Genomic DNA, 56,167 nt, shown 5'->3' on the forward strand with positions numbered 1-56,167 from the left:
CTGGAATGTTGACCGTCGCCGCCGCCATCAAAAGTGCGGGCGTGGTCTTGTCGCAGCCAATGGTCAGAACAACGCCGTCGAGCGGATAGCCATAAAGCACTTCCACAAGGCTCAGATAGGCGAGATTGCGGTCGAGCGATGCGGTGGGGCGCTTGCCGGTTTCCTGTATCGGGTGCACCGGAAACTCGATGGCAATGCCGCCGGCTTCACGAATGCCCTCGCGAACCCGCTTCGCCAGCTCGATGTGATGACGATTGCAGGGCGAGAGATCGGAGCCGGTCTGCGCGATGCCGATGATCGGCTTGCCCGATTGCAATTCTTCCTGCGACAGGCCGAAATTCAGATAACGCTCAAGATAGAGCGCCGTCATGTCTGGATTGTCGGCATTGTCGAACCAGGCGCGCGAGCGCAGGAAAGGGCGTTTCTGATCGCTGCTCATGACATCTCCGGATGCTCGATTTCAGATCATCTTACCCACTTCCCCATTAATGTATACACAAAAAATTACCGACCCCAGTGAGCGATTGATGCGACTCGACACTGGAAACGCACGCTTTTCAAGGCATAAAAGCTGATTGAATTGAGACATTTAATCTTCCTTTGAAAGTCTTCTCCCAATTCCCAATCTGGAAATGTCAGCTCCATTGACTTTTATGGATACGTTGTCACATTTACGCGGAATTGCGTATGGAGGAGATGCGAATGTTGCTCGGCTGTATTGGGGATGACTTTACCGGCTCCTCCGATCTCGCCAACATGCTGGCCAAGAGCGGCATGAAAACCATCCAGTATTGCGGCGTACCCGATGGCCCCGCCGACGCGTCCGTGGAGGCGGGCGTGGTCGCGCTCAAATCGCGCACCATCCCCGTGGCGGACGCCGTGCGCCAGTCGCTCGAGACTGTCGAGTGGCTTCTGGAGCAGGGCGCGCAGCAGATCTATTTCAAATACTGCTCGACATTCGATTCAACGCCCGAAGGCAATATCGGCCCCGTCATCGACGCGCTGATGGAGCGTCTTGGCGCGGAACAGACGGTGGTTTGCCCGGCCTTTCCGGCGACGGGGCGGACGGTCTATCAGGGGCATCTCTTCGTCAATGACCGTCTGCTCAGCGAAAGCGGCATGGAGCACCACCCGTTAACGCCGATGCGCGATGCCGATATCCGTCGCTGGCTCGCCCCGCAGACCACTGGTTCGGTCGGTCATGTCGGCGCGCAGACGGTGCGCCAGGGAGCCGACGCAATTGCCGGCGCGCTGCGCCAGGAGGCCGCCAATGGCCGCACGCGCATCGTTGTCGACACGATTGCCGATGACGATCTGCACCAGATCGGTGCTGCCGTCCGCGACATGAAGCTGGTCACGGGAGGCTCCGGCCTTGGGCTGGGCCTGCCGGCAAACTTCCGCGATGCGGGCCTTCTGGGACAGGGCGGTGAAGGCTGGCAGGGCTCTTCCGGCCGCGCCGCCATTCTCTCCGGTTCCTGCTCAGGGCAGACACGCCGGCAGATCGGCGAATACGCAGCGGCAAATCCCGCCCTGAAGATCGAGCCGGAAGCCGTGCTCTCCGGCGAAATGACACCGCAGGCAGCCGTCGCATGGGTCAGGGAGCAGCCCGCCGGCATTGCGCCTCTGGTCTATTCCTCTGCCGACCCGGACGTGGTGCGCGCCGCGCAGGCCGCATTCGGCCGCGAGGAAGTTGCATCCGCTCTTGAAGGCTTCTTCGCGGCAGCAGCCGTGCAGCTCGTGGCCGATGGTTACGAGCGGCTCGTGGTTGCCGGCGGCGAGACATCGGGAGCCGTTGTGGAGGCGCTTGATCTTCTGGCACTTGATGTGGGGCCGGAGATCGCACCGGGCGTTCCCGCGCTCAAGGCCGCCGGTCGCCCCGTTTTCGTGGCGCTGAAATCCGGCAATTTCGGTGACGACGTATTTTTCGCAAAGGCGCTTGATGTGCTGAAGGGAGAAGCCGCATGAGTGAAGAGAGCAGACTCCGCGAGGAAATGTGCACGCTTGCCGCCTCGCTTCATTCGCGCGGGCTGACCCATGGCGCGACCGGCAATGTTTCTGCCCGCACAAGCGATGGCGGCCTTCTGGTCACGCCCACCGGCTCAACGCTTGGCACGCTCGATCCGGCACGGCTCAGCCGTTTCGATGCATCGGGCCGGCATGTGGATGGCGACAAGCCGACAAAGGAAATGCCGTTGCACGAGGCGTTTTACGAAACGCGCTCCAGGGCAGGCGCCATCGTGCATCTGCACTCCACGCATTCCGTCGCCTGGTCGCTTTTGCCGGATGTCGATCCGGACAATCTGTTTCCGCCGCTCACGGCCTATTCCATCATGCAGCTCGGCAAGGTGAAGCTGCTTCCCTATTTCATCCCCGGCGATGTCGCCATCGGCGAAGCGATCCGCGGACTGGCCGGAAAGCGCTCTGCCGTCATGCTGGCCAATCACGGCCCCGTCGTGGCGGGCAAGGATCTGCGCGCCGCAGGTCAGGCCATTGAGGAGCTGGAGGAAACCGCGCGGCTTGCGCTTCTCACGCGCGGGCTCTCGCCCAGCGTTCTGACATCCGAGCAGATCGCTCAGGTGGTGACGAAATTCGATGTGGAGTGGTCTTGATGCAGGGTTTTTCCGCCAATCTCGGGTTCCTCTGGACAGAGCTTTCCCTGCCGGATGCGGTCCGCAAGGCCCGCGCGGCCGACTTCGGAGCCGTCGAGTGCCACTGGCCCTATGCGGTTCCGGCCGATGAGCTGCGCGCCGCCCTTGAGGAAACGGGGCTCCCGCTTCTCGGGTTGAACACCCGCAAGGGCGACCGTGAAGGAGATTTCGGTCTCGCGGCCCTGCCCGGGCGCGAGGAGGAAGCCCGCGCGGCAATCGACGAGGCGGTGGCCTATGCTGCGGCAGTGGGTGCGCGCGCCGTTCACGTCATGGCGGGCCGGGTAGCGGAAGACGAGGCGGCGGAAGCCGCGTTCGCGGCCAATCTCGCCCATGCCTGCAAGGCAGCCGAACCCCATGGAATCACGATCCTGATCGAGCCGATCAACCACCATGACGTGCCGGGCTATTTCCTCTCCCGCGTGGAGCAGGCGGCAGCAATCATCCGACGCGTCGGAGCATCGAACCTCAAGATAATGTTCGACTGCTATCACACCCAGATCATGCAGGGAGATCTCGTTCGCCGCTTTGCCGCCCATGGCGATCTCATCGGCCATGTGCAGATCGCGGCAGTGCCATCGCGCGCGGAACCGGATGAGGGAGAGATCTGCTTCGAACGTCTGCTGCCCGCCATGCGCGCCGGCGGCTATGACGGTTTCTTCGGCGCGGAATACAAGCCGCGCGCGGGCACGGATGAGGGGCTTGGCTGGGCCAGGGCGTTTGCCAACACTTGACGGCGCAGCGCGCCGTCAGATGTGATCCTTCACCCGGTCCCAGGTGTTCATCAGGTGCTGCGCCATAACCTGGCCCAGCGCTTCGCCGTCGCGCTTTCTCAGGGCGGCGGCCATCTGCTCGTGTTCGGCAACGGCGGAATCCCAATAGGCCGGCTTGCTGTTGCCAAGGAAGCGGATGCGCTTGAGGCGCGCCTGAATGTTCGCCTGCACATCGCGCAGCGATTCGTTGCCCGCAAGCTCCGAAACGCGCGAGTGGAATTCCTGATTCAGCTTGTAGTAGGGCAGGCGGTCGCCCTCCCGATAGCGCTTCAGCATCTCCTCATGAAGCTTCAAAAGGCCGTCGATCTGCGCATCGCTGGCGCGTTCACAGATCAGCCGTCCCGCCAGCTTTTCCAGATGCGCGAGCAATTCCAGCATCGAAAACACATCCTGCGCGGTGAGCTTGCGCACGATGCTGCCTTTCGACGGACGAATGATGATCAGTCCTTCGGCCGCCAGTGTGCGCAGCGCTTCGCGGAAAGGCGTGCGCGAGACGCCAAGCTGCTCAACGAGCATGGTTTCGTCGATGCGCGTGCCGGGCGCGAGATGGCCCTCAATGATGAGATCACGAATGCGGTTGGCGACCTGGTCATGCAGTGTCTGCTTTTCGATCGCCACGGCTTCCATGGGAAAGGGGCTGCTGAGTTCCAAACGGGCTCTCCTGAATCATCGGGATTTCCGAAACATACAAAAAGATGCGTTGACGTGCGAATTTATAATTGTATATTTTGTATACAAAATAAGGAATACACAATGCAGCAGTCACGCATCGCCTTTGCGATTGGAGATCCAGCGGGCATTAGTCCGGAGCTTTCGGCCCGTATCCTGGCCGATGAGAAAGCCAATCTTGGCGATTTGATCGTGATCGGCGATCAGCGGGTTCTGGCGCTTGGTGCGCGTCAGGCCGGCCTTTCGCTCGATCTTCCAGTGGTGCCGCGCGAGGCGCTCGAGGGCGACCTTCCCGAAGGCACGGTCCTGGTGGACATGGGCAATTGCGACCCCGAAAACGTGCCCATCGGCGAGGCCAGCATGGAAGGCGGTCGCGCCGCGCTCGACAATTTTGCCGCAGCTCTGAAGGTCGGCAAGGCGGGCCTTGCCAAAGCGGTGTTCTTCACCCCCTTCAACAAGCACGCGATGCGACTGGCAAAATCAGATTATGTGGATGAAATCGGCTTCATCGACGCCACCATCGAGGCAGAGCGCAGCGGTCGCGAGTTCAACGTTCTGGATGAAGTGTGGAACGCGCGCGTCACGTCGCACATTCCCCTGCGCCACGTTGCCGACAAGCTGTCCGTCGACAGGATCTATGAGAGCCTGAAACTAACCACCGAGGTGATGGAAGGCGCTGGCATCAAGCGTCCGCGCATCGGCGTGGCGGCGCTCAATCCGCATGCGGGCGACGGCCGCAATTTCGGCTGGGAAGACGAGGACATCCTGCTCCCCGCAGTGGAGCGCGCGCAGCAGGAGCAGCTGGCCGTAACCGGGCCGATCCCCTCCGACACCGTGTTTGTGCGGGCCATCCGGGGCGAATTCGACGCCGTGATGACCATGTATCACGACCAGGGACAGATCGCGATGAAGCTGCTCGGCTTCGATCGCGGCGTCACACTGATTGCCGGCTATCCTTTCCCGATCGTCACGCCTGCCCATGGCACGGCATATGACATTGCGGGCAAGGGCATCGCCGATACGGGAGCGACCTTCAACGCGCTGGCGCTTGGGCGCCGGCTCGGAGACGAGCTTGGTTCGCAGAACGGCGCGGAAGCTTCTGCCTCGCACGAGCGGCAGGCGGTTTCCGGTTAGGTGAACCTGGCAAACAGTGCCGGGCGGCCAGGGAGGGCCGCGCGGAGAGAAAATCAAGGGAGGAAAGTCATGAAACTGAAGCATATTGCATTCTGTCTGGCAGCCCTGCTGCCGGCAACGGGCGCCGGCGTCGCGCAGGCTCAGGAAGAAATCATCTTCGGTCTCAGCGCTGCCACCGGTTCTCTGCAGCAGCAGACGGCCAGCGAGTTCGCACGCCGTGTGAACGAAAAGCTTGATGGCAAAGCCGTGGTCAAGGTCTTTGACAGCTCTCAGCTGGGCAAGGACAAGGACATGCTGCAGAAGATCAAGCTCGGGACCATGCACCTGACACTGCCGTCTTCCACCATGCCCGACATTGCGTCGGAATACGCGATCTTCGATCTGCCCTTCCTTGTGGCGGACCGCGAGCATCTGACGAAGATCGACGAGACCCTTTTCAAGGACGTGCTGGTGCCGGCCGCCATGGAGCAGGGCTATCGCCCGCTGGCAATCTGGGAAAACGGCTTCCGCCAGATCACCAACAATGAGCGCCCGATCAACACCCCGGAAGACCTCAAGGGCCTGAAGATCCGCACGCCGAATTCGTCCTGGCGCGTGGCCATGTTCAAGGAATATGGGTCAAACCCGACGCCGATGGGCTTCTCCGAGGTGTTTGTCGCGCTGCAGACCGGCGTGATCGACGGTCAGGAAAATCCGCTGACCAACATTGCCGCCGGCAAGCTCGACGAAGTGCAGGAATACCTGTCGCTTTCGGGCCACGTCTATTCGCCGGCTTATCCGACGGTCGGCGTCGCCGCTTTCGAGAAGCTTGACCCGGAAGTGCAGACCGTTCTCGCCGAGACGGCACAGGAAGTCGCCATCTGGGCGCGCGAAACGGGCGCTTCCAAGGATGGCGATCTGCTGAAGCAGCTCGAGGAAAACGGCATGAAGGTCAACAAGGCCGACCGCGCCGCTTTCGTCGCGGCCTCCAAGCCACTCTATGACAAATTCGCCGCCGAAGTCGAAAACGGCCAGGCGATGATCGATCAAGCGCTGTCGCTGGCCGACGGTTCCTGACGCCCCAGGGTGGCGTCTCAACATGGGCGCCACCCGCCACTTCCACTCGATTTGCATTCTGCCCGGCTTGGGGTTTCTTGATATGGTTCGGCTCGCCCATTGGCTCGATCTTTTTCTGCAGGCGGTCACGCTGACCCTGCTTTTGGCGCTCTCCTGCGTTGTGGTGCTCGGTGTCGTGTTTCGATACTCGGGCAATTCGCTCATCTGGTATGATGAGGTCGCGGCGGTGCTCCTCGCCTGGATCACCTTTTCCGGAGCGGTTCTGGCCACGCTGCGCAATGCGCATCTGGGTTTCAATGGCCTCCTTCTCGGCTCGCCGCCTGCCATTCGAATGCTGCTCTTCTGGCTTGGCGAGACCATCTTCATCGCCGCCTTCGCCGCCATGGCCTGGGCCGGCTGGGCCATTCTGGAAATTTTTGGCAATGAAAGCATGACGACGCTGCGTTTCGTGCCGCGAAGCTTCGTGCAGTCGGTTCTGCCCTTGAGCGCCGGACTGATGATCCTCGGCCGCCTTCTCACCCTGCCGGAACGTCTGCGCAGCACGCAGGCCGGCATTGATCCGGAAGCCGTCGAAATCGAACATGAAATTGCCCGCGCGCAGGATGAATTGTCGCGTGTTCAGGCGGAGAACGCACGATGAGTGAAGCCCTTATCCTTCTTTCCATGTTCGCGATGATCGCAATCGGCCTGCCGATTGCCGTGTCGATCCTCGCCAGCGCGCTTGCCGGCCTCTGGCTGCTCAACGGTCATCTGGGCTTTCTGAACGCCGCGCTCTCCATCTTCGATGGCGCGACCAGCTTTCCGCTGATTGCGATCCCGCTCTTCATCCTTGCCGGCGCGCTGATGAACACCGGCGGCATTTCCACGCGCCTCATCGCCTTTGTTTCCGCACTCATCGGCTTCATCCGCGGCGGCCTCGCCATGGTCAATGTGGGTGTGTCGATGTTCTTTGCAGAGATCTCCGGCTCCGCCGTGGCCGATGTTGCCGCCACGGGTTCGGTGCTGATCCCGGCCATGAAGAAGCGCGGCTACAATCCGCGTTTCGCGGCGGCCATCACCTCGTCATCGGCTTCGCTGGCGATCATCATTCCGCCGTCGATCCCGATGATCCTCTATGGCGCCCTGTCCAACACGTCGATCGTGCAGCTGTTCGTGGCCGGCATCGTTCCGGGCGTGCTTGGCGGCTTTCTTCTCATGGCGCTCTCCTATTATTTCGCCGTGCGCTACAACCTGCCGCGCGAGGATGGCTTCAGCCTTCCGCGCCTGTGGCACGCGACAAAGGATGCTGCCTGGGCGCTCGTTCTGCCAATCATCATTCTGGGTGGCATTTTCGGCGGTCTGGTCACGGCAACGGAGGGTGCAGGCCTCGCGGTTGTCACCGCACTCTTCATCGGCGTGTTCATCTACCGGGAGATCGACCTCGGGCGGCTTTATCATTCGCTCGTGGAGGGCGTCGTGCAGACCGCCGTGGTCATGCTTCTGGTCGCAAGCTCTGCCGTTCTCGGTCTCTACCTCACCGAAACGGAGCTGCCGCAGCGCCTGGCGCAGGGCATTCTGTCGATCACGACGAACAAGCTCATCGTCCTGATGATCATCAATGTCTTCCTGCTGTTCCTCGGCATGATCCTGCACGGTGCAGCGGCCATCATCCTGACCGTTCCGATCTTCATGCCGCTCGTGCACCAGCTTGGCATTGATCCGGTGCAGTTCGGCATTCTTCTGACGCTGAACATCGCACTCGGTCAGCAGACCCCGCCGGTCGCCAGTGTTCTGGTCACCTCCTGCTCCATCGCCAAGACGGATGTGTGGAGCACGACCAAGACCAATCTGCCCTTCATCGCGGTTCTGATGCTGGTGCTGCTGCTCGTCACCTATGTGCCGCCAGTGTCACTGGGCCTGGTCGACGCCTTCTACGACCGCTAGGTGTCCCCCGCGAAATGCAGGCCTTGAAAACGCCCATCGTTTCAATGAGACGGTGGGCGTTTTAGCGTCAGGACCTAGCGTGACGAACGGTTGCCGGGCGTCCGGGCGGGCGCATGGGTCCGCGCCTGTTCCCGCGTTCTCCCTGAAGGCAGGAGGTCGCTCGTATCGACGAATTCTTCGAGCGCAAACGGTTTGCTGAAATAGTACCCCTGCGCCACGTCAATGGCCGTATTCTGCTTAAGATATTCCACCTCTTCCAGCGTCTCGACACCCTCGATCACCAGCTTCATGTCCAGCGCATGGCCAAGCGATTCAATGGTCTTGAGAACGCTCTGGCTGCGCGGGCGGCAGTGAACGTTCTGCACGAAGGAACGGTCTATCTTCAGTTCATCGGCGGTGACTGCGGCAAGTGCGGAAAGCGAGGAATAGCCGACCCCGAAATCGTCGATTGAGAGCTTCACGCCCGCTTCGCGCAGCATGGGCAGCGTGTTTTTGCTCAGGAGCTCACCATTCAGGAATGCTTCTTCCGTGATTTCGAGAATGAAGCGCTCGGGGCGATGATACGAGGTCAGAAGGTCGAGCAGGTTGCGGGTAAAAACCGGACTGCTCGCCTGATGCGCAGTGATGTTGAGGCTGATGGAAATGCTCGGTGCGAAGACGGCGTCGATGCGCGGCAGGGAGTCCATCACCTCGTGTGCGACATGCTCAGAAACCGCATCAATGATGCCGGCATCCGTGGCCAGATTCACGAAATCGCCGAGCGCCTGCAGTTTTCCATCGTCATCGCGCCAGCGCAGAAGCGTTTCAACGCCAACCACCGTGCTGTCCCTCAGACTCACCTTGGGCTGATAGACGCAGCAGAGTTTCTGGTCACGCAGCGCCGTGCGCAACCGCTGTTCGATGGACATATCGGTGGTGCCGCGCAGGGCAGACGCTGTCGGCTTGTAGCCGATCCGGCCTTTCGATTCCGACTTCGCCGCGCGCAGCGCCTGATCGGCGGAAACGAGCAGGGTCTCGAAATCCGCACCATCTTCGGCAAACAGGCTGATGCCGATGGAGGCCGAGGAAAATGTCTCGATGCCCTGAATGAGAAAGGGCTCCTTGGCGCGGGCGAGCAGCTGGTTCGCATAATCGGAAATGTCGAGATCTTCGAGATCGGTGACGAAGATGCAGAACATGCCGTTTGCGAGATAACCCAGCACATCGCAACTGCGCACGCAGGACGACATGCGTTCAGAGAAGGCGGCGATCAGGAGGTTCGTGAAGGCGGCCCCGTAATAGTCATTGGTACGGCCAAGCCCGTCGAGATCGATCAGGAAAAGCGCTGCCTGCCGGTCGGCATGCGTTTGCAGTTCCGCCCCGACCATGCGGCCAAGCAGGGTCTTGTTCGGCAATCCCGTCAGTTCATCGAAGAAGGCAAGCCGGAATATCTCTTCATCGAGATCGGGCAGGGCTTCGGCATCCAGCCACAGGCTCACATTGAAGCTGCGGTCGCCTGTCTGCGTGGCAAAACGCATTTCCCGCACCGTCGCCTCGTCTCCGGAAAGCCGGTGCAGGCCCGCCTGTCGGTTGGCATAGACTTCCAGCCCATCCGCATCCGTAACGGCCAGCCCGAAGGAGGCGTTTTCCAGAATTTCCTCCAGATCGGAGGGCAGGGCGCGGGCAGGAGACATCTGCTAGCGGCTCAGATATTCACGGCGCGCCTGCTGCAGGGCCTTGGAAATCTTGTCTTCTGCCTGTTCTGCACGCTGGTAGGCTGCGTTGCCGGACGGCGTTTGAGAACCGATGCTCTCGCTCTGTCCGGCACTCGCCGTCTGTCCCTGCGCCTGGCTCATGATCGAGCCGCGCCAGCGCTCAACGACCGCGTTGACAAACTCGGTTCTGGAGGCGGGGCTCAGGTCTTTCGGCAGCGCCGCAGCAGCTTCGCTTCGCGGCAGGAGTTCCTGCGAAAGCCGGTTGAAAACGAACTGGACGGGAAGCGGCATGCCTTCGCCGAAACCGACAACTTCACCCGTCCCCAGAGACGGCACGAATTCCAGCAGATTGGCAGTCGCGTCGGAAACGGCGGATTTCAGGAGCGCCTGATCGCGCTCATTGGCCATCCGCATGGCAAAAAGCGTGTTGCACTGGGAGATGATGGTGGGGTCGAGTTCGGCAGGGCGCTGCGTCACCAGACCGAGATAGACGCCATATTTACGGCCTTCCTTTGCAATGCGGGAAAGGGCGTTCTTGCTCGGCGTAAAGCCAACGGTCGGATCGGCGGCGGCAAAGCGGTGCGCTTCCTCGCAAACGAGCAGCAGCGGCATCGCGCCGTCGCTCCACATGCCGAAATCGAAGGCGAGGCGCGAAATCACACAGACCACCGCGTCCACCACCTCGATGGGCAGGCTCGCCAACTGGATGATCGTCGCCTGACGGCCGTTTGCCTCCAGCCGGAAAAGCTCCGTCAGGATGGTCGCCATCGTGTCGCCGCCAACGGTGGCGTTGGAGAACATGAACGCGTAACGCGGATCGTTCTTCACCGTTTCAATCCGCCCGATCAGACGGTGGTGCGTCATGCGCGAGGAGCGATTTTCCAGCTTGCCCATGCGCTCGTCGATCAGCGCCAGCAGATCCTGCATCAGATAGGGCACCGGCGTGTCGACCGAGAAACTGCTCTGGCGGGGCTCGCTCTTGCGCAGGCTGCTGGCGCGCTCGCCCGTCTGGCGGCGGTTGAGGTATTGCGTTTTGGCCAGCGGAATCAATTCCGACAAAATGTCGATTTCTGCCGAAATCGGGGGTTTTCCGGCGTAAAGCACGTCGGAAAATTCCTCAAAATTGAACAGCCAGTAGGGCAATCGCAGATTTTTCGCACCCACCAGGTTCGCCCGATCGGCAAAGACGCCGCCATATTCATTGTGATTGTCGAGGATCAGAACCCGCAGTTCCGGCCAGCTTGCGATGACCTGCCGGAGGATGACCGCAAGCCCGCTCGATTTGCCAACACCGGTCGAGCCGAGCACCGCAAAGTGCTTGGTGACGAGGTTTTCAACATCCACATAAGCGGGAACGCTGGTGTCGTGATGCAGCCGGCCGATCTCGGCAAAGGAACTCTTGTCACCCCGAAAGATCAGGCGCAGCTGATCGCTGCCGATAATCCGGGCCCGGTCGTGAATCGCTGGATAGGCACTGACGCCCCGGCGAAACCGGCGCTGGCCGCTGGCGTCGCTTGAAATTTCGCCGACCAGATCGATCCGGGCAATGGCCTTCGGCCCTCCCGTCGTGCTCGCTGCCTGTGTCTTGAGAGACACTTCCGTGACCTGGCCCAGAAGCTCCCGCGCGCCGGTCTCGATGGCCATGAATTTGCCGACGGTGGTGCGCAGTTCTTCTGTCGTCGTGGCGATGGGCAATTCTATGTAAGCTTCCGATCCCTTGACCGAACTCACATAGCAGTCATCCGTATTTCTGTTCGGTAAGGCGCTTGGGAAGCCGTTGAAACTCTCAGGCATGGTGTCTGGGACCTGCAACTTGTTGAGCGTGTGAACTGAAACTGGTCGCGTCTGAGGCGAATTGGACACGGATTTCTTAAGTAATGCGTTAAGAGCGCCATTGTGCGGTCTCAAAATAAAATCAAAAGGATGGAATAATTTTCTCTCCCCGCACGTCTCTCCCACGACAGCTGCATTTTGAATGCGGCGAGCCAGCTTAACCGCCAGCGCACAGGGAGGAATGAAATGACGCGCACCGCCGAACCGAAACAAACCCGCAATGAGGCGGCATCCGGCGCAGATGCCGGACCTGCGGACGCATCCACCGAGGGCATCGTCAACGCCGGTCGCCGCGGTTTCCTGAAGAACACCGGGCTTGCAACCATGGCCGCGATGGTGGGCGCTTCCATTCCGTTCCATCGCAACATGCCGGCAGGGCTCGTTCCCGCCGCCTTCGCGCAGGATGGCGACGCGCTTGCCGGAAAGGATGGTCTCACGCTTCTCAACGACCGTCCCGTCAATGCCGAAACACCGGCCGAACTTCTCGATGACGCTGTCACCCCCATCAGCCGTCACTTCATCCGCAACAACGGTGTTCCGCCGGAAAACGTCGATGCCGATGCATGGACGCTGACCATTGATGGTTTCGTGGACAATCCGCTTGAACTCTCGATTGCCGATCTGCGTGATCAGTTCGAAGTGGTGACCATGCAGCTAACGCTTGAGTGCGGCGGCAATGGACGCGGCTTCTTCGATCCGCCGGCTTCCGGCAACCAGTGGACCTATGGCGCAGTGGCCTGTTCGGAATGGACCGGCGTGCGCCTGAAGGACGTATTGGAGAAGGCAGGCGTGCAGTCGAATGTGGTCTACACCGCCCATTACGGCGCCGATGGCCACCTTTCGGGCGATCCGGACAAGCTGCCCATTTCGCGTGGCGTGCCCATCGCAAAGGCTCTGACCGACAATGTGCTGATTGCCTTCGAGATGAATGGCGAGGCGCTGCACCCCATGAATGGCGCACCGCTGCGTCTCGTGGTTGCGGGTTGGCCGGCCTCCACCGCACAGAAATGGCTGACGCGCATCGAGCTGCGTGATCAGGTGCATGACGGCCCCAAGATGACGGGCACGTCCTATCGTGTGCCGGCCTATCCGGTGGCTCCCGGTCAGGAAGTGCCCGAAGAGGATTTCGTCATCATCGAGCGCATGCCGGTGAAATCCCTCATCACCTTCCCGGCCAATGGCACGGATATCGGCATGGAAACGGATGTGCGCGGCCATGCCTGGTCCGGCGACCGCTCCATCAGCAAGCTTGATATCTCGATAGATTTCGGCACGACCTGGCAGACGGTCGAGCTGGATGATCCGGTCAATGACGGCGCATGGCAGAACTGGCGCACCAAGGTGACGCTGCCACAGGCCGGCTATTATGAGATTTGGGCGCGCGCGACGGACAGCGAAGGCGACATGCAGCCTTTCGCCATCGCGTGGAACCCGAAGGGCTATCTCAACAACTCGATGCACCGGGTCGGCGTACGCGCAAGCTGATCCGGTTCATGAGTTTTCATTGAGACGGATGATAACGTGAAGCGGCTTAAGCGCCGCTTCACGGTTCTGATTGTCATGGAGAAAAGAATAATGAACTTCAATTTTGTTCGGCTGGGGCTTGTCGGACTTTCTCTTTTGGTCGCTTCCCCCGCCATGGCGGATATGCAGGATGATCTTGCTGAAGCGGATGTTTCAAAGGGTGAGACGCTGTTCAAGCGTTGCGTGGCGTGCCACACCATCGAAAAAGGTGACCGGAACAAGGTCGGCCCAAATCTTTACGGCATCGTCGGTCGCCCGGTCGCAGATGCGCCCGGCTACGCCTATTCCACGGGCATGAAAAACTATGGCGGCGAATGGACGGTCGAGCGTCTCGATGCCTATCTGCTTCAGCCCCGCACCGAGGTGAAGGGCACCAAGATGGCCTTTGCCGGCCTCAAGAGCGAGGATGACCGCGTCGACCTGATCGCCTATCTCAACACGTTCTCGGACAATCCGCTCCAGTTCGGCGCGGCCGAGGAAGAGAATGAGACCGCCGAAGACCTGAAGAAGGCCGAGGTGTCCGGCGAGGGTGAAGAAACCATCGAGGGTGATTTCGGCAAGCTGAAAGTCGCTGCCGGTGTCGAGGAAACCTACTACACCTGCACCGCCTGCCATTCGGAAATGATCGTCGCCCAGCAGGGGCTCAGCCGCGAGGGCTGGGAGAAAATGCTGAAATGGATGGTCGATGAGCAGGGCATGGACGAGATTGCCGAGCCCGACCACACGATCATTCTCGATTACCTGACGGCTCACTACAATGAGGACCGTCCGAACTTCCCGCGTCCGAACTGACGGCGCACATTTCAGCCCCGCTCCGGCGGGGCTGAAATATTTTTGCCCCTATCCGCAGGACGTGGCCCGTGCGGTCGCGTCCTGCAGGGCGATCACGGTTTCAGGCCTCTCCATCCGGCGCGTGGCCTGCTCCAGATAATCGGTGATCGCTAAAAACTTGCCCGCATCCATGTCCGTCGCAAAGATCCGGTAGAAGCGATCCGGCACATCCCATTGGGCGCTTTGCAGGCCGGGCGACGTTTCGGTCTCTATGGAGCTGTTGCTCGCCACGACGGTCAACCGGCAGCCTTCACGCCCTGCAAAATGGGCCGCAGTGCCATAGGGCAGGTCCCTGATCGCGACGAGTGTGAGGTTGGCGGCGGAGAGGTCCGGGAAGTCCTCGGACCGTTCGCCGGCGATCGTGCGGAAGGTTTTGTCTTTTGCCACATAGGTCTGCGCAGCAAAACTCTCGTGCACGGCGAGCGCGGTGTCCGGCCCGGATGTATCCGGTTGTTTCGGCAGAGCGATGAAAAGAGCCAGAGCGAGAGAACCGGCGAACGCTGCGCTCGCCCACCAGCGCCAGGAGAACCTGTTGTCGTTCTGGCCTGCGGGGTGAGCCGCCGGCTCCGGCCTGAGCGCCTTCAGGCTGGCAGACATGTCGCGGATTTCAGCCAGAGCGGCCTGTAATGCCGGCTCTTCCTCCAGCCTGCGGGCGAAAGCCTCGCTCTCTTTTCCCAGCTCGCCATCGTGGAATGCGTTGACCCTGATGAAGTCCTCTTCCGTTACCTTGCTCATGGAGTCTGCTTTACCTGCTCTTCATCCTGATCGTCGCCGTTTACGCGGCGCAAAAGCTCTTTCCGGGCCCGGCTGATGCGGCTCATCACCGTGCCCGTGGGCACATTCATGATCTCGGCCGCTTCCGCATATTTGAAGCCCATGATGTCGATGAGAAACAAAACCTCCCGCGTCTCGGGCGGCAGTTTCTCAAAGGCGAGCCGAACGAGAACATCGCGTCCTGCGCTGCTCGTTCCGTCGCTTTCATCCATAAGACGTTTGTGCGCTGCCATATATTCGCGGCGCACGCGTCTTTTTCTCAATTCGTCGTAATGAAGGTTGCGGATGACGCGAAACATCCACGGCCGCAGTTCCTCGATACGCTCTGGCCGTGTTTCGTGACGCAGGGCGCGCTCCACCGCATCCTGGACCAGATCATCCGGGCTTTCCGCCGCGCCACAGATCGAGCGCGCATAGGCGCGCAATTCCGGAAGAAGCAATTCGATCTGCGAAAGATGAGCCATGTGCTGCCGGTCGCGTTCCCCAATGCTCCGTTGCTGCTTTCGTCTTCTGCGAAATTTTACTGCCGGAGCCCCATTTCCTGCAAAGTAAACCTTGTACTTTGTGCGAGGCAAGGCGATGCGGGTTGACAGGCTCGCTGAAATTATGAAACGATCCAAACATAATGTTGCTATCGTAACATATCATCTGGCAGCCCCGTCTTTCGCGGGGCGGGCACGAAACACACGGACGCTGCAATGACCGACGCTCTCGCCCGAAACACCGGCACGCAACTGAGACCTGAATGGTTCGAGGATGTGTCCGTCAACCGCACTGCGGCCGAGCGCCGGGCGGGCACGCTTGCCGCGCGCCGTTCGGTCAAGAAAGCCTATCAGGCGGCATGGCTCGTGCGGGCCATCACCTGCATCGACCTGACGACACTTGCCGGTGACGACACACCGGGACGCGTGCGCCGGCTTTGCGCCAAGGCGCGGCGTCCGGTGCGCGAAGACATTCTGGAAGCGCTGGGGCTCGCCGATGCCGGCATCACCACCGGCGCTGTCTGTGTTTATCCGACCATGGTTGGCCATGCGGTGAAGGCGCTGGAAGGCAGCAACATTCCGGTGGCCTCCGTGGCGACGGGCTTTCCCGCCGGCCTCATGCCCCTGCCGCAGCGTCTGGCGGAAATCCGCTATGCAGTGGAAGAGGGCGCGCACGAAATCGATATCGTCATCACCCGCGAATATGTGCTCACGCAGAACTGGAGCGCGCTCTATGACGAGATCGCCGCCATGCGCGAGGCCTGTGGCGAGGCGCATATGAAGGCCATTCTGGCGACCGGCGATCTGAGCACGCTCACCAATGTCTACCGTGCCTCGATGGTCGCCATGCAGGCGGGGTCCGACTTCATCAAGACGTCAACCGGCAAGGAAGGCGTGAACGCCACACTGCCGGTGAGCCTGACCATGGTGCGAGCGCTGCGCGATTATCGCGAATATTCGGGCCAGATTGTCGGCTTCAAGCCGGCAGGCGGCCTCAAGACCGCCAAGGATGCGCTGGCCTGGCTGACGCTGATGAAAGAGGAGCTGGGCAATCGCTGGCTGGAGCCGGACCTGTTCCGCATCGGCGCAAGCTCGCTGCTTGGCGACATTGAACGGCAATTGGAGCACTTCGTGACCGGCCGCTATTCCAGCGCCAATCGTCACGCGGTCGCATGAGGAATCGAAACATGTCTTCCATCAAGGATATCCTGCGCACCATGGAATACGGCCCCTCTCCGGAAGCCAATGGCGATGTCGTCCAATGGCTTGAAGCCCATGGCCGCTCTTTCGGTCATTACATCGATGGCCGGTTCGTAACGCCGAAGGGCGCGCGCGAAATCGCCGTCTCCGATCCCGCTAATGGCGGGGAGCTGGCGCGGATCGCCTGCGGCACGACCGATGACGTGGATGCGGCAGTGAAGGCTGCACGTGCGGCATTTGGCAAGTGGTCCAAGCTTTCCGGCCACGCCCGCGCCAGATATCTCTACGCCATTGCCCGGCATGTGCAGAAGCGCTCGCGCTTCCTGGCCGTTCTGGAGACCATGGACAATGGCAAGCCGGTGCGCGAGACGCGCGACATCGACATTCCGCTGGTCGCCCGCCATTTCTATCATCACGCGGGCTGGGCCGAGATGGTGGAAGACGAGTTCCGTGGCTTCTCGCCGGTGGGCGTCTGCGGGCAGGTGATCCCGTGGAATTTCCCGCTGCTCATGCTCGCCTGGAAGATTGCGCCGGCGCTTGCCGCCGGCAACACGGTGGTGCTGAAGCCCGCCGACCTGACGCCGCTGACGGCCATTGCCTTTGCGGAAATCTGCCATGAGGTGGGATTGCCCGCCGGTGTGGTCAACATCGTTCAGGGCGACGGCGCGACGGGCGCTGCCATCTGCGGCCATGAGGGCGTCGACAAGGTGGCCTTCACCGGCTCCACGCAGGTCGGCCGCGTCATCCGCGAGCAGATTGCCGGTTCCGGCAAGAAGCTGTCGCTGGAGTTGGGCGGCAAATCGCCCTTCATCGTGTTCGAGGACGCCGATCTCGATGCGGCAGTCGAGGGCGTGGTGGACGCGATCTGGTTCAACCAGGGCGAGGTGTGCTGCGCGGGGTCGCGCCTGCTCGTTCAGGAAGGCATTGCAGAGCGCTTTCACGCCAAGCTGAAGGCGCGTCTTGAGACGCTGCGCGTTGGCGACCCGCTCGACAAGTCCACGGATGTGGGCGCAATCGTGTCGCCGGTTCAGGTGGAGCGGATTTCCGCACTCGTGGCGAAGGGCGTCGAGGAGGGGGGCGCGCTCTGGCAGGCTCCCGCGCCGCTTCCCGAAAAGGGCAATTACATCGCGCCCGGATTCTTCACCGACGTCGAGCCTGCCTCGACCGTCTGTCAGGTGGAAATCTTCGGGCCCATCGCCGCTTCCATGACCTTCCGCACGCCGGACGAGGCCGTGGCGCTCGCCAACAACAGCCGTTACGGGCTTGCCGCTTCCGTCTGGTCGGAAAACATCAATGTGGCGCTCGATCTCGCCGCACGGGTGAAGGCCGGCGTTGTCTGGATCAACTGCACCAACATGCTCGATGCGGGCGCCGGGTTCGGCGGTTATCGCGAGAGCGGTTTTGGCCGCGAGGGCGCGCGCGAGGGGCTTTACGAATATCTCGCCGCCGATTGGGAAAAGGGCCTTGCAGCGTCCAAAGGGCAGGAGGCATTCGTGCCATCGGCCTCGCCGGTCGGCGACGGCAAGGTGCTGGTCGAGGGCATCGACCGCACCATGAAGAATTATATCGGCGGCAAGCAGGCGCGACCCGATGGCGGCCACAGCTATGCCGTGACCGGCAAGGGCGGGCTCGTGATCGGTGAAGCCGGCATCGGCAACCGCAAGGACATCCGCAACGCGGTCGAGGCGGCGGCGAAGGCCGGCGGCTGGGGCGGTGCGACCGGTCACAACCGCGCGCAGGTGCTCTACTATCTGGGCGAAAACCTGGAGGCGCGGCGCGCAGGCATGGAAGCGCTTCTGTGCGAGAGCACGGGCATCAGCGCGAAGAAGGCGGCCGACGAGTTCGATACGGCGCTGCGCCGTATCTTCTATTACGCCGCGCAGGCCGACAAGTTCGACGGGGCGGTCCACTCCACCCAGTCGCGCCATGTGACCCTTGCCATGAACGAGCCCTTCGGCGTGATGGGCATTGCCTGCCCGGACGAAGCGCCGCTTCTGTCGCTGGTTTCGCTGGTGTTGCCGGCCATCGCCATGGGCAATCGGGTCGTGGTCGCGCCATCTGCACGCCATCCGCTGATCGCCGGCGATTTCTATCAGGTTCTCGACACGTCCGACGTGCCGGGCGGCGTGGTGAACATCGTCACCGGCGAGCGCGATCTTCTGGTGAAGACACTTGCCGAGCACGATGAAGTGGCTGCGCTCTGGTATTTCGGCTCGGCGGAAGGCAGCGCCATGGTCGAGAAGGCATCGGCCGGAAACCTGAAGTCGACCTGGGTCAACAATGGCCGCATGCCGAACTGGCTCGATGACGGGCAGGGACGCGGACGCGACTATCTGCGCCGCGCGGTTCAGGTGAAGAATATCTGGGTTCCCTACGGCGCGTGACTCGCACTGCACGTTCTACGAAAGCGCCCTTTGCCGGATAAATATTCCCATCGGACCGGTGATTTCGCCGGTCCGATGCGAACAATTTGCTCCCCGCGGGATTCAATTGTCTCGCGGTCTTTGTATTTGCCGGTTAGATTAGCCTGGAAACTCCGATGCCATCCTCAAAGGGCGGCCCTTGAGGCGACCTTTGATGGGGCAGGCGTCGCGGGTTAGAAAGTGCAAAGGACAAGCAAGATGACAGCATCGCTGAAAGAGACGGGTCTGGGCTTCCGCAGCCTGACAATCACGGTGGCTTTTGCCCTTTGGGGCGCGACCGGGGCCATGGCGCAGGACAATGCGGACCCGTCCGCCGTCATTCGCGTCGGCTCGCTCTATGAGCCGCAGAACCTCGACAACACGGCGGGCGCCGGGCAGGGCATCAACGAAGCCTTCAACGGCAATGTCTATGAGGGCCTGTTCCAGCTCACCGATGACGGCGATGTGGTCGCAAAGCTCGCTTCCGGCTTTGAGATGAGCGAGGACGGTCTCACCTACACGTTCACGCTGCAGCCGGATGTGACGTTCCATTCCGGCGATCCGCTGACCGCAGCCGATGTGAAATCCAGCATCGAGCGCGTCACGGCGGAGGGCTCGCAGAGCTCGCGCAAGCGCACGCTGGCAAACATTGAGAGCATTGAGGCGAAGGATGACAACACCGTTGTCGTCACCCTCAAGGAGCGCTCCATCTCGCTGCCCTACAATCTGAGCTATGTCTGGATCGTCAACGATGCGGCCAAGGACCTGACCTCGGGCGAGGACGGCACCGGCCCCTACAAGCTCGACAACTGGCGGCGCGGTTCCAGCATCACGCTGTCGCCCTACGAGAACTACTGGGGCGAGAAGCCGAAGAATGGCGGCGTGACCTTCTCCTATTTCAAGGAGGCGACCGCCCTCAACAATGCGCTTCTGACCGGCGCGGTGGACATCATCACCAGCGTGCAGAGCCCGGATTCGCTGATGCAGTTCCAGGACAATCCGTCCTTCGTCGTGACGGATGGCCAGTCCACCACCAAGGAAGTGCTCGCCTATAACGACCGCGTCGCGCCCTTCGACAATGTGAAGGTGCGCAAGGCCGTGGCCCGCGCCATCGACCGCAAGCGCCTGCTGAACTCCATCTGGGGCGAATACGGCACGCTGATCGGCTCCTTCGTACCGCCGACGGACCCGTGGTATGTCGACTTGAACGATGTCGACGCCTACGATCCGGAAAGCGCAAAGGCGCTGCTGGCCGAAGCCGGCTATGCGGATGGCTTCACCTTCACGCTTGATACGCCGAACTACGACCCGCACCCGATCGTCGCCCAGTTCCTGCAGAATGAGCTGGCCAAGGTCGGCATCAAGGTGAACATCAACATCATCACCGCCAATGAGTGGTACACGAAGATCTACCAGGCGCATGATTTCCAGGCGACGCTGCAGGAACACGTGAACCACCGCGACATCGTGTTCTACGGCAATCCGAACTTCTACTGGGGCTATAACAACCCGCAGGTGGTGGAACTGATCGCATCGGCAGAGGCGAGCGGTTCCGAGGCGGAGCGCGATGAAAAGCTCACGGAAGCAAACCGCATCATCGCCGAGGATGCAGCCAGCGGATGGCTCTATCTTTACCCGCAGATTGTGGTATCGACCGCGTCGGTCAGCGGGTATCCGGTCAATGGCCTGAACTCGCAGTTCTTCGCATACGATATCGCCAAGCAGGCTCGATAGCCGATCCGGCAAGCCGCTACGAAGCCGGTTCATCGTGCGAAAGTGACGATGAGCCGGTTAAGGCGTTTGACTTTTGCAGTTCCGAACGGAAAAACCGGTTCTGATTTTTCTGGAATTGCTCTGAGGGAGGCTCCGATCCTCGTTTATATCGCCCGGCGGCTTGCTATTCTGTTCTTCTCGCTTCTGGCGGCCTGTGTGGTTCTTTTCATACTGCTCAGGCTTCTGCCCGGTGATCCGGCGAATTCGCTGATCTCCGTGGGCGCCGACGAGGCGCAGATTGCAGCCGCGCGGCGGCAGGTCGGCTCCGATCTGCCGCTTGCCCAGCAATTCCTTCAATTCATCACCAGCCTGGTGCGTTTCGACCTCGGCACGTCCTTCGTCAGCCGCACGCCGGTGCTACCCGAAATCATGGACCGGCTTGCCGTCACGCTGCCGCTGACCGTGCTGTCGTTCCTGCTGGCGCTTGTGATCGCCGTGCCGCTCGGCATCCTCTCGGCGGTCAAGGCCGACCGCTGGTATGGCGCCGCCATCTCGGTCGTCTCGCAGCTCGGCATCGCCATTCCCGTTTTCTGGGTGGGCATTCTTCTGGTCACGCTGTTTGCCGTCAATCTGCGCTTGTTCCCCTCCGGCGGCTTTCCGCCGCGTGGCTGGGATACGCCGGTCGAGGCGCTGCGCACCCTGTTTCTGCCGATCCTTACCATCGCAATCGTGATGTCTGCCTCGCTTCTTCGCTATGTGCGCTCCGCCACGCAGGATGTGCTGGGCAGTGACTATCTGCGCACGGCGCGCGCGCTCGGCTCCGGTTTTTCCGAAGCGCTGGTGCGCCATGGCATCCGCAATGGCGCGGTGCCGGTCATGTCGATCCTCGGCATTGAGCTTGCAACCGCCCTGCTGGGCGCGGTGGTGGTCGAGCGGGTGTTCAACCTGCCGGGTCTCGGCTCCATGCTGCTGCTTGCCATCGAGCAGCGCGATTATCCGAACATTCAGGGCGTTCTCTTCATCTCGACCCTGCTCGTTCTGCTGATCGGCTTCCTTGCCGATCTCGGACAGCGGCTGGTCGATCCGAGACTGCGTGAGAGCCGGGGAGCGCGCTCATGAGCGGACAGGTGGAAACGGCAGCAGCCCGACCGCGCCTTTCGCGTCGGTCGCTCACCCTCAACATCGGACTTTTCCTCGTCGGCATGCATGTGACCGTGGCGCTCCTCACGCTGGTGTGGACGCCCTACGATCCCACGGGCATGACCGGCGGACGGCTGGAAGCGCCATCCTGGGCGCACTGGGCGGGCACGGACCGGCTTGGCCGCGATCTCTTCACGCAGATCATGATCGGCTCGCGCATCGCGCTGATCGTCGGTTTCGGCGCGGTGGCCATTGCAGCGACAATCGGCGTCACGCTTGGCGTTCTGTCGGCCTTCGCCACACGTTATCTGGATGACATTCTGGCAGCCGCCTTCGACATTCTGATCGCCTTCCCGACACTGCTTCTGGCCATGCTTGTGGTGGCGGCAACCGAAAGCGCGAGCCTGTTCTCCGCCACGCTGGCGCTGGGCATCGCCATCTCAGCCATTGTTGCAAGGCTGACCCGCATTCTCGCCAAGCGCATCCTGTCGATGGATTACATCACCGCGGCGCGCACGGCAGGAGCGTCGTGGCCAAGCATCGTCTTCCGCCATCTCCTGCCCAACATCTGGCCGATGCTGGCGGTGAACTTTGCGCTCCAGTTCGGCCTCGCCGTCATCGCAGAGGCATCGCTGTCCTATCTCGGCCTTGGCGCACCGCCGCCCAACGCCTCGTGGGGCCGTCTCCTTCAGGAGGCGCAGGGCACAGTCTACACCGCGCCCTTTGGCGCCATTGCGCCGGGCATCGCGCTGGTCACGCTGGTGATCGGCATGAACCTTCTGGCCGATGGTCTGCGCGAAGCGGGCGACCCGACCCGGAGGGGCCGGCAATGAGCCTTCTCGACATTCGCGGCCTGACGCTCAGCACCGGCGGTCAGACGCTGGTTTCCAACGTCTCCTTCTCCATCGCGCCCGGCGAACGGCTTGGCCTGATCGGTGAATCCGGCTCCGGCAAGTCGCTCACCGCACTCGCCACCATCGGCCTCCTGCCGCGTGGGTTCCGGGTTCAGGGCTCCATCAAACTCGATGGTCACGAGGTGGTGGGAGCCTCCGAAAGCGCGATGATCGCCCTGCGTGGCGCGGCGGCGGCAACCGTGTTTCAGGAACCGCTCACCGCGCTCAATCCGCTGATGAAGGTGGGCCGGCAGGTTGCCGAACCGGTCATCCGCCGGCATCGCCGCGCAGGCGAAACGGTCGACCGCGCAGCCGTTGCCCGCGAGGTGCGTTCGCTGCTTGAGCGCGTGTCGCTTCCCGACATCGACCGGATCGTGAAATCATACCCTTACGAGATTTCGGGTGGTCAGCGGCAGCGCGTGGCCATTGCCATGGCGCTCGCCTGTCGCCCGAAACTGCTGATCGCGGACGAACCAACCACGGCGCTCGACGTCACCACGCAGGTGGAGATACTCGATCTCCTGTCCGGTCTGGTGCGCGAGGACGGCATGGCGCTTCTCTTCATCAGCCACGATCTGCCGGTGGTGGCGCGGGTGACGGAAAACGTCATCGTGCTGCGCCGTGGCGAGGTAATCGAGCAGGGGCAGGTTCATGCCGTGTTCGATGCGCCGAAACACGAATATACGCGTTCGCTGGTCGATGCGGCCACTGCGTTCGACAAGGCGCTGGGACCGTCACGATGAGCCTGATTTCACTCGACAATGTTGCCTTTGGCTATTCGCGCAAACAGCAGGTTCTGCACGATGTTTCGTTCAGCCTTCGCCCCGGCGTGAATGTGGGGCTGGTGGGCGAATCCGGCTCCGGCAAGTCCACCATCCTGAAACTGCTCCTTGGGCTGGCGCGTCCCACAAGCGGGCGCATTCAGTTCGGCGACGCCGAGCTCAACCCCGGCAACCGCGCCTTTATGCGCGATTATCGCAAGGCGGTTCAGGCTGTCTTTCAGGATCCCTATTCCTCGCTCGACCCGCGCCAGAAGGTGCAGTCGATCATCGCCGAACCGTTGCGGGCGCTGCGCATTCCGGGGTCTCATCAGGAGGCGATTGAAAAAGCGATCCACGATGTCGGCCTGCCGGCAGACGCCATCGACCGCTATCCGCATGAATTTTCCGGTGGTCAGCGTCAGCGCATCGCCATTGCGCGTGCAATCGTGGCGCGTCCGCAGCTCATTCTGGCCGACGAGGCGGTGAGCGCACTCGACCTGTCGACACGCGCCCGCATCGTCGACCTTCTGAAAGCACTGTCGGCGGACATGACGATCCTGCTCGTTTCGCATGATCTGGCGGTTGTCGCCGCACTTTGCGAAGAGATCGTCATTTTGCAGAAGGGGCGTGTCGTCGAAAGCGGCAAGACCGCCGACATTCTGGCGAACCCCGCGCACCCCTATACGCAGAAGCTGCTTGCGAGCGTTCCGCGGATGCCGGCCTGAGCCGGCACCCGCCAAAACGCTCTATCTATCTGTTTTCACGCATTTTGCGGGCGTCAGGTGATGCCACCTGACTGCAAAATGCTTTATTGGTCGATCTCAACCCATAGCGGCTGGTGGTCAGAGCCCTGCGCATCCATGTCGATCCAGGCGCGCTTGACGCTGCCGGCCATGCTGCTGCTCACCACGCAATGGTCGATGCGCTCGCCCGAGCCGATAAAGCTCACGCCCTCATCCTCGTCATTGCCGGCTGCCACCCATGCATCGGTGAACCCGCCATCCTGCACGAGGCGTCCGTGCCTCTCGACGCGGTCGCCGATCAGGAGGGCGTATTCCTCACTGTCGGAGGTGAAGTTGAAATCGCCCATCACGATGGTGCGTTCGGGCACGGGCGGCGGCGGAATTTCGTACCAGTCGCCGGCGATCTTTCCGCCCCAGGCAGAGCCGCGATGTGCGGCGTTCAGGAGCAGGTCCATCGCCTGATGCACCTGCGGCAGCCGCGTCTGCGGGCCAATGTGATCGAAATGCACGGAGCAGAAGCGCAGCGGCCCCATATCCGTGTCGACCACGGTTTCGATCAGCGCACGCTGCTGGTGATACTGGTTCGTCAGCGCCATCTTCGGCAGAAGATGGTTCATGGACGACAGGATCGGCCAGCGCGAGAGCACCATATTGCCGACCTGACGGCGACGATGGGTAACCGTGCCGTCGTCGCCGACGATGGAGGCGTCGATGTCGATGCCCGGTCCATAGACCCAGTGATAACCCGGCAGGCGCGCGCCGATTTCCTGCGCCTGATGCACAAGCCCGGTGCGCGGGAAGTGGGTTTCCACTTCCTGCAGGGCGATCAGGTCCGCACCCTCGATTTCCGAGACAATGCGGTCAAGGTCGAACTGCTCGTCCTTACCCTTGGAATACTGGATGTTGTAGCTGACGAGTTTCATTGAATGGCTCCGGAAACGGTGACGTCGCTGGTTTTCTGAAAGGCTGCGGGCAGGGTGCCCGTCTGGCCGGTTTTCGCGCCCGCGACCGTGATGCGCTTTTCGGTGGTCGGGTCGAACAGGTGAACGCTCTCTGCGCCGATGGCGAGCGAGCAGGGCGCGCCGGGCGCGGGGTGATGACGTCCGGCGGAGTGCAGCACGAAATCACGACCGGCGAGACGGCCATGCATCAGCCGGCCGCTGCCCTGTTCTTCGGAGAAGTCGAATGCAACGGTCAGAAGGTTCGGGTCGTTGGCTTCAGGCGCGATCTTCAGATCTTCCGGCCGCAGGCCGACAATCACCGACTGGCCGGCAATGGTCCGGCCGATTTCCGGGTCCACGGGCAGGCGGAAACTGGTGTTGTCGATCACGGCGAAGGTGCCGCAGTCCGACACGCCGCAGGGCAGGAAGTTCATGGCCGGGGAGCCGATGAAGCCGCCGACATAGATGCTGGCCGGCGCGTGATAGACCTCTTCGGGCGTGCCGACCTGCTCGATCCGGCCTGCATTCATCACCACCAGACGGTCGGCAAGCGACATGGCTTCCACCTGATCATGCGTCACGAAGACCGAAGTTGCCTTGAGCGTGCGATGGAGGCGACGGATTTCAAGACGCATCTGCACGCGCAGCTTGGCGTCGAGGTTGGAAAGCGGTTCGTCGAACAGGAAGACTTTCGGCTCGCGCACGATGGCCCGGCCCATGGCGACACGCTGGCGCTGACCACCCGAAAGCTGCGCCGGCTTGCGGTCGAGCAGCTGGTCGAGGCCGAGGCTCTTTGCCGTGGCTTCCACCTTCTGCATCCGCTCCGCCTTGCGCATGCCGCCGACCTTCAGCGCGTAGCCGATGTTCTGAGCCACGGTCATGTGCGGATAAAGCGCGTAGTTCTGGAACACCATCGCGCAGCCGCGCTCACGCGGCTCGAGCTGGTTCACCACCGTGTTTTCGATGGAGATCTCGCCATTGCTGATCTCTTCAAGCCCGGCAATCATGCGCAGAAGCGTGGACTTGCCGCAGCCTGAAGGGCCCAGAATGACGATGAACTCGCCATCCTGAATGTTGAGGTCGACGCCGTGCACGACCTGGTTCTTTCCGTAGAATTTCTCGACCTTGCGAATATCGATATCGGCCATGATTCAATCTCTCCTGAGAGGTTATTTTTCGGTGCTGATGAGGCCGCGCACGAACCAGCGCTGCATCAGGATGACGACCAGCAGGGGCGGGAGCATCACGATCAGCGTTCCGGCCATGGCGACATTCCAGTCAGCAATGGCGTCGGGTCCGGGAATGAGGCGGCGCAGTTCCATCACCACGGTGGAATAGTTCGCCCGGTCGGTAATGATCAGAAGTGGCCAGAGATACTGGTTCCACGCATAGACGAACATGATGGTTGCGAGTGCTGCGATGTTGGTGCGCGAAAGCGGCAGAAGCACTTCAAAGAAGAAGCGGAACGGGCCGGAGCCATCCATTTTGGCCGCTTCCACCAGCTCATCGGGAATGGTCAGGAAGAACTGACGGTAGAGGAACGTGCCGGTGGCCGTTGCCACCAGAGGCAGGATCAGGCCGGTGTAGGAGTTCAGCATGTTCCATTCGAGCGAGAGTTCGACGCCCGAAAACTGCGCGATGAGCCAGCTGATGCCGGTGAAGTCGAGGATCGCCTGGAACGGGTAGAGCGCGTTTGCAGCCACTGCATAGGTGGGCACGATGCGCACTTCCAGCGGCAGCATCAGGGTGATGAAGATCACCCAGAAGAACACCATGCGCAGGCGATAGTTGAAGAACACGATGGAGAAGGCGCTGATGGCGGAGATCGCCACCTTGCCGATCACCACCGCGATGGCGACGATCATCGAGTTCATGAACTTCACGCCGAAATCGGCGCGGGTCCAGGCGGCGGTGAAGTTGTTCCATAACTCGCCGCCCGGCAGGTAATGCACATTGGGCGAGTTCACCTCGGCGACCGTCAGCGTGGCGGCGACGAAGGACAGCCAGATCGGCACGGCGAGCAGAAGCGCGCCGAAGATCAGGACCGCGTGGGTGACAATGTTGAGGAGGGGGGTGCGTTCGATCATGTCTGGCTCCTCACGTGTAGTGCACGCGGCGTTCGATGAAGCGGAACTGGAAGAAGGTCATGAGGATGACGAGCGCCATCAGAACCAGCGACTGCGCGGCCGCGCCCGAATAATCGAGCCCCTGGAAGCCATCGACATAGATCTTGTAGACCATCAGCTCGGTCGCGCGGGCGGGACCGCCCTCGGTGAGAATGTCGACGATGCCGAAGGAGTCCGTGAAGGAATCCGTCATGTTGATGACCAGCAGGAAGAAGATGGTCGGCGCGAGCAGCGGGAGCTGCAGGTCGAGCATGCGGCGCATCACGCGCGCACCGTCCATGGAGCCTGCCTCGATCAGCGAGCGCGGAATGGACTGGAGGCCTGCGAGGAAGAAGATGAAGGAGTAGGAGACCTGCTTCCAGGCCTGCGTGATGATGATCGCGGTCATGGCGTCAACGCCGGAGAGCGCGGGGTTCCACAGGCCGGGAGAAAGCGTGTTCAGATAGGCGAAAACGCCGGACTGCGGATTGAACAGAAAGCGGAACGCGAGTGCGGCTGCCGGGGCGGCGATGGCGTAGGGCCAGATCATGCCGACGCGGAAGAAGCGATAGCCGCGCAGCTGCCGGTCGGCGAACAGCGCCAGAACAAGCGCCATGGACATGGCGAGGCCGGTCGAGAGCACGGCAAAGACGATGCTGCGCCAGATCGAGGCCCAGTAGGTTTCGTCGGAGAAGACGGCGCGGAAATTGTCGAGCCCGACCCACTGGTTGCCGCCGCCAAAGGGCTGCTCGAGGGTGAAAGCCCAGTACATGGCCTGGGATGCCGGCCAGTAGAAGAACACAAAGATGATCAGCAACTGGGGGGCAATGAAGAGATAGGCCAGCCAGTTGGCCTTGAAATAAGCGCGCTTTTGCATGGACGTTCCGGGGGTTGCGTTGGTCGCTGAAGGTCACACGGCAACGAAATGCGCCACGGCCGGGAGGCAGCCGTGGCGCAGGCGTTGACGGTTCGGCTTCAGGGAAGCGTCTTGCCGTTGTAGGTGCGCTCGAACTTGCGCAGCGTCTTGTTGGAGCGGTCGACGGCGTCGTCCAGAGCTTCCTGCGGGGTCTTCTGACCGCTCAGGACAGCCTGCATCTGGGAGGTCCACTCGGCGCGGATCTGGACGAAGTTGCCGAGGCGGATGCCGCGGGTCAGCGGGGTGACCGGCGTGTAGGTGAGCGATTCAATCGCCTTGTCGCGGCCCTTGTAGGGGCGCTCGCTGTAGAAGCCTTTTTCGACCAGGTAGTCGAAGCCTTCATCCGTCACCGGGATGTAGCCCGTGACCGTGCTCCAGAACTCTGCCGATTCCGGCTTGGCGAGGAACTTGAAGTACTCGGCAGCGCCGCGATACTGGTCTTCGGTCTTGCCGGAAAGCGTCCAGAGCGATGCACCGCCCACGACCGAGTTCTTGCGCTCGGTGCCTTCATAGACCGGCAGCATGGCCACGTCCCATGCAAAGCCCTCGTCGACCTGCTCGGTCACGGCCTGGTGGCTGGCGATGGAGCCGAAGAAGTGCGCGCACTCGCCGGCGGCGAAGGCGTCACGGGTGGAAAGGCCGGTTTCGCGCGTCTTGATGACCAGAAGGCCCTCGTCGATCCAGCGCTTGATGTCCTTCATGTGCTTGGCATGAAGCGTCTTGTTGAACACGACTTCGGCGTCGAGGCCGTCATAACCGTTGTTCTTGGTGGCGATCGGCTCGCCATGAACCATGGAGAACTGCTCGAGATCGACCCATGAAGACGGTGCGTAGCCCGACGGGCAGGCGTTGCCGGCTTCCTTCAGCTCGCGCAGAACCTGCTCATACTCTTCCCAGGTCTTCGGCGCTTCGTCGCGGCCGATGGATTTGTAGGCGTCGACGTTCCAGTACATCATCGCCGTGGAGGAGTTGAACGGCATGGACCAGAGGCGACCGTCGGAATCCGCATAATAGTTGGCGATGCCCGGGAAATAGGAATCCCAGTCGATCTCGAAACCGTTGTCTTCCATCAGCTTGTAAGCCGGGTAAACCTGACCGGAGAGCATCAGGTCGGGCGTGGAGACCTCGACGCCCTGCACGATGGTCGGGTGCTTCTTGGCGCGGAAAGCGGCGATCGTGTTCTGCAGCGCCGTGGCGTAATCGCCCTGGCTGACGCAGCTGATCTCATACTTGTCCTGGGAAGCGTTGAAGCGGTCGCAGGTCGCCTGAACCTGTTCGCCAAGCTGACCGGTGAGGCCGTACCAGTATTCAAATTTCACCTTCTCGGCCATGGCTGACGTCGTCAGAGCCAAAAGCGCGAGCGTGCTTGCGATGAGTTTCTTCTGCATCTTTTTCTCTCACATGGGAAAGGAGCGGTCGCCGGCTCCGTTGCCGGTCGCGCCTTGGCTATCGGCGCGCCTTGACAGCTGGGTGACCGCATCATGAAGGTTATTTGAAAGCTGTGGGCAGACTTGCTTAGCCAGCCACTTTTTCGCGCTCTGCGGTCTCTTCCGCATGTTTGCGACGCCGGCGGAACAGGCCGTCGGCCATCTCTGCATGACGGTGAATGTAGTCGTGGAAGTGCACGAGCGTGCTGTTTTCATCGGCCAGCACGACGGCATATTGTGCAGGGCCATCAAGGCGCAGCGCTTCGCCCGGCATGCCCGGCAGGTGCGCGTTGACGTCGTAATGGTTGCCCGAAATCGTGGTCAGCGGGATGCCGTGCCACAGGCCCGTGGTCGGGCGGTGAACATGGCCGGCGATCACCTGACGCACATCGGGATGCGTCTTCAAAACGTCGCGGAACGCCTCGGACTGCTGCAGCTTGATCTGGTCGACCGGCATGTGAAGATCGTTCGCATGGTGATGCATGACAATGATCACCGGCCGATCCTGCGCTTCTTCCAGTCGCGCGGCGAGCCAGGCAAGGCGCTGTTCGCAGAGCACGCCGCTGACGATTTCCGGCTCGCTGGAATCGATGACGATGACGCGATAGCCTTTCACGTCGATGGCCTTCTGGATGTGGCCGTTCTCATCATCATGCAGCGTGCCGAAGATTTCCTTGAACCGGTCGCGATGGTCGTGATTGCCGAGCGTCAGGACGACCGGCATTTTCAGCTGGTCGATCATGCGGTCCAGAATGGCGTATGCCGGGACTTCGCCACGGTCGGCGAGATCGCCAGCGAAAATGCAGAAATCCGCGTCGCCATGGTTCGTGTTGGCGCTGTCGATAGCGGCCTGAAGACGCTTCGTGGTGTCCAGGCCATTGGTGGCCTCACCTTCCGGCGAAAGGTGGATATCGCTCATGACGATGAATTTCAGCATGACTGCCTCGTTTGCGAGATAAATGACAGGAAGCCTGATCGGCGCCTGGCAGCCGGGTATCATCGCTCTGTGTCGCGCCGCTGACAGATTTCTTGCAGTTCGGCGACAGGCATGTGAAGGGCGCACGCAAGGCGTCGCTGCCCGCCCATTCTTCATGGGCGCGCTGATGAAAATCAGTCGGCTTTATTCACGGAGGGGAGGCTGGACGCGCCTCAGGCGTCCACAGGGATCGCGTATTTCTCGATCATGGTTTCGAGATAACTCGCCGCTTCGTCGCCTTTAAGAGCATCAGCCCAAAGACCTTCAGCGATATCCTCGTGAAGCGTCATGGCTTCCGGGGCGGAGGTGATCAGCGCCACCCCGACGCGGATGTTGGGCTGTTCGCCCAGCCGGAAAGGGCTGATCGCCAGCACCGAGCGGTCCTGCTGTCGGAATATCTGGAAACTTGTCGCCGGAACCGGCTCGCGCACGATGCCGATCTGTATGCCGATGGGCTGCTCGCGCAGCATGGTCAGAATGTACTCGGCCTCGCGGCGCGCCTGCAGGCGGCGCTTGTTCACCACGTCCGGCGGCAAATCGTGCCGGCCGATCAGGCCGTGAAGCAGAAACCCTTCCAGATCTGCCGAGGCGATCAGGCTTACGATCAGCGGGCGGCGCAGGCGAAACGCCTTCTTTCGCGCCCGCAAGATGTCGATCAGCGCATCCACCACCTCTCCGGAACGGCCTTCCGGATCGACCTCCGGCGGCACGGATTCCCGCAGCACTTCCTGCAACGCATCGTCATAGGCGTCAGACGTCAGGAGATAGGAGACAGGGCTGAACAGGCCGATCACCTGCTGACAGTCATCTTCGAGCTGGCGCATGCGCTCAAAGAAGGCAATGGCGCTCGACACATATTCCACGCCGACGCCCATCAGGCTGGGCAGCGATACGCCGAGCTCGTCGGCGATGCTGGTCAGCATCTCGATCTTGCGAATTTCGCCTTTTTCGGCGCGGTAGAGAGCGGCGCGCGAGATGCCGAGCTTCTCTGCCAGTTCGTCGGGAGCAAGCCCTTTGCCGAGGCGGTAAGCGCGCAGGCGGGCGCCAATGTCGCTGAATCTGATCAAGTCGCCCTGTGACACGCTTTTTTCTCGCAAGTTTCAACTCCTTCCGTTATCGGGTGCCCTGTATCGGCTTGTCAACGGACATGCTCAAATAAGCACGGAAAGCTCATTAATTGGACGAAAGTTCCATTCGTCTCATTTTTGAGAATTCCGTTGACAGGCTATGGTTGGGCTCGTAGGCTGCTTTTTCAAAAAAGCAATGGAGGCGGAACAATGAAACATCTCATTCGTAAACTGGCTGCAACGACCGTTATGGGCGTGGCTGGCGCGGCATTCGCGACAGGCGTCTGGGCGGCGGATTTCGTTGCAAAGATCGGTCATCTTGAATCGGCGCAGCAGTCGCGCCACGTGTTCCTCGACAAGGTCGCCAAGCTCGTGAACGAGCGCACCGATGGCGCGGTCGAGTTCCAGATCTTCCCGCAGGGCCAGCTCGGCCAGCAGCGCGAAATGACTGAAGGCGTCCAGCTCGGCACGCTTGAGGCGACCGTCGCGCCGGCAGCTTTCCTCGGTGGCTTCAACCCCGCCGTTTCGATCATGGACATCCCGTACCTGCTCCCCGACAATGATGAGACCGCGCAGGAAATCCGCGGCGGCGCGTTTGGCGAGGCGCTTTGCGAATCGTTCAATTCGCGCGGCGTGACCTGCATCGGCCTGTGGCCGAACGGCAAGAAGAATTTCACCTCTTCCAAGCCGCTCGCAAGCCTTGAAGACTTTGCCGGCCAAAAGTTCCGCGTCATGGATTCCAACATCCTGATCGAGCAGTTCAATTCGCTTGGCGCATCGGCGATCGCCCTGCCGTTCGGCGAGCTTTACACCGCCCTTCAGACCGGTGTTGTCGATGGCGAGGAGAACCCGCTCGACACCATCCAGCGCATGAAGTTCTACGAAGTGCAGAAGCACCTCGTTCTGTCCGACCATGGCGCGATGGAAGACGTGATCCTGTTCAACCCGGCCTGGTGGGCAAGCCTGCCGGCGGAGCATCAGCAGACCATTGTCGACACGTTCAACGAAGTCATCCCGGAGCTGATCGCTCACAAGGCTGCGGCCGTTGCCACCGCACTTGAAGAGATCAAGGCATCGGGCATCGACATCCGCGAGATGAGCGCCGACGAGAAGACCGCGTTCCGTGACAAGATGTATCCGGCCGGTCGCGCAGCCTATGTGGAGCGCGCCGGTGAAGAGGGCGAGAACCTGATCGCCGTCTATGAGAAGGAATATGAGGCCGCCACGGCGCAGTAAGCACGGATACGCCCCGCGCCCATTCGGGCGCGACTGGCGATCCACCTTGTTGCGGGGCATCGGGCCGAGCGAAAACGGTTTTCGCCTGACGGTCCAATGCCCCGGCCTTTCACCGAACCAAAGCATTGACTTTCATATGTCGGGCTCCCCGTGAGCCCGGCAGCGGTTCCCTTTTTCCAAGGAATGAGACCTTGAAAGCACTTGCCATCATCAGAACAGCCGAGCGCATAGCAGCGGTCTCCATCTTCCTTGTCATGGTCGCGCTCTACTTCATGAATGTGCTGGCGCGCCAGGTTGGCGGCACTTTCGCCTCCGAGTTCGCCTGGGTTGAAGAAGCCGTGCGGCTGATGAGCCTTTTCCTCGTCTTTCTCACGGTCGGCCTTGCCCTTGAGAAAGGGCGTCACGCCGGTGTTCACACCTGGCGCGACCGGATCGCACGGGCCACTGGCCTGCCGATCAGAAAGATCATCGACGCGGTCGGCTTCATATTCTGCATCTATCTTGTCTGGCTCGGCTACCAGATGACCGCCTTCGTTTACGGCATGGGCCAAAAGAGCCCGACACTGAACATCCCGGTCTTCTGGATTTATCTCGCGCCCACAATCGGTTTTGCGCTCATGGCTCTGCGCTTTGCGCTCAGCTTCTTCGGCCGCATCGATCGTTTCGCCGGACAGGCGTCGGAGGAATAATGATCCTTTTCGCACTCGTCATCATCGTCGCAGTCATGCTGCTGGTTCTCGGTTTCGAGATGTTTCTCGTGCTGGGCGTGCCGGCGCTCATGATCAAGGAATTCTTCTACGGCAACCTCCCTGACCCGGTGGTTATTCAGAAGATCCTGGGCGGCATCAATCACACGACGCTTCTGGCCATTCCCTTCTTCATCCTCGCTGCAGAGCTGATGGGCGAGGGGCAGATCGCCCGCCGCCTGACAGGTCTCGTCAAGGTGCTGGTCGGTCATCTGCGCGGCGGCATGGGCTACACCACCATTGGCGGCTCCATGGCGTTCGGCTCGGTCTCCGGTTCCGCACCGGCCACGGTCGCGGCCATGGCCCGCATGGTCTACCCGGAAATGCGCAAGGCCGGCTTCAGCGACAAATTCTCGCTCGGCCTGATCGTTTCCAGCGCCGAGACGGCGCTGCTCATTCCGCCGTCCATCACCTTCATCATCTATGGCTGGATGACGGGCACCTCCGTTGCCAAGCTGTTTGTCGGCGGTCTCGCCGTGGGTCTGGTGCTCGGTCTGGCTTTCGCCATCATGGCGGCGCTCGAAGCGCGACGCTCCGGCGTTGAGCGCGGTCCGCGCACAAGCTGGAAAGAACGCGTCATTGCGATCCGGGACGCCGGCTGGGCGCTCGGCATGCCGATCATCATTCTGGGCGGCATTTACAGCGGTTATTTCACGCCCACCGAAGCGGCGGCCGTCAGCGTCGTTTACGCCATTTTCGTTGAAGGCGTGATCTTCCGTGAGCTCACCTGGCGCAAACTGGTTGCAATCACCGAACGCGCCGCGATCTCCACCGCGATCATCTTCATCCTGCTGGCGATGGGCGGCCTCCTGTCCTACTTCATCACGCTGGCGCAGGTGCCGGCGGCCATCACGGGCTTTCTGGAAGCGATCCAGGCCGGGCCGATCGTGTTCCTGCTGATCGTCAATATCAGCTTCCTGATCGCGGGCATGTTCATCGACCCGAACTCGGCGCTTCTGATTCTGGTTCCGCCGCTCTATCCGGTAGCCATGGCGCTCGGCATCGATCCTGTCCATTTCGGCATGATCGTCACGCTGAACATTTCCATTGGCATGATCACGCCGCCCTTCGGGCTCGATATTTTCGTGGCGTCTTCGACCCTGTCGAAACCGGTGCTCACGATCATCTCCGGCCTCTGGCCCTTCATCATCGCGAACCTCATCGTGCTCGCGATCATCACATACGTGCCGGATATCTCCACCTTCCTGCCGAACCTGGTGTTCGGATGACGGGGATTCCAGAAAGGATTGAGCCGATGGACGCAGTCCCGTCGATCAAGGCATTCGAGTTGCCGCTTTCCGTGAAGAGCAACGACCCGGTCAATGGCGAGTATCGCCGTCTGGTGCTCGCCGCTCCGCAGGATCTTCTTGCGCGCTGCCGTGCCGGCCAGTTCTTTCACCTCCTGTGCCCGCAGGCGGGCGGCGAGACGCCTTATCTGCGCCGCCCGATGAGCATTTACGGCTTCTATCCCGATCAGGGAGAGCTGCATTTTCTCTACAAGGTCACAGGCGCCGGCACCCGCGCGCTGGCCACGCTGGCGCTCGGCGACAGGCTCAATGTCCTCGGGCCGCTTGGCGAACCCTTCACCATTGCCGACAACTGGCAGAATCTGGTTCTGGTGGCGCGCGGTGTGGGGCTTGCAACGCTTGCTCCGCTTGCGCTGGAGGCCAATCGGCTTGGCCGGAAGCTCACCGCGATTTGTAGTGCCCGCCACCCCGACTATCTGATGTCGACGGACTATTTCGCCTCACTGGGCGCAGACGTCATCACCCTGACCGACGCGGAAGGCACGTCGGATCTGGGCAATCTGGAACAGATTATCGAGGGGCTGGTCGCGGCAGGCCGCGCCGACGCGTTCTACACCTGTGGCTCAAACCGCATGCTCCGGCTTTTGCAGACGATCGGCGAACGTCATGGCATTCCCGGGCAGATCGCGCTGGAGCAGCAAATGGCCTGCGGCATCGGCATGTGCCATTGCTGCGTGCGTCCGTTCAATCGCGGCGACCGGCAGGTGCATCTCAGAGTGTGCCGCGAAGGCCCTGTCTTCGACATGATGGAGGCGATCGCATGGTAGATCTTTCGGTCGATATTGGCGGGCTCAAGCTCAAGAACCCGATCATGCCGGCATCCGGCACCTTCTCCGAAGATCTCGCGGAGGTGTTCGATCTGGACCGGCTTGGCGCGCATGTGACCAAGACGATCACCCGTGGCTGGCGCGACGGCAATCCGACGCCGCGCGTCTGCGAAGTGAACGGGTCGATGCTCAATTCCATCGGCATTCCGAGCAAGGGTGTTGGCGCGTTTCTTGAAAAGGTCGTGCCGTTCTACGCCCATTACGAGACGCCGCTGGTCGTCTCGATTTCCGGCAACACGGCCGATGAATTCGCCACCCTGTGTTCCGAGGTCAGCGTTCCCGGCGTCGCGGCCATCGAGGTCAACATCTCGTGCCCGAACATCGAGGAAGACGGCAAGGCCTTTGCCATTCGTCCGTCCTCCACGCATGACGTGATGCGCAAGCTGCGCGCGGCGACGGACCTGCCGCTCTGGGCAAAGCTCACGCCCAACACGGGCGAAACGTCCGAAGTGGCGCGCGCTGCGGAAGAGGGCGGCGCCGATGCGCTGGTGGTGGCCAACACCATCCTGTCCATGGCCATCGACATCAACACGCGGCGGCCCAAGCTTGGCAATCTCATGGGCGGCCTGTCCGGCCCGAGCCTGAAACCCATTGCGCTTCGCATGGCCTATCAGTGCGCCCGCGCGACCAATATCCCGGTCATCGGCTGCGGTGGTATCTCCACCATTGAAGACGTGATCGAATATCTGATCGCCGGCGCATCCGCCGTGCAGGTCGGCACCGCAACCTTCATTCATCCCACGGCCATGATCTCGCTGATCGACGGGCTGGAAGACTGGCTCGCAGGGCAGGGACTTTCCTCCGTGCGCGAACTGGTCGGGTCCGTGATCGACGGCGAACAGGACGAGGCCGTTGTCTTCATGGAAGCAGCGCCATGAACGCCCAGCCCGCCTCTTTCGCCCCCGGCCATGCGATCGCCCATGCGACCGACCGTGCGCTTGCAGAGCGTCTGTTCGGCGACATCGCGCACATGTCGCCCGATGTCGAAGGTGTCAGCCGTCCGGCCTTCTCCGAGATCGAGACCAGAACGCTCGAATATCTTGAGAATGTGGCGCGCGCCGAGGGGCTTGAGGTCTGGTACGACGCAGGCTGCAATGCCCGGTTCTCGCTGCCCGAAGACCGCGACGCGGAGCGTTTCATCGTTGTCGGCTCGCATGTGGACAGCGTCCCCTTCGGCGGCAATTTCGACGGGCTGGCCGGCGTTGTCGCGGGTCTCGTCTGCCTGATCCGCGCCCGGCGCGAAGGCCGCCGCTTTGCAAAGCCGGTGCATGTGCTTGCCATGCGCGGCGAGGAAAGCGCCTGGTTCGGCCCGTGCTATATCGGCTCCAAGGCGCTGACCGGCACACTCGCAACGCCTGAAATCGAAGCCCGGCACAAGGGCGACGGCCGTACGCTGGAAGCGCATATGGCCGATATCGGCCTGCCGGTCGAAGACATTCGCGCGGGCAAGCCGCTGATGGATGTCAGCCGCATCGAGGCCTATCTCGAACTCCACATCGAGCAGGGGCCGCTGCTGATCGGCAAGAATATCCCCGCAGCCGCCGTTTCCGGCATTCGCGGCAATATCCGCTACCGCTCCATCACCTGTTACGGTGAGGCCGGTCATTCCGGCGCAGTGCCCAAGGCCTATCGGCGCGATCCCGTTCTCGCCATGGCGGATCTTCTGGTGCGGCTCGACGAGAGCTGGACGACGATCCTCAACAAGGGCGACGATCTGGTGCTGACGAGCGGCATCGTGGCGACCGATCCCGAAAAACACGCCATGTCGCGCATTCCCGACAGCGTGTCCTTCAGCCTCGACATGCGCAGCCAGAAGCCCGAAACGCTGGATGAGATGCGCAAGCTTCTGACGAGCGAAATGCGCGAGATCGAGCGCGACCGGCGGGTCCGCTTCGAGCTGGGCGAAGAGCTTCGTGTCGAACCGGCGCTGTGCGACAAGGGGCTCGTCGCAGGCCTTGAAGAGGCCATGCGCCAGGTCGGACAGGAGCCTTTCGTCATGCCGAGCGGCGGCGGGCACGACGCTGCCGTGTTCGCCGCCGCCGGCGTTCCTTCCGCCATGGTGTTCGTGCGCAACCGCAATGGTTCCCACAATCCCCAGGAAGCGATGGAGATCGAGGATTTCCTTGCCGGCGTGGATATTCTCTTTGCTTTCCTTGCGGGGGCGGAGTGACTGTGCGGTTTCTTTCAGAAACGAATCCCTGCATTGCCGGGCTGGCTCAGGCAGGAGATAGCTGTTAGCGAAAAGGCCCGATCAACGAACAGGACCACGACATGTTCTCCAACACCTTCCCCGACCAGTCCGCCATTTCGCAGATGGTCGCCCGCATGCTTCTGGAGATCGAGGCGGTGCATTTTCGCGCCGAACAGCCGTTCACGTTCACGTCTGGTCTTGCAAGTCCGGTCTATATCGACTGCCGCAAGCTGATTTCCTATCCGCGCGTTCGCGCCGCAATCATGGATTTCGCGGCCTCGATCATCTTCCGCAATGTCGGCTTCGAGCAGTTCGACGCGATAGCGGGCGGCGAGACGGCCGGCATTCCCTTTGCCGCATGGCTCTCCGAGCGGATGGGCCTTCCCATGCAGTATGTGCGCAAGAAGCCGAAAGGCTTTGGCCGCGATGCGCAGATCGAGGGCGCATTGAGCGAAGGCGCGCGTGTTCTTCTGGTCGAGGATCTGACCACCGACGGCGGCAGCAAGATCAAGTTTGCCGAAGCGGTCGCGCGCACCGGCGCACGGGTCACCGACACATTCGCCGTCTTCTACTACGACATCTTCCCAGACACGCCGAAGCGGCTTGAAGCCGCCGGCATGCGGTTGCATCATCTCGCCACGTGGTGGGATGTGCTCGCCGTCTGCAAGGAAGAAAACCGTTTTTCGCCGGAAACGATCGCTGAGGTCGAGAGCTTCCTGAATGCGCCGACCGTATGGTCGGCGAACCACGGCGGCATTTCAGAACTGCCGCAGTAAATGCCAAAGGACTTGGATCATGTTTGATACGTTTTTGAAGGATCTGAACGAGCAGGGCGGAAGCGTTCGTGCCTATGAAGGCTGCGCGGTCAAGGCTCATCAGCGGATCACCAGCGAGCCGGAAAATGCGGCCGCCCTCCTGCTGATCGCCTATGCCGCCCAGCGCTTCGTCGAGGCCTATGACGACCAGCCGCTCACCATGACGGCTGCCGACGAGGAGCTTGAGCTGTTCTCCGAAATCGTGAACACGCTTGATGCAGCCTATAAGGACGGCTCTGACGATGAAAAGTTCGCAGCGCTGAACAAGGCCTCCGCGCGCCTCGCCGCAACGATCAAGAGCTAAGCGCACAGTCGTTCAAGTCCATGAATGCGATCCGCTCGCCGGTCCTCTCCGGCGAGTGTTTTCGTTGTGGGCGCCTGAAAAGGACCGAAAGCCTTCCCGCTTCTGGCGTGCGCTCGCATGCTGCCTCGCCGATCCCCTGTGATCGCGTACCCAACCATGGGCGAATAGACATTTCCTTTCCATGGCGCATGCGCTAGCTTCGCGCCGGAATTCGGATGGGAGCCGGTTTTGCATTTGTATTTAAGGTTCTGCGCCGGGCTGGACCGGCTGGCGACGGCATTTTGCGTGCTTGCCTGCCTGGCCCTGACGGCAAGCGTGCTTGCCATCGTCGTGATGCGCTATGGTTTTGGCATTGGTTTCATCGAACTGCAGGACTTCGCTTCCTACGCCTTCGCCGTGCTTCTGATCTTCTCCGTGCCGGTTTGCCTGCGCCGGGGCGGCCATGTGCGCGTCGAGGTGCTTTCCGAGAACCTTTCACCCGCCTATGCGCGCATTGCAGATGCAGTGGCGGTGTTTCTGTTTCTCGTTCCGGTGTTCGGCCTCATCATCTGGGCCGACTGGGCGGATCTTGCCTATTCCTGGTCGATCCGCGAGGCGTCTGTGGAGACCGGCGGTCTGCCCGGCCTCTTCATCGTAAAGACGGCGCTGCCCCTGGGCGCTGCCATGATGATTCTGCAGGGCATCGCCATGGTGCTTGAGCCGCGCGCCGACCACACTGCCGACGGCGAGCCAAGCCTATGACCCTTTCGGAACTGTTTCTGTGCCTGATGCTGGTCGGGCTCTTCGCCGGTATTCTGAGCGGCATTCCCGCCATGCTGGCCATTGCCGGCGTGCCCTTCGTCGTTGCAGTCATCGCCAGCTTCTTTGGCGCGTTCGACCTGTCCTTCCTGGATTTCTTCCCCAGCCGTGTCTGGGGTGTGATGAGCAACACGCTTCTGATGGCCGTGCCGCTTTTCATTCTGATGGGCGTGGTGCTGGAGCGTTCGCAGCTCGCCGAACGCATGCTCGAGGTCCTGCGCGACATGCTCGGCGCATCGCCGCGCGGGCTTGCCCTTTCCGTTCTGCTTTTCAGCGCGCTGATCGCAGCCTCCACGGGCATTGTCGGCGCAACCGTGGTCATGCTCGGGCTTGTCAGCCTTCCCGCCATGCTTCAGGCCGGCGTTTCGCCGCGCGTGTCGAGCGGCATCATCTGCGCCAGCGGCACGCTCGGCCAGATCATCCCGCCCTCGATCCTGCTGGTTCTGCTCGGCGACCAGATCGGCAACACCTATCTGGAAGCGCAGCAGAAGGCGGGCAATTTCGCGCCTGACGCCGTGTCCGTCGGTGATCTCTTCGCCGGTGCGCTGGTGCCAGGCCTGCTGCTTGTCGGGCTTTACGGGCTCTACATTCTCTTCACGCTGCGCGGCGCGCAGAAAGCCGTTGCAAAGGATGAGCGCAAGCCGGTTCCGCTGAACCGCATTCTCGGCACCTTCCTGCCGCCGCTGCTTCTGATCGTTGCCGTTCTGGGCTCCATTCTCGGCGGTGTCGCCACCACCACGGAGGCAGCCGGGCTGGGGGCGATTGGCACGATCCTTCTTGCCGCCTTCACGCGCGGTGAAATCGGGCCGGCGGGGCGTCTGCTCATCATTGCCGCGGTTATCGCCGGCGGCGTGCTCGTCGTGCTGCGCGCAACCGGCCTTCTGCCGCCGGCAACCCTTGGCGCGCCAGCCGGTCTGCTCGGTCTTCTGGCCAGCGCGTTGATCGGCTTTGGCGTTTTCTTTGCCGGCTGGCGGCTTTTCAGAACCGATGTTCTCGTGCCCGCCGTCATCGATACGCTGCGCATCTCCGGCATGGTGTTCGGCATCGTCATCGCTGCCTCCATGCTGTCGCTTGTGTTCCGCGGGTTCGGCGGTGACGAGCTGGTGGCCGGATTTCTGGAGCAGGTTCCGGGCGGCAAATGGGGCGCACTCGCCCTCGTCATGGTGGTCGTGTTCTTCCTTGGCTTCATTCTGGAAGCCGTGGAGATCATCTACATTGTCGTGCCGCTTTTGGGAGCGCCCATTCTGGCCACGGATTTCTCTCCGGTCTGGTTTGCGGTCCTGCTTGCAATGAACCTGCAGACCTCGTTCCTGACGCCGCCCTTTGGCTTCGCGCTCTTTTATTATCGTTCCGTTGCGCCGCGCAGCATCACGACCATGGAGATCTACCGCTCGGTGATCCCGTTCGTGGCCATTCAGTTGATCGCTCTGGCGCTTCTCATCACGTTCCCGGCTGTGGTTACATGGCTGCCGGACATGCTCTTCAGATAGTCGTTGTTCAGGAGGAAACCCCGACATGAAACGCAGAACATTTCTCACCGCAGGTGCTGGCGCGACAGCCGCAGCACTCGCCACGCCAGCCATTGCGCAGGGCAAGATCGAGTGGAACCTGCCCACCAGCTTCCCCAAGAACGCACCGGGCGTTGGCACCAATGTCACCAACTTCGCCGAGAAGGTCGCCGCCATGTCCGATGGCCGGCTGAGCTTCAAGGTTTTCGGCGGCGGCGAGCTCGTTCCGCCCTTCGGCGTCGAGGATGCCGTGCAGCAGGGCAAGGCCCCGGTCGGCCATAACCCGCCTTACTATGCAGCCGGCAAAAACCCGGCCCTGCACTGGTTCACCGCCGTGCCGTTCGGCATGACGGCTGCCGAGCATTACGCATGGCTGCGCTATGGCGGCGGTCAGGAGATCTGGGACGACATCTACGCCCAGCGCAATCTGAAGCCGCTCTATTCCGGCAATTCCAACACGCAGAGCGCCGGCTGGTTCAAGTCCGAGATCAATTCGCTGGACGACCTCAAGGGCCTCAACATGCGCATTGCCGGCCTCGGCGGCGAGATGTATCGCAAGCTCGGCGTCAACGCGGTTCTGATGCCCCCGCCGGAAATCTTCCAGGCGCTTCAGTCCGGTGCGCTCGATGCGGCCGAGTGGGTCGGTCCGTTCCTCGATCAGGCTTTCGGCCTGCAGAAGATCACCAAGAACTGCTACCTGCCGGCTTACAACGAACCGAGTGCAGCGCTTGCCATCGTCTTCAACAAGGATGCCTGGGCCGAGCTTTCGCCCGATCTGCAGGCAATCTGCGAGGCTGCGGCCCTTGCCGCCAGCCAGGAGGCGCTTGCCCAGTTCGATTATCACAATGCGCGCGCCATGGCGTCGCTGGAGGCCGATGGCGTCATCTTCCGCGATGTGCCGGACGATGTGGCCGAAGGCCTCAAGGGCGCATGGGAAGAAGTGCGCGAAGAGCTGACGGCGCAAAGCGAAGACGTCGCCCGCGTGCGCGAGAGCTATGACGGCTTCCTGGCCGAGAGCGTGAAATACGCCAACGCCATGAACATGCCGCTTCTCCAGCGTCGCTGATAATCCGCGCACGTTAAAAGATGCGCCGCGCTTCCCCGGGAACCATCCCATGGGAGGCGCGGCGTTTTCCGTTCAGACCAGGAGGGGCGTGACGGTCTCTATCGCGTTCTGCCGCAATGTCTGCGAAGGCAGTTCGCCGAAGAGGGCGGCATAATCACGCGCAAAGCGCCCGCCGTCATAGAAGCCGAGTTCGTGCGAAATCCGCGTCACGTTGTTTGTGAAGGCATCAGCGAAGAGCAGCATGCGGCGCGCCTCGTGCAGCCGGCGGCGGCGGAGCAGGGCGTGGACGGTGCAGTCGAATTTCGCCCGTACCGCGCGCTCCAGCGTGCGTTCGTGAATGCCGGCCATCCTGCAAAGTCCGGCAACCGTCAGGCGCGGTTCGTCTGAGGCTTCAAGAAAATCATACATGCGGGCAATGGCCGAATTTCCGCGCCGGTCCGGCCGGGCCTGTTCCTGCCGGCAGGCGTCGAGAACGAGCGGCTTGATCGCACCGACCAAATCGGCACGCAGCATGTCGCCGAACGCTCTGTCTGGTTCTCCTTCGCCCGTGTGCAGCGCATCAAGACAGACCCGCCGCAGAGCGCCGGCCTGCCGGTCCGTCAGGTGAATGGGGCGGCCGTTCTTGCAGGCGTCGAAATGATCCCAGAGATCGGCGAATTCCGGCGCATAGCGTTCATCCGTACCGATCAGGATGACGATCTGGTCGTGGCCGGCAGCCGTGGTGCTGTCCAGCTCTCGATAGAAGCTGTGGTGAAGGTTGTGTTTGCACAGCGTTCGCCCCCAGAAGGCCGACTTGTCGCACAGACCCGCAAGCGGCAGGGCGAGCGCAAGAGCGTCGGGCGGTGTCGTGCCGCGCAGCCGCATGTCCGTATGGTACTGATCCCGGTAGATGGCGATGCCGTCGAGCTTCAGAAACGCGATGTCGCAGCCGAACGGGCCGGCCTCCAGCGGCTCGACGGTCAGGTTCCACGGGCGGATTGCCGCCTCGTAGAGGCTGGGTTCCTCCGTGGAGAAAAAGCCGGTTCCTGCGCGCTCGCTCACAAAGTTTTCCTCCCCGAAAACTTGTCGGAAATTACGTAGCAGGCTGGCTAAGTTTCGAAATACTCAAACGCCATGGCTGAACGGTTTCCGCGCCCCGTGCCCGTGAGTGGTTTTGCACAAGACCTCTCATGGTAGCGCCGAGCGCGGTCTGCGTACAGGCATTTGGACTGCGGCAACCGCCAGCGGTTCCTGTTTGGGGAGAAGAAGCATGCAAAAGACATCCGCAAAGCCGGTCGTGCGCCGGCTTGAAACGACACATCTCAAACCACATCGAAACAAGACATTGTCTCTGCTTGCCGGCGCTGCCTGTGCGCTCTTTCTGGCGCAGGCGGGCGATGTTCGACTGGTATCCGATGCGATGGCGGACGAGGCCGAAGTCGAGCGCCTGATGGCGGGCTATGAGGCTTTCAAGCCCAATCTCGCGCCCATTGTGCTCGATCGCGGCGACAATCTCGCCTTCACGGAAGCCTCGGACACGATCCATCCCGAACAGACCGCGTTTGCCCGGCAGATGCAGCGCGGCATCTATATGCCGGTCAAGGACAAGGTCTATGTGGCGGTTGGCTACGGCATCACCAGCACCACGATGGTGGTTGGCGATGACGGCGTCATCATCATCGATCCGGGCGAGAATGACGATTTCGGCGCGCTGGTCATGGAGGAGTTCCGCAGCTTAACCGACAAACCCATCAAGGCCATCGTCTACACGCACCGTCATCCCGATCACCCGTTCGGCTCCAAGGGGCTCGGCGTGACCGAAGAGGACGTGAAGTCTGGCAAGGTGAAGATCTACGCCCATGACAGCTTCATGGAATATCTGGTTAATGACGCAAGCGTGGTCGGTCCGATCCTGTCGATCCGCACCGCGCTCGCCAGCACGCTGCTCGATGTCGGCCCGGAAGGCCGTGTGCATCAGGCGCTTGGGCCCACATTCGATTCCGGCCCGGTGTCGCTTTTACAGCCGACGGACACATTTGACGAAATGCTGGACGTGACCATCGCCGGTGTGCGGATGGTCATGTTCCACGCCTATGGCGATGCCGAGGATGAAATCGGCGTCTGGTTCCCGGAGATGAAGCACCTGCACGGATCGGAAACGATCCAGGGCGAGTCCTTCCCCAACATCTACACGCTGCGCGGCACCAAGTTCCGCGATCCCGTGGAGTGGTATACGGGCGTCGACCGGCTGCTCGAGTATGCGCGTGAGGCAGACAGCTATTCCGGCTCCCACATGCGTCCGTGGGTCGGTAACGAGTTCATTGTCGAGCGCATCACCAATTATCGCGACGCGATCCAGTATGTGCACGACCAGACCGTGCGGCTCATGAACATGGGCTACACGCGGGAGGAACTGGCAGACACGATCCGCCTGCCGGAGCATCTGGCCAACGATCCGTGGCTTGGAGAGTATTACGGCACCGTCGCCCACAGCACGCGCAACATCTATGGCGGCTATCTCGGCTGGTATCAGGCAGATCCGACGGAACTGGCCACGCCGGGCTTCGAAAAGAAGGCCGCGCTTTATGTCGAGGCGCTTGGCGGCCGTGACGCGATCATGGAGAAGGCCCGCAAGGCGCTCGATGAAGGCGAATATGGCTGGTCGATGGAGCTTCTCACCCATGCCGTCCGCGTTGATGGCGAGGACATGGAAGCCCGTGCAATGAAAGCCGAGGCGATGCGTGAATGGGCCTATCAGCAGCCCAATATCTACTGGCGCGGCCTTGCGCTTGGCGGTGCTCTGGAACTGGAGGACAAGCTCGACTATTCGCGCATCTGGAACTTCGCCGCTCCCGACATCATCAAGGCGCTTTCGCCCGACGCCATCATCGAGTCCGTTCGGGTGCGGCTCGATCCCGAAAAGGCGGCAGACGCGCACATGACCATCGGGTTCCGGTTCACGGATATCCAGGACGACAGCGCGCTTGAAATCCGCAGGGGCGTGGCGGTCTTCCATCCCAAAAGCCCGGAGAAAACCGACGCCACCATCGTCGCGACCAAGGCGCTTCTGGATGACATTCTTCTGGAGCAGACCACGCTTGCCGATGCACTGGCCGAAGGCTCGCTGACCATTGAGGGCGACGAGAAGGCCATCGAGCGCTTCTTCGGCTATCTCGATCCGCCGAGCGCCGATCCGATCAAGCTCGTCGTACGCTGATTCAGACTGATCGACGCCATGCAGCCGCAGACCGCCAATCCGGTCTGCGGCTGTTTTCGTTCGGGCGCGCTGTTTGTCGCCTGCACCTTATCCACGGTCAAAACATGCAAAAGCCGATGCTTTCCAGTCACTTGCCGGCCCTCTTCTTTGCCGGCTTGACGCCGCCGCCAATAGTCTCTACCAAATAGCTGTTCTAAATAAAGAACTAGTTCATTATACTGAACTAGTGGAGGCCGAGGAGGAGGCAGCCAGGTGAGTGGTCGCGGCGCTGAGCGCATTTTGCTTTTGTTGGAATGGATGGCCCGTCAGGAAGGCGCGGTCTCGTTCTCCGACGCCGTCGCTGCACTGGAGCTTCCCAAGAGCAGCGCGCTCGGCCTTTTGCGCATGCTGGTCGATCTTGGCTATGCCGCCCGCGAGGATGACGGCCGCTATCGTCTTTGCCGTCTTCCCGGCGAGCCGGATGACGCGCATCAGGCATGGGGCACACTTGCGCGCCTCACCGATGCGGTTCTGCACACGGCAGTGCGCGAGGCGGGCGAATCCGGCTTTCTCGCCGTGCTCGATGAAGACGACCGCGTTCGTTACATCTCCAAGCTCATGCCCGAGCGCGAGATCAGATATGACCGCGACATCACCGTGTCGCGCAGGGCGCATCAGGTCACGAGCGGCATCGTGCTTCTGACCGGCCTTTCCGCCGACCGGCTTGCGGCTTATGCGGCGCGTGCGGCTGAAGAAACCGGCAATCCGGATCTGCGCGAAGCCATTCTCTCAAAGGTGGAGGACGCGCGCGCGGCCGGCCATGCCGTCAATCTGCGTGGCGTGGTCGAGGGTGCTGCGGGCGTTGCGGCTCCCGTTCTTGATGCAGACGGATGTGTGCGCGCCGCACTCAACATTGCCGGCCCCGCCGACCGCATGGCCGCAAACATCGATCAGGTCATTGCCGTGACCTGCGAAAGCGCAGCGCAGGCCACCGCCGCGCTCACCGCCTTTCGCCACAGGCTGCCGGCCCGGTAGCCACCCGATCCGCACGCAATGCGGTTCCAACATCACTCAACCAGACGATCATCAGGAGGAAACGACGTGAAACATATGCTTAAATCCATGGGTATGGCTGCCGCCGTGCTCGCTGCAGCACAGGCCGCTCCGGCCAGCGCGCAGGAATTCCCCGAGCGCGGAATCGAGTTCGTCGCCGGTTATGGTCCGGGCGGCGGTCACGACACCATGCTGCGCTCCATGGCCAAGATCATGCAGGAAGAGGGCATCATCGAGACGCCGATCAACGTGATCAACAAGCCGGGCGGCAGCTCCGCCGTGGCCATGGGCTACCTGAACTCGCGCGCCGGTGACGGTCACTACCTCATGTCGGTGACCTCCTCGCACATCACCACGCCGCTCACCTCCAACATCGGCCTCGACTTTTCCGATTTCACGCCGATTGCGCGTCTGGGCATCGACCCCGAGCTGCTCGTCGTCAACGCGGCTGGCCCTTACAAGTCGATCGACGATCTGCTCAAGGCCGACAAGGTTCTGAACGTTGGCGGCACGGCCACGGGCAGCATCGAGCACATCGTCGCCATCCAGTTCCAGAAGCAGACCGGCAAGAAGGTCAACTTCGTGCCGTTCCAGGGCGATGGCGATGTGGTTGCAGCACTTCTGAGCAACCAGCTCGACTTCATCGTCACCAATCCGGGCACGGCCCGCGACTTCATCGAGGCAGGCAAATTCAACGCGCTGGCCATCAGCACGGAAGAGCGCATCGACGCGCTTCCCGATGTTCCGACCTTCAAAGAGCAGGACATCGACATCACGCTCAGCCTCTATCGCGGCGTCACCGCTCCGGCTGACATCAGCGATGAAGCAAAGGCCTATCTCATCGAGAAGATGACCGAGCTGAACGAGAGCGCTGCCTGGAAGTCCGGCTATCTCGACCCGAATTCCGTGGTTGAGGGTTTCATCACCGGTGATGAATTCGAGGCCTATCTCGAAGAGACCCAGGGCGTCTATCGCGAGACGCTCACCGAGCTCGGCATCATTAAATAAGTGACTGGAGAGGGCTCATGAAACTGTCGGAAATCGTCCTGCTTGCGGGTCTCGCCGTCTTTTCGGGAGTCCTCCTCATAAGCAGTCTGGATATGCCTTACGGCTCGGAGCAGAGCTTCGGGCCGGGGTATATCCCGCTCAACATCGCACTTGTCGTTCTGGGTCTGATCGGCATCCTCGCCGTCAAGGCTTTCATGGCCGGGCGCAAGCCCGGTGCGGACGGCAGCGCCGTCATCGAAGATCTCTCTTCGGCGCTCCCGGTGGCCGCCGTTATCGTTCTTCTGGCGGGCGCGATCTACGCCATGAGCTGGGGCAGCATTCTTGCGCCGCTTGGCGTGCTGATGATCATCCTGTCGTGGCGCTTCAACGGGCATGGCTTCGTAAAGTCCTGTCTGGTCAGCGCCGCCATTCTGGCCGTCATCTACACGATCTTCAGCCTCTGGCTGAAAATCCCGCTTCAATAGTCTTCCTGAAAGTCGCTCTCCAATGGACGCACTCACTCAACTCGCGGGCGGTTTTTCGGAAGTTCTGACCGTCTACAACATTCTGCTGATTTTCCTTGCCGGCATGATCGGCACGGTGGTCGGCGCGCTGCCGGGGCTGGGGCCGTCGGCAGGCATCGCGCTCATGCTGCCGCTGACCTTCGGCATGCCGCACGCTTCGGGCCTGTGCCTGCTCACCGGCGTCTACATGGGCACCATGTATGGCGGCCGCATCACGTCGATCCTCATCAACACGCCGGGCGACGCCCCCGCCATCATCACCGCCATGGAAGGCTATCCGATGATGCTGCGCGGGCAGGGCGGTCTGGCGCTCGGCCTGTCGGCGTTCTCATCCTTCATCGGCGGTTTCTTCGGCCTGGCCGTTCTGATCTTCTTCGCGCCGGTGGTCTCGTCCTACGCGATCTATCTCGGCGCACCGGAATATTTCCTGCTCATGCTGCTCGGGCTCAGTACGATCATTCTGCTGGCCGGCGACAACATGGTGAAAGCCCTGCTTATGGCCTGTGTCGGCGTTCTGGTCTCCACCTTCGGCAGTGACTACATTTCCGGCCATATCCGCTTCGCCTTCACGCCGGAGCTGATCGAGGGCATCGACTTCGTCGCCATCATCATCGGCCTCTACGGCCTTGGCGAAGTCTTCTACAATCTCGAAAAGCGCGTGCGCATCGATCTCGGCAAGCCGAGCTTCAACATCCGCGAATACATCCCGCCGGCATCCGCCATCAAGGAGAGCGGCGGCGCAACCGTGCGCGGCTCGATCCTCGGCACCGTCATCGGCATCCTGCCGGGCGCCGGCGCAACTGTCGCGACCTTCCTCGAATATGCCCTGGAGCGGCGCATTTCGCGCAAGCCGGAAGAGTTCGGCAAGGGCGCAATTGCAGGTCTCGCCGGACCGGAAGCCTCCAACAATGCTTCGGTTCCCGGTTCGCTGATCCCGCTCATCACGCTCGGCATTCCCGGCTCCGGCGGCACGGCCATCATGCTTGGCGCGCTCATCATGTTCGGCATGCAGCCCGGCCCGCTTCTCATGATCAAGTCCGGAGACGTGGTCTGGGCGATGATTGCAGGTCTTGTGCTGGCGAACATCTTCCTGCTCTTCTCGAACGTGCTGTTGATTCCCGTCTTCGTGAATCTTCTGCGTTCCGTGCAGGGGCATCTGGCAAGCGTCGTCATCGCCCTTTGTGTCGTGGGTGCGTTCTCGCTTGCCTACAGCACGTTCAACATATGGGTCGCGCTGGTGTTCGGCGTGCTCGGATATCTGATGAAAAAGGCGGATTATCCCACCGGCCCGTTCATTCTGGCGGTTGTCCTTGCTCCGCTCGCGGAAAACTATTTCCGCCAGTCGATCATGCTGGGGCAAGGTGACTGGGCGATCTTCATCGACCGGCCCATCTCGCTCGGAATCATCATTGCCATGGTCGTCCTTGGCGGACTGGGCATGGCGACGAAACGCTTCATGAAGCGCCGCGAACCTGCGGCGCGCGCCTGAGACTACAAGAAGGAAGACTATGGCCGACCGTGCCTGGAAACCCGTCGATTTCACGCCCGATGCAAAAGGTCCGCTGAGCGGGATCGTTGTGCTTGACCTGTCGCGTCTCGTGGCGGGCAACATGACCTCGCTTCAGATGGCCGATTTCGGGGCCGAGGTCATCAAGGTGGAACCGCTTCCCGCAGGCGATCCCCTGCGGGCGTGGAAGCAGGGCGGCCATGCCACTTTCTGGAAGGTCTATGGCCGCAACAAGAAGAGCATCGCGCTTGATTTTCGCAAGGAAGGCGCGCTGGATCTTCTGCGCCGGCTCATCGCCCGCGCCGACGTGATGATCGAGAGCTTCCGGCCGGGCACGCTGGAAAAGATGGGGCTCGGGCCGGATGTGCTCAAGCGCGAGTTCCCGGGACTGGTTCTGCTCAGGGTTTCCGGTTTTGGCCAGAGCGGCCCCTACAGCCCGCGTCCCGGTTTCGGAACGCTGGTCGAGGGCATGTCCGGCTTTGCGCATCGCAATGGCGAGGAAGGGGGCGATCCGCTTCTGCCGCCGCTGGCGCTCGCAGACATGATTTCCGGCCTCTACGGGGCCAATGCCGTGATGATGGCGCTGCGCGCGCGTGACCGCGACGGGCATGGCCAGGTGATCGACCTGTCGCTGCTTGATGCGATGGTTTCCGTGCTTGGGCCGGAGCCGCTCGACTACCAGATCACCGGCAAGCCCAAACAGCGTGTCGGCAATGGGTCCAACACGTCGAGCCCGCGCAATGTCTACAAGACGAGCGACGGGCACTTCATCGCCATTTCCGCGTCCATTCAAAAAACCGCCGAGCGCCTGTTCCGCAGCATCGGGCGCGAAGACATGATCACCGACCCGCGCTACGCCACCAACGAGCAGCGCGTTTCGCGCCGCCATGAGGTCGACGCCATTGTCGGCGGCTGGATCGGGGCGCGCAGCCGCGCCGAGGTTCTGGAGATTTTCGAGAAGGACGGCATCACCGCCGCGCCGCTCTACGACGTGGCGGACATCTGCGCCGACCGTCATTTCATCGAGCGCGGCATCTATGTCGCTGCACCGGATGAAGAGCACGGAAGCGTGCCCATGCATGCGCCCACGCCGCGCCTTTCCGAAACGCCGGGCACCCTGCGCGGTCCGGCCCCTGCGCTGGGCGCACACTCGCGCGAAATCCTGCGCGCGGCCGCGTTCTCCGATGCCGAGGTCGATGGCTTCGTCACCGCCGGCGTCATCAACGACGGAGCAGATGCATGAGGCAGACAGCAAACCAGCCACGCTGGCGCTCGCTTCTCTATGTGCCGGGCAACAATGAGCGTTTCATCGGCAAGGCCCAGACCCGTGGAGCCGATGCGGTTGTGCTCGATCTGGAAGACAGCGTCCCCGATCACGAAAAGGCAGCCGCCCGCACGATGACAGCGGCGGCGCTGCCGACCCTCGCCGAGGGGCCATCGGATCTGCTGGTGCGCATCAATGGCGGCATGCGGCTTGCCGTGCCGGATCTTGAAGCTGTGGTTCAGCCCGGTCTGCGCGGCATCTTCGTGCCCAAATGCGAAGCTGCGGAAAAACTGCGCCTCATCTCCGAGGTGCTGTTCGATCTTGAGGCCGAGCGCGGCCTGCCGGCCGGCGAAATCGCTCTGGTGGCGATGATCGAGACCCCGCGCGGCCTTGAAAACGTGCATGACATTGCGCGGGCCGATCCGCGCCTTTGCGGCATGATCCTCGGCAGTGAGGACTTCGCCACAGCCACCGGCATGCAGCCGACGCCAGAGGCGCTTCTCGCGCCGCGCCAGCAGATCGTCTTTGCCGCGCATGCAGCCGGCATCGCGCCTCTGGGGCTTCTGGACAGTGTCGCCAATTATGGTGATGCGGAGCATCTTTCCGCAGTGGCTCGCCGGGCGCGGGCCTTCGGCTTTCGCGGCGCAACCTGCGTGCATCCGGCAGCCGTCGCGCCTCTCAACGCGGCATTCCTGCCGTCGGAAGAGGAAACAGATTGGGCAAAGCGCGTCATCGCAGCGATGGAAGAGGCCCACGCACAGGGCAGGGGAGCCGCCACGCTCGACGGGCGCATGATCGACAAGCCGATGCTGGATCGCGCGCGGGACATTCTGGCGTCTCGGCCCGGGCATTGAGCCAGTTGCGGCGTCCCCCGCATGGACGCCGCATTCGCCGCAGTGACACGGCGACGGAAATGTGTCACGACGCTTCCATGAAGTTCATGCGCGACATGTTGAAGGATCGTCTTGCGGCGGGTCTCATGGCCGGCCTCCTGGCCTATTTCCTTCTCATGCAGGGCTTTGCAGCAGCCTTTGCGCAGGGAAACATGGCGGGCGCTGCCGGCATTCCCGGCTTCGTCATCTGTAATCCGAGCGGCATCGGGCCGGAAACGGGCAATGGCCCTGCACCCGCCCGCAGTCCGCATGATTGCTGCACAACCCTCTGCCAGGCCGGCTGTGCGGTTTCACCCGCATTACCCGGCGACCATGCCGGGCTCGACTGCGCCTTACGCGCGCCGCTCGCTGCCGCAACGCTGCCCGAGCCTCCGGTCTTCCACCCCGTCACGCTCGGTTTTCTGGCCGACGCGCGCGGCCCTCCATCCCACTCCATCTGACGCAACAAACCCTTTTCACGGCCGCGCATTCATGCGCCCGTATCTGCGCTTATGGAGACAAGACATGCGCTTTTTCACCCGCACTTTCACGGCAGCAATGCTGTTCATCGCCGCTCCCGCATTCGCCGGCGACTACACGCTTGGCAATCTTGACATCGACCAGCCATGGACCCGCGCCACGCCGCCCGGCGCAAAGGCTGCCGGCGGCTTTGTCACCATCGCAAATGGCGGTGAGGAAGACGACCGACTGGTCAGCGCCGAGGCCGCCTTTGCAGGCCGCGTGGAGCTGCACACGATGGACATGACCAACGGCGTCATGAAGATGCGTCATCTGCCCGAAGGCATTCCGGTTCCGGCTGGCGAGACGGTCAATCTCGCGCCCGGCGGTCTGCATGTCATGTTCATGGAGCTCAAGGAGCCCATCGCCGAAGGCGCGCCCGTTCCGGTGACACTGACCTTCGAGAAGGCCGGCACGATCGAAGTTGAAATGTCGGTCGCAAAGCCCGGCGCACCGGCTCCGAACATGCACAAAAACATGCACGGCAACGGCAAGAGCTGATGTCCCGTCGTTCGTTATCGATCCTGGCCGGCGCGGTTTTCGCGCTGGTCCTTGCCATCGTCGCAATGGTGACGATGAACATCTCTCCCACCGGCCGGTCCGGTGGGGGAATGGGCACCGCCGATATCGGCGGCCCCTTCACGCTGACAGCAGAGGATGGAACCACCGTCACCGAGGCCGATTTTCTCGGCAAACCGACGGCAATCTTCTTCGGTTTCACCTTTTGCCCGGATGTGTGTCCGACCACGCTCTATGAATTATCGGGCCTCATCGATGATCTCGGTGCGGATGCGGACAGGCTCAACTTCGCCTTCGTATCCGTTGACTGGGAGCGGGACGGGCCGGAGCAGCTGGCGCTCTACACGTCCAGTTTCGACGATCGCATTCAGGGACTGGCAGGCACCGAAGAGCAGATCGAAGCCATCACAAAGGCCTATCGCGTCTATTACCGCAAAGTGCCCACGGATGATGGCGACTACACCATCGATCACACGGCTTCGGTCTATCTGATGAATGGGGAGGGTGGTTTCGTCGGCACGCTGTCTTACGGCGAGGCGCACGATTCCATGCTGGAGAAGCTCAGGCGGCTGGCTGCCGGGGGGTGACTGCGTTGTGCACACGCGCTTTTGGGATACGGATATTAAGCCGCTTGCACGCCTTCTTGGCTAAGGGCCTGCTTGAAAGTGGTATCGCCGGGCGGCGCTTTCCGATTGAGCGTCGCCCGCTCTCGTCCTATGATCGCCGCGAATGGAGAGTGCGATGCATAGCGAAAAGCCCCCGAGAGTTTCGTCTCTGATCAACAAGGTTCTGGCCAACGCGCCACAGCCGAACGATATCCGCCTTCTGGCGCAGCGTCTGCATGACCACGCGCTTGAGCCGCGTTCGACGCCGGAGGAGACGCAGGCGCTCGTGACGGATTTGGGTTACAAGAACATCGCGGCCTTTTGCGAGGCCGCCGGACTTCCGAGCCATCTCGCAGACCGTTGGGAGCGCTTTGGCATTTCCGGCGAAATGCGGCAGGTGCTTCTGCTTCTCGCGGCCCAGCGCCGCGCCATGCTCGAGGCCGTGCGCGAGTTCGAGACCATCACGCATGTGGGTCTCGATGACTTCATGCGCGAGCGCGGTCTGATCTGACGCGGTCTGATCTGACCGGGTGAGGGGCCGCTCAGAGCCCCTCTTCGTCTGCTTTTTCCAGCAACATCCGCGCTGTGGCGGCATCCGTAACGAGTGCCGCTGCGGACACTGTGCGCAGCGCCGCCAGAATGGCGGTGACCTTCTGCTCGCCACCGGCTGCCAGAATCACGTGCGGAATGCGCGCCACCACATCGAGATCAATGGCCATGATGCGCTGGTTCACCTCATGGTCGACCAGCTGGCCTGCCGCATTCACAAAATAGCAGAGAATGTTGGCCACCGCGCCCTTGTCGCGCAGTGGATCGATCAGCTTCTTCGGAACGATGCCATGGCGGAAGATCGTCGCGTCGGGTGAAACCGCGCCAACCGTCAAAAGCGCGATGTCCGCCTTGGCGGCGCGCTCGCGCACATCGCGCAGTGAGGGCTGTTCCCAAAGGCGCTCGCGCAGTTCGGGGTCGTCCACCACCACCGGCGCGCTGATCTGATAGCTGTCCACCTTCAGACGTTCCGCCACCTTGGTGGCCACGATGGACGGATTGATCCATTGCGAATGCGGAAGGCTGCCCACAAGCCCGATGACGGTCGAGCCGGAAAGATCGCGCTGCGCCATGAAACTCAGGCTGGAATGCAGTGTCGCGCCGCCGCCGATCGCCAGTGTCATGCCGGGTTGCATCTGCTCTTCGAGATAGCGCGCCACCGCATGTCCGATCGAGCGTTCCAGATTGTCGGCTTCCTGCGGGGCGGGCACCACGATGGCGCTTTTCAGGCCCCAGCGCTTTTCCAGCTGCCGCTCCAGCGCCACCTGTTCGGCCGTGTCGGCATTGATGGTGGTCACCACCATGTGGTTCTCGGCGCTGGCGGCCAGCGCGCGCATCACCTTCATGCGGCTGACATTTAGCAGGCTGGCAATCTTCTCCTGCGTCAGGCCCTCCACATGGTAGAGCCAGGCCATTTTCACATTGATGTCTGCGGAAGACAGCGTCGGCTCATCAGCCGGCTTCTTTTTCCTTTTGCGCGCCACGGCGGTGATTCCCTCTCTCATCGCGTCAAGGTTTTAGCACAATGTTCGGCACGTCGCGGCGGCGTTGCCGGGCGAAAGGCGCGAAATTTTATTGCGTTCTTTTGTTATTGACGACAAACATATGTTCATATTCAATGATGAGGCGCTTTTGTTACAAGCCTGTCATATTGCGCATGCAGGGGAGGAGCTCCGGCGTTAAATGTCCGGAGAAGCAAACAGAGGAGTAACCCCATGGTACGCCAGTCCACCATTCGCTCGGTTGCGTTTGCAGCCGCATTGCTCACGTCCACCGCGGCTTTTGCCGAGAACCTGGTGCTCTACACGTCGCAGCCCGACGCTGACGCCGCCGAGACCGTTGACGCCTTCAAGGCGGCCAACCCGGGCATCGAGGTAGAGATCTTCCGTTCCGGCACCAGCGACCTGATGACCAAGCTTGCAGCCGAGTTCGCTGCCGGTAGCCCGCAGCCCGACGTTCTCCTCATCGCTGACGCCGTCAGCATGGAAATTCTCAAGAAGGACGGCCACCTGATGGCTTATCCCGAAGCCAATGTGGAAGGCTTCGAGGAAGCGGCCTATGACGCCGACAAGACCTATTTCGGCTCCAAGCTCATCACCACCGGCATCGCCTACAACACGGCCGCTGCCGAAAAGCCGGAGCATTGGTCCGACCTGACGGGCGAGGCCTACAAGGACCTCACCATCATGCCGAGCCCGCTTTATTCGGGTGCAGCAGCCTATCTTCTGTCCGCTTTCGCAAACCGTGACGACCTCGGCTGGGACTATTTCGAGAAGCTGAAGGAAAACGGCCACGTTGCCGTGCGCGGCAATGGCGCTGTTCTGAAGTCCGTCGCAAGCGGTGAGAAGGCCTATGGCATGCTCGTCGACTTCATGGCCATGAACGCCAAGAAAGACGGCTCGCCCATCGAGTTCGTGTTCCCCGAGGAAGGCGTCACCGCCGTCACCGAGCCGGTCGCCATCATGTCGACCGCGAAGAACACTGACGCAGCCAAGAAGTTCGTCGACTTCATTCTCTCCGACGACGGCCAGAAGCTGGCTCTTACGCAGGGCTACCTGCCGGCCAAGCCTTCGGTCGGTTCCCCGGACTGGCTGCCGGAAGGCACCGAGATCAGCATCATGAAAGTTGATGTGAAGAAGGTTGTCGACGAGATCGCCGGCAACAAGGAGAAATT

Annotated in this window: 54 protein-coding genes (2 of these 54 cut by a window edge); 39 read left to right on the forward strand and 15 right to left on the reverse strand. The window is 61.8% G+C overall.

All coding sequences use genetic code 11. From position 1 onward, the window contains the following. Window positions 1-439, reverse strand: partial view of an IlvD/Edd family dehydratase gene (locus NDI72_RS13805; protein WP_283800732.1) — the 5' end (the start) only. Its footprint begins 1,379 nt before the window's first position; only the first 439 of its 1,818 coding nucleotides appear in the window; its start codon is at window positions 437-439; the stop codon falls past the left edge of the window. 263 nt (window positions 440-702) lie between these two features. Between NDI72_RS13805 and otnK the strand changes: the two genes are divergently transcribed. Genes otnK through NDI72_RS13820 form a run of 3 tightly spaced genes read left to right on the forward strand, consistent with a single transcriptional unit; the run spans window position 703 to window position 3,379 of the window. Then, window positions 703-1,965, forward strand: a complete 1,263-nt coding sequence (gene otnK, locus NDI72_RS13810) for a 3-oxo-tetronate kinase (protein WP_283800733.1) — start codon at window positions 703-705, stop codon at window positions 1,963-1,965. Continuing rightward, a complete protein-coding gene (otnC, locus tag NDI72_RS13815; RefSeq protein ID WP_113156913.1) occupies window positions 1,962-2,609 on the forward strand; it encodes a 3-oxo-tetronate 4-phosphate decarboxylase in 648 nt (215 codons plus the stop codon). The genes otnK and otnC overlap by 4 nt, the downstream gene beginning before the upstream one ends. After that, window positions 2,609-3,379, forward strand: a complete 771-nt coding sequence (locus tag NDI72_RS13820) for a hydroxypyruvate isomerase family protein (RefSeq protein WP_283800734.1) — start codon at window positions 2,609-2,611, stop codon at window positions 3,377-3,379. Before otnC ends, NDI72_RS13820 begins: the two co-directional genes overlap by 1 nt. A gap of 15 nt (window positions 3,380-3,394) precedes the next feature. On the opposite strand, the gene NDI72_RS13825 is transcribed toward NDI72_RS13820, so the two are convergent. After that, window positions 3,395-4,045, reverse strand: coding sequence for a GntR family transcriptional regulator (locus NDI72_RS13825; protein WP_371685996.1), 651 nt, complete (start codon window positions 4,043-4,045; stop codon window positions 3,395-3,397). 126 nt (window positions 4,046-4,171) lie between these two features. Here NDI72_RS13825 and NDI72_RS13830 point away from each other — a divergent pair, with 126 nt between their 5' ends. The 4 genes from NDI72_RS13830 (at window position 4,172) to NDI72_RS13845 (ending at window position 8,200) form a co-directional block, all read left to right on the forward strand. Continuing rightward, the gene (locus NDI72_RS13830) at window positions 4,172-5,221 is read left to right on the forward strand and encodes a 4-hydroxythreonine-4-phosphate dehydrogenase PdxA (protein ID WP_283800735.1); all 1,050 of its coding nucleotides are present in this window, start codon (window positions 4,172-4,174) and stop codon (window positions 5,219-5,221) included. Window positions 5,222-5,290: 69 nt separating this feature from the next. Continuing rightward, on the forward strand, window positions 5,291-6,277 hold the full coding sequence (locus NDI72_RS13835; protein WP_283800736.1) for a TRAP transporter substrate-binding protein: 987 nt from the start codon (window positions 5,291-5,293) through the stop codon (window positions 6,275-6,277). A 22-nt stretch (window positions 6,278-6,299) separates the two neighbouring features. Further along, window positions 6,300-6,917: a TRAP transporter small permease gene (locus NDI72_RS13840; RefSeq protein ID WP_283800737.1), complete on the forward strand. Its 618-nt coding sequence runs from the start codon at window positions 6,300-6,302 to the stop codon at window positions 6,915-6,917. Beyond that, the gene (locus tag NDI72_RS13845; protein ID WP_206544850.1) at window positions 6,914-8,200 is read left to right on the forward strand and encodes a TRAP transporter large permease; all 1,287 of its coding nucleotides are present in this window, start codon (window positions 6,914-6,916) and stop codon (window positions 8,198-8,200) included. The genes NDI72_RS13840 and NDI72_RS13845 overlap by 4 nt, the downstream gene beginning before the upstream one ends. Window positions 8,201-8,274: 74 nt before the next feature. On the opposite strand, the gene NDI72_RS13850 is transcribed toward NDI72_RS13845, so the two are convergent. Both NDI72_RS13850 and NDI72_RS13855 read right to left on the reverse strand, forming a co-directional pair. Then, window positions 8,275-9,873 carry a putative bifunctional diguanylate cyclase/phosphodiesterase gene (locus tag NDI72_RS13850; protein ID WP_283800738.1) on the reverse strand — a complete coding sequence of 533 codons (1,599 nt, stop codon included), beginning with the start codon at window positions 9,871-9,873 and terminating at the stop codon, window positions 8,275-8,277. Between the two features lie 3 nt (window positions 9,874-9,876). Next, window positions 9,877-11,625 (reverse strand): ATP-binding protein, encoded by a 1,749-nt coding sequence (locus NDI72_RS13855; protein WP_283800739.1) that lies wholly within the window; start codon window positions 11,623-11,625, stop codon window positions 9,877-9,879. Between the two features lie 288 nt (window positions 11,626-11,913). Here NDI72_RS13855 and NDI72_RS13860 point away from each other — a divergent pair, with 288 nt between their 5' ends. Next, a complete protein-coding gene (locus NDI72_RS13860) occupies window positions 11,914-13,212 on the forward strand; it encodes a sulfite oxidase (protein ID WP_206544847.1) in 1,299 nt (432 codons plus the stop codon). Window positions 13,213-13,302: 90 nt separating this feature from the next. After that, window positions 13,303-14,043, forward strand: coding sequence for a c-type cytochrome (locus NDI72_RS13865; RefSeq protein ID WP_283800740.1), 741 nt, complete (start codon window positions 13,303-13,305; stop codon window positions 14,041-14,043). 48 nt (window positions 14,044-14,091) lie between these two features. Here the strand turns inward: NDI72_RS13865 and NDI72_RS13870 are convergent, their stop codons facing one another. Together NDI72_RS13870 and NDI72_RS13875 are read right to left on the reverse strand one after the other, a co-directional pair. Next, window positions 14,092-14,817, reverse strand: a complete 726-nt coding sequence (locus NDI72_RS13870; protein ID WP_206548623.1) for a hypothetical protein — start codon at window positions 14,815-14,817, stop codon at window positions 14,092-14,094. Beyond that, window positions 14,814-15,320, reverse strand: a complete 507-nt coding sequence (locus NDI72_RS13875; RefSeq protein ID WP_206548624.1) for an RNA polymerase sigma factor — start codon at window positions 15,318-15,320, stop codon at window positions 14,814-14,816. Before NDI72_RS13875 ends, NDI72_RS13870 begins: the two co-directional genes overlap by 4 nt. Window positions 15,321-15,554: 234 nt before the next feature. On the opposite strand from NDI72_RS13875, the gene deoC reads away from it, so the two are divergent. The 7 genes from deoC to NDI72_RS13910 all read left to right on the forward strand — a co-directional run bounded on the left by deoC (window position 15,555) and on the right by NDI72_RS13910 (window position 24,172). Continuing rightward, entirely contained in the window at window positions 15,555-16,514 is a 960-nt protein-coding gene (gene deoC / locus NDI72_RS13880) for a deoxyribose-phosphate aldolase (RefSeq protein ID WP_113156925.1), read from the forward strand. Window positions 16,515-16,525: 11 nt separating this feature from the next. Further along, on the forward strand, window positions 16,526-18,922 hold the full coding sequence (locus NDI72_RS13885) for an aldehyde dehydrogenase family protein (RefSeq protein WP_283800741.1): 2,397 nt from the start codon (window positions 16,526-16,528) through the stop codon (window positions 18,920-18,922). A gap of 237 nt (window positions 18,923-19,159) precedes the next feature. Continuing rightward, window positions 19,160-20,674: an ABC transporter substrate-binding protein gene (locus tag NDI72_RS13890; RefSeq protein WP_113156926.1), complete on the forward strand. Its 1,515-nt coding sequence runs from the start codon at window positions 19,160-19,162 to the stop codon at window positions 20,672-20,674. A 147-nt stretch (window positions 20,675-20,821) separates the two neighbouring features. Beyond that, window positions 20,822-21,772: an ABC transporter permease gene (locus NDI72_RS13895; RefSeq protein ID WP_224873332.1), complete on the forward strand. Its 951-nt coding sequence runs from the start codon at window positions 20,822-20,824 to the stop codon at window positions 21,770-21,772. After that, entirely contained in the window at window positions 21,769-22,626 is an 858-nt protein-coding gene (locus NDI72_RS13900; protein WP_206548628.1) for an ABC transporter permease, read from the forward strand. The genes NDI72_RS13895 and NDI72_RS13900 overlap by 4 nt, the downstream gene beginning before the upstream one ends. After that, window positions 22,623-23,429, forward strand: coding sequence for an ATP-binding cassette domain-containing protein (locus NDI72_RS13905; RefSeq protein ID WP_206553152.1), 807 nt, complete (start codon window positions 22,623-22,625; stop codon window positions 23,427-23,429). Before NDI72_RS13900 ends, NDI72_RS13905 begins: the two co-directional genes overlap by 4 nt. Continuing rightward, on the forward strand, window positions 23,426-24,172 hold the full coding sequence (locus tag NDI72_RS13910; protein WP_113156929.1) for an ABC transporter ATP-binding protein: 747 nt from the start codon (window positions 23,426-23,428) through the stop codon (window positions 24,170-24,172). The genes NDI72_RS13905 and NDI72_RS13910 overlap by 4 nt, the downstream gene beginning before the upstream one ends. Window positions 24,173-24,255: 83 nt before the next feature. Here NDI72_RS13910 and NDI72_RS13915 read toward each other — a convergent pair whose 3' ends face one another. The 7 genes from NDI72_RS13915 to NDI72_RS13945 all read right to left on the reverse strand — a co-directional run bounded on the left by NDI72_RS13915 (window position 24,256) and on the right by NDI72_RS13945 (window position 31,622). Next, on the reverse strand, window positions 24,256-25,113 hold the full coding sequence (locus NDI72_RS13915) for an endonuclease/exonuclease/phosphatase family protein (RefSeq protein WP_283800742.1): 858 nt from the start codon (window positions 25,111-25,113) through the stop codon (window positions 24,256-24,258). Next, the gene (gene ugpC, locus NDI72_RS13920; RefSeq protein ID WP_113156931.1) at window positions 25,110-26,279 is read right to left on the reverse strand and encodes a sn-glycerol-3-phosphate ABC transporter ATP-binding protein UgpC; all 1,170 of its coding nucleotides are present in this window, start codon (window positions 26,277-26,279) and stop codon (window positions 25,110-25,112) included. Before ugpC ends, NDI72_RS13915 begins: the two co-directional genes overlap by 4 nt. A 21-nt stretch (window positions 26,280-26,300) precedes the next feature. Continuing rightward, entirely contained in the window at window positions 26,301-27,218 is a 918-nt protein-coding gene (locus NDI72_RS13925) for an ABC transporter permease subunit (RefSeq protein ID WP_283800743.1), read from the reverse strand. Between the two features lie 10 nt (window positions 27,219-27,228). Next, window positions 27,229-28,113: an ABC transporter permease subunit gene (locus NDI72_RS13930; protein ID WP_113156933.1), complete on the reverse strand. Its 885-nt coding sequence runs from the start codon at window positions 28,111-28,113 to the stop codon at window positions 27,229-27,231. A gap of 98 nt (window positions 28,114-28,211) precedes the next feature. Beyond that, window positions 28,212-29,540: an extracellular solute-binding protein gene (locus tag NDI72_RS13935; protein ID WP_113156934.1), complete on the reverse strand. Its 1,329-nt coding sequence runs from the start codon at window positions 29,538-29,540 to the stop codon at window positions 28,212-28,214. Between the two features lie 127 nt (window positions 29,541-29,667). Beyond that, window positions 29,668-30,516 carry a phosphodiesterase gene (locus NDI72_RS13940; RefSeq protein WP_162742440.1) on the reverse strand — a complete coding sequence of 283 codons (849 nt, stop codon included), beginning with the start codon at window positions 30,514-30,516 and terminating at the stop codon, window positions 29,668-29,670. Between the two features lie 212 nt (window positions 30,517-30,728). Beyond that, on the reverse strand, window positions 30,729-31,622 hold the full coding sequence (locus NDI72_RS13945) for a helix-turn-helix domain-containing protein (RefSeq protein ID WP_283800744.1): 894 nt from the start codon (window positions 31,620-31,622) through the stop codon (window positions 30,729-30,731). Between the two features lie 210 nt (window positions 31,623-31,832). On the opposite strand from NDI72_RS13945, the gene NDI72_RS13950 reads away from it, so the two are divergent. The 11 genes from NDI72_RS13950 to NDI72_RS14000 all read left to right on the forward strand — a co-directional run bounded on the left by NDI72_RS13950 (window position 31,833) and on the right by NDI72_RS14000 (window position 42,420). Continuing rightward, window positions 31,833-32,858: a TRAP transporter substrate-binding protein gene (locus NDI72_RS13950; protein WP_113156937.1), complete on the forward strand. Its 1,026-nt coding sequence runs from the start codon at window positions 31,833-31,835 to the stop codon at window positions 32,856-32,858. Between the two features lie 191 nt (window positions 32,859-33,049). After that, complete coding sequence (locus NDI72_RS13955; RefSeq protein ID WP_206544835.1) at window positions 33,050-33,547, forward strand: TRAP transporter small permease; 498 nt, start codon at window positions 33,050-33,052, stop codon at window positions 33,545-33,547. Then, on the forward strand, window positions 33,547-34,833 hold the full coding sequence (locus NDI72_RS13960; protein ID WP_113156939.1) for a TRAP transporter large permease: 1,287 nt from the start codon (window positions 33,547-33,549) through the stop codon (window positions 34,831-34,833). Before NDI72_RS13955 ends, NDI72_RS13960 begins: the two co-directional genes overlap by 1 nt. A 26-nt stretch (window positions 34,834-34,859) precedes the next feature. Then, on the forward strand, window positions 34,860-35,678 hold the full coding sequence (locus NDI72_RS13965) for a dihydroorotate dehydrogenase electron transfer subunit (RefSeq protein WP_283800745.1): 819 nt from the start codon (window positions 34,860-34,862) through the stop codon (window positions 35,676-35,678). Continuing rightward, window positions 35,672-36,616, forward strand: a complete 945-nt coding sequence (locus NDI72_RS13970; protein WP_113156941.1) for a dihydroorotate dehydrogenase — start codon at window positions 35,672-35,674, stop codon at window positions 36,614-36,616. The genes NDI72_RS13965 and NDI72_RS13970 overlap by 7 nt, the downstream gene beginning before the upstream one ends. Next, the gene (locus tag NDI72_RS13975) at window positions 36,613-37,908 is read left to right on the forward strand and encodes a Zn-dependent hydrolase (RefSeq protein WP_283800746.1); all 1,296 of its coding nucleotides are present in this window, start codon (window positions 36,613-36,615) and stop codon (window positions 37,906-37,908) included. Before NDI72_RS13970 ends, NDI72_RS13975 begins: the two co-directional genes overlap by 4 nt. 101 nt (window positions 37,909-38,009) lie before the next feature. Further along, on the forward strand, window positions 38,010-38,705 hold the full coding sequence (locus NDI72_RS13980; protein WP_113156943.1) for an orotate phosphoribosyltransferase: 696 nt from the start codon (window positions 38,010-38,012) through the stop codon (window positions 38,703-38,705). A gap of 19 nt (window positions 38,706-38,724) precedes the next feature. After that, window positions 38,725-39,048 carry a hypothetical protein gene (locus tag NDI72_RS13985; RefSeq protein ID WP_113156944.1) on the forward strand — a complete coding sequence of 108 codons (324 nt, stop codon included), beginning with the start codon at window positions 38,725-38,727 and terminating at the stop codon, window positions 39,046-39,048. Window positions 39,049-39,276: 228 nt separating this feature from the next. Next, the gene (locus NDI72_RS13990) at window positions 39,277-39,789 is read left to right on the forward strand and encodes a TRAP transporter small permease subunit (protein ID WP_224873329.1); all 513 of its coding nucleotides are present in this window, start codon (window positions 39,277-39,279) and stop codon (window positions 39,787-39,789) included. Then, window positions 39,786-41,336 carry a TRAP transporter large permease gene (locus tag NDI72_RS13995; RefSeq protein ID WP_283800747.1) on the forward strand — a complete coding sequence of 517 codons (1,551 nt, stop codon included), beginning with the start codon at window positions 39,786-39,788 and terminating at the stop codon, window positions 41,334-41,336. Before NDI72_RS13990 ends, NDI72_RS13995 begins: the two co-directional genes overlap by 4 nt. A 25-nt stretch (window positions 41,337-41,361) precedes the next feature. Next, window positions 41,362-42,420: a TRAP transporter substrate-binding protein gene (locus NDI72_RS14000; RefSeq protein ID WP_113156946.1), complete on the forward strand. Its 1,059-nt coding sequence runs from the start codon at window positions 41,362-41,364 to the stop codon at window positions 42,418-42,420. Window positions 42,421-42,492: 72 nt separating this feature from the next. Here NDI72_RS14000 and NDI72_RS14005 read toward each other — a convergent pair whose 3' ends face one another. Then, window positions 42,493-43,461: an AraC family transcriptional regulator gene (locus NDI72_RS14005; RefSeq protein WP_283800748.1), complete on the reverse strand. Its 969-nt coding sequence runs from the start codon at window positions 43,459-43,461 to the stop codon at window positions 42,493-42,495. A 208-nt stretch (window positions 43,462-43,669) separates the two neighbouring features. Between NDI72_RS14005 and NDI72_RS14010 the strand changes: the two genes are divergently transcribed. The 11 genes from NDI72_RS14010 (at window position 43,670) to NDI72_RS14060 (ending at window position 53,956) form a co-directional block, all read left to right on the forward strand. Then, the gene (locus NDI72_RS14010) at window positions 43,670-45,616 is read left to right on the forward strand and encodes an alkyl/aryl-sulfatase (protein ID WP_283800749.1); all 1,947 of its coding nucleotides are present in this window, start codon (window positions 43,670-43,672) and stop codon (window positions 45,614-45,616) included. A 252-nt stretch (window positions 45,617-45,868) separates the two neighbouring features. Then, window positions 45,869-46,630, forward strand: a complete 762-nt coding sequence (locus NDI72_RS14015; RefSeq protein WP_283800750.1) for an IclR family transcriptional regulator — start codon at window positions 45,869-45,871, stop codon at window positions 46,628-46,630. Between the two features lie 75 nt (window positions 46,631-46,705). After that, window positions 46,706-47,656, forward strand: coding sequence for a tripartite tricarboxylate transporter substrate binding protein (locus NDI72_RS14020; protein WP_222474186.1), 951 nt, complete (start codon window positions 46,706-46,708; stop codon window positions 47,654-47,656). A 17-nt stretch (window positions 47,657-47,673) separates the two neighbouring features. Then, window positions 47,674-48,120, forward strand: a complete 447-nt coding sequence (locus NDI72_RS14025) for a tripartite tricarboxylate transporter TctB family protein (protein ID WP_283800751.1) — start codon at window positions 47,674-47,676, stop codon at window positions 48,118-48,120. Window positions 48,121-48,142: 22 nt separating this feature from the next. Next, a complete protein-coding gene (locus NDI72_RS14030; RefSeq protein ID WP_113156952.1) occupies window positions 48,143-49,648 on the forward strand; it encodes a tripartite tricarboxylate transporter permease in 1,506 nt (501 codons plus the stop codon). A 19-nt stretch (window positions 49,649-49,667) separates the two neighbouring features. Continuing rightward, window positions 49,668-50,909, forward strand: coding sequence for a CaiB/BaiF CoA transferase family protein (locus NDI72_RS14035; protein ID WP_206553140.1), 1,242 nt, complete (start codon window positions 49,668-49,670; stop codon window positions 50,907-50,909). Then, a complete protein-coding gene (locus NDI72_RS14040; protein ID WP_283800752.1) occupies window positions 50,906-51,784 on the forward strand; it encodes an HpcH/HpaI aldolase/citrate lyase family protein in 879 nt (292 codons plus the stop codon). The genes NDI72_RS14035 and NDI72_RS14040 overlap by 4 nt, the downstream gene beginning before the upstream one ends. Window positions 51,785-51,843: 59 nt before the next feature. Continuing rightward, window positions 51,844-52,263, forward strand: coding sequence for a hypothetical protein (locus tag NDI72_RS14045; RefSeq protein WP_222582499.1), 420 nt, complete (start codon window positions 51,844-51,846; stop codon window positions 52,261-52,263). Window positions 52,264-52,327: 64 nt separating this feature from the next. Next, entirely contained in the window at window positions 52,328-52,822 is a 495-nt protein-coding gene (locus NDI72_RS14050) for a copper chaperone PCu(A)C (RefSeq protein WP_206544825.1), read from the forward strand. Beyond that, window positions 52,822-53,427, forward strand: a complete 606-nt coding sequence (locus NDI72_RS14055; protein WP_283800753.1) for an SCO family protein — start codon at window positions 52,822-52,824, stop codon at window positions 53,425-53,427. Before NDI72_RS14050 ends, NDI72_RS14055 begins: the two co-directional genes overlap by 1 nt. 154 nt (window positions 53,428-53,581) lie before the next feature. Beyond that, window positions 53,582-53,956 carry a hypothetical protein gene (locus NDI72_RS14060; RefSeq protein WP_113156959.1) on the forward strand — a complete coding sequence of 125 codons (375 nt, stop codon included), beginning with the start codon at window positions 53,582-53,584 and terminating at the stop codon, window positions 53,954-53,956. A 31-nt stretch (window positions 53,957-53,987) separates the two neighbouring features. On the opposite strand, the gene NDI72_RS14065 is transcribed toward NDI72_RS14060, so the two are convergent. Further along, on the reverse strand, window positions 53,988-54,998 hold the full coding sequence (locus tag NDI72_RS14065) for a sugar-binding transcriptional regulator (protein ID WP_206544822.1): 1,011 nt from the start codon (window positions 54,996-54,998) through the stop codon (window positions 53,988-53,990). Between the two features lie 210 nt (window positions 54,999-55,208). Here NDI72_RS14065 and NDI72_RS14070 point away from each other — a divergent pair, with 210 nt between their 5' ends. Further along, a protein-coding gene (locus NDI72_RS14070) for an ABC transporter substrate-binding protein (RefSeq protein WP_113156961.1) crosses the window boundary here: on the forward strand, window positions 55,209-56,167 show its 5' portion. It continues 22 nt past the right edge of the window; the window shows 959 of its 981 coding nt (coding positions 1-959); its start codon is at window positions 55,209-55,211; its stop codon lies off the right edge, out of view.

Origin of the sequence: Nitratireductor sp. GZWM139 (genome assembly GCF_030068685.1) — a bacterium.
GTDB classification, from domain to species: Bacteria; Pseudomonadota; Alphaproteobacteria; order Rhizobiales; family Rhizobiaceae; genus Nitratireductor; species Nitratireductor aquimarinus.

Excerpts from the sequence above, each read along its gene's own strand:
- NDI72_RS14000 (WP_113156946.1), top strand. The coding sequence starts at position 41,362 with ATGAAACGCAGAACATTTCTCACCGCAGGTGCTGGCGCGACAGCCGCA.
- deoC (WP_113156925.1), top strand. The coding sequence starts at position 15,555 with ATGACCGACGCTCTCGCCCGAAACACCGGCACGCAACTGAGACCTGAA.
- NDI72_RS14060 (WP_113156959.1), top strand. The coding sequence starts at position 53,582 with ATGCATAGCGAAAAGCCCCCGAGAGTTTCGTCTCTGATCAACAAGGTT.
- ugpC (WP_113156931.1), bottom strand. The coding sequence starts at position 26,279 with ATGGCCGATATCGATATTCGCAAGGTCGAGAAATTCTACGGAAAGAAC.
- NDI72_RS13890 (WP_113156926.1), top strand. The coding sequence starts at position 19,160 with ATGACAGCATCGCTGAAAGAGACGGGTCTGGGCTTCCGCAGCCTGACA.
- NDI72_RS13870 (WP_206548623.1), bottom strand. The coding sequence starts at position 14,817 with ATGAGCAAGGTAACGGAAGAGGACTTCATCAGGGTCAACGCATTCCAC.
- NDI72_RS14045 (WP_222582499.1), top strand. The coding sequence starts at position 51,844 with ATGTGTCACGACGCTTCCATGAAGTTCATGCGCGACATGTTGAAGGAT.
- NDI72_RS13940 (WP_162742440.1), bottom strand. The coding sequence starts at position 30,516 with ATGCTGAAATTCATCGTCATGAGCGATATCCACCTTTCGCCGGAAGGT.
- NDI72_RS13925 (WP_283800743.1), bottom strand. The coding sequence starts at position 27,218 with ATGATCGAACGCACCCCCCTCCTCAACATTGTCACCCACGCGGTCCTG.
- NDI72_RS13915 (WP_283800742.1), bottom strand. The coding sequence starts at position 25,113 with ATGAAACTCGTCAGCTACAACATCCAGTATTCCAAGGGTAAGGACGAG.
- NDI72_RS13820 (WP_283800734.1), top strand. The coding sequence starts at position 2,609 with ATGCAGGGTTTTTCCGCCAATCTCGGGTTCCTCTGGACAGAGCTTTCC.
- NDI72_RS13930 (WP_113156933.1), bottom strand. The coding sequence starts at position 28,113 with ATGCAAAAGCGCGCTTATTTCAAGGCCAACTGGCTGGCCTATCTCTTC.
- NDI72_RS13950 (WP_113156937.1), top strand. The coding sequence starts at position 31,833 with ATGAAACATCTCATTCGTAAACTGGCTGCAACGACCGTTATGGGCGTG.
- NDI72_RS13970 (WP_113156941.1), top strand. The coding sequence starts at position 35,672 with ATGGTAGATCTTTCGGTCGATATTGGCGGGCTCAAGCTCAAGAACCCG.
- NDI72_RS14010 (WP_283800749.1), top strand. The coding sequence starts at position 43,670 with ATGCAAAAGACATCCGCAAAGCCGGTCGTGCGCCGGCTTGAAACGACA.
- NDI72_RS13975 (WP_283800746.1), top strand. The coding sequence starts at position 36,613 with ATGAACGCCCAGCCCGCCTCTTTCGCCCCCGGCCATGCGATCGCCCAT.
- NDI72_RS13850 (WP_283800738.1), bottom strand. The coding sequence starts at position 9,873 with ATGTCTCCTGCCCGCGCCCTGCCCTCCGATCTGGAGGAAATTCTGGAA.
- NDI72_RS14055 (WP_283800753.1), top strand. The coding sequence starts at position 52,822 with ATGTCCCGTCGTTCGTTATCGATCCTGGCCGGCGCGGTTTTCGCGCTG.
- NDI72_RS13865 (WP_283800740.1), top strand. The coding sequence starts at position 13,303 with ATGAACTTCAATTTTGTTCGGCTGGGGCTTGTCGGACTTTCTCTTTTG.
- NDI72_RS13830 (WP_283800735.1), top strand. The coding sequence starts at position 4,172 with ATGCAGCAGTCACGCATCGCCTTTGCGATTGGAGATCCAGCGGGCATT.
- NDI72_RS14035 (WP_206553140.1), top strand. The coding sequence starts at position 49,668 with ATGGCCGACCGTGCCTGGAAACCCGTCGATTTCACGCCCGATGCAAAA.
- NDI72_RS13885 (WP_283800741.1), top strand. The coding sequence starts at position 16,526 with ATGTCTTCCATCAAGGATATCCTGCGCACCATGGAATACGGCCCCTCT.
- NDI72_RS13840 (WP_283800737.1), top strand. The coding sequence starts at position 6,300 with ATGGGCGCCACCCGCCACTTCCACTCGATTTGCATTCTGCCCGGCTTG.
- NDI72_RS14025 (WP_283800751.1), top strand. The coding sequence starts at position 47,674 with ATGAAACTGTCGGAAATCGTCCTGCTTGCGGGTCTCGCCGTCTTTTCG.
- NDI72_RS13900 (WP_206548628.1), top strand. The coding sequence starts at position 21,769 with ATGAGCGGACAGGTGGAAACGGCAGCAGCCCGACCGCGCCTTTCGCGT.
- NDI72_RS13910 (WP_113156929.1), top strand. The coding sequence starts at position 23,426 with ATGAGCCTGATTTCACTCGACAATGTTGCCTTTGGCTATTCGCGCAAA.
- NDI72_RS13935 (WP_113156934.1), bottom strand. The coding sequence starts at position 29,540 with ATGCAGAAGAAACTCATCGCAAGCACGCTCGCGCTTTTGGCTCTGACG.
- NDI72_RS14030 (WP_113156952.1), top strand. The coding sequence starts at position 48,143 with ATGGACGCACTCACTCAACTCGCGGGCGGTTTTTCGGAAGTTCTGACC.
- NDI72_RS14040 (WP_283800752.1), top strand. The coding sequence starts at position 50,906 with ATGAGGCAGACAGCAAACCAGCCACGCTGGCGCTCGCTTCTCTATGTG.
- otnC (WP_113156913.1), top strand. The coding sequence starts at position 1,962 with ATGAGTGAAGAGAGCAGACTCCGCGAGGAAATGTGCACGCTTGCCGCC.
- NDI72_RS14020 (WP_222474186.1), top strand. The coding sequence starts at position 46,706 with ATGCTTAAATCCATGGGTATGGCTGCCGCCGTGCTCGCTGCAGCACAG.
- NDI72_RS13960 (WP_113156939.1), top strand. The coding sequence starts at position 33,547 with ATGATCCTTTTCGCACTCGTCATCATCGTCGCAGTCATGCTGCTGGTT.
- NDI72_RS13860 (WP_206544847.1), top strand. The coding sequence starts at position 11,914 with ATGACGCGCACCGCCGAACCGAAACAAACCCGCAATGAGGCGGCATCC.
- NDI72_RS13875 (WP_206548624.1), bottom strand. The coding sequence starts at position 15,320 with ATGGCTCATCTTTCGCAGATCGAATTGCTTCTTCCGGAATTGCGCGCC.
- NDI72_RS14065 (WP_206544822.1), bottom strand. The coding sequence starts at position 54,998 with ATGAGAGAGGGAATCACCGCCGTGGCGCGCAAAAGGAAAAAGAAGCCG.
- NDI72_RS13835 (WP_283800736.1), top strand. The coding sequence starts at position 5,291 with ATGAAACTGAAGCATATTGCATTCTGTCTGGCAGCCCTGCTGCCGGCA.
- NDI72_RS13980 (WP_113156943.1), top strand. The coding sequence starts at position 38,010 with ATGTTCTCCAACACCTTCCCCGACCAGTCCGCCATTTCGCAGATGGTC.
- NDI72_RS13995 (WP_283800747.1), top strand. The coding sequence starts at position 39,786 with ATGACCCTTTCGGAACTGTTTCTGTGCCTGATGCTGGTCGGGCTCTTC.
- NDI72_RS13905 (WP_206553152.1), top strand. The coding sequence starts at position 22,623 with ATGAGCCTTCTCGACATTCGCGGCCTGACGCTCAGCACCGGCGGTCAG.
- NDI72_RS13965 (WP_283800745.1), top strand. The coding sequence starts at position 34,860 with ATGGACGCAGTCCCGTCGATCAAGGCATTCGAGTTGCCGCTTTCCGTG.
- NDI72_RS13985 (WP_113156944.1), top strand. The coding sequence starts at position 38,725 with ATGTTTGATACGTTTTTGAAGGATCTGAACGAGCAGGGCGGAAGCGTT.
- otnK (WP_283800733.1), top strand. The coding sequence starts at position 703 with ATGTTGCTCGGCTGTATTGGGGATGACTTTACCGGCTCCTCCGATCTC.
- NDI72_RS13825 (WP_371685996.1), bottom strand. The coding sequence starts at position 4,045 with ATGGAAGCCGTGGCGATCGAAAAGCAGACACTGCATGACCAGGTCGCC.
- NDI72_RS13845 (WP_206544850.1), top strand. The coding sequence starts at position 6,914 with ATGAGTGAAGCCCTTATCCTTCTTTCCATGTTCGCGATGATCGCAATC.
- NDI72_RS14050 (WP_206544825.1), top strand. The coding sequence starts at position 52,328 with ATGCGCTTTTTCACCCGCACTTTCACGGCAGCAATGCTGTTCATCGCC.